The sequence below is a fragment of the Pontibacter sp. 13R65 genome, assembly GCF_047525655.1.
Taxonomy (GTDB): domain Bacteria; phylum Bacteroidota; class Bacteroidia; order Cytophagales; family Hymenobacteraceae; genus Pontibacter.
Genome location: NZ_JBLIQL010000024.1, coordinates 1 through 57671, shown reverse-complemented (window position 1 = coordinate 57671; position 57671 = coordinate 1). Strand labels below are relative to the sequence as shown.

The 57671-nt window shown below is 48.4% G+C and carries 49 protein-coding genes and 2 pseudogenes; 20 read left to right on the top strand and 31 right to left on the bottom strand.

Going from position 1 to position 57671, the window contains the following annotated elements; translation table 11 throughout:
* Positions 1-34 precede the first annotated feature (34 nt).
* Positions 35-769, bottom strand: a pseudogene (locus tag ACMA1I_RS20145) (IS630 family transposase); the annotation flags it as partial.
* A gap of 11 nt (positions 770-780) precedes the next feature.
* The gene (locus ACMA1I_RS20140; protein ID WP_337070279.1) at positions 781-987 is read right to left on the bottom strand and encodes a helix-turn-helix domain-containing protein; all 207 of its coding nucleotides are present in this window, start codon (positions 985-987) and stop codon (positions 781-783) included.
* A 543-nt stretch (positions 988-1530) separates the two neighbouring features.
* On the opposite strand from ACMA1I_RS20140, the gene ACMA1I_RS20135 reads away from it, so the two are divergent.
* On the top strand, positions 1531-2748 hold the full coding sequence (locus ACMA1I_RS20135; protein ID WP_337070278.1) for a site-specific integrase: 1218 nt from the start codon (positions 1531-1533) through the stop codon (positions 2746-2748).
* 310 nt (positions 2749-3058) lie between these two features.
* Here ACMA1I_RS20135 and ACMA1I_RS20130 read toward each other — a convergent pair whose 3' ends face one another.
* From ACMA1I_RS20130 to ACMA1I_RS20030, 21 genes are all read right to left on the bottom strand, one after another.
* Positions 3059-4783 (bottom strand): hypothetical protein, encoded by a 1725-nt coding sequence (locus ACMA1I_RS20130; protein WP_337070277.1) that lies wholly within the window; start codon positions 4781-4783, stop codon positions 3059-3061.
* Positions 4767-7307 (bottom strand): ribosomal protein L7/L12, encoded by a 2541-nt coding sequence (locus ACMA1I_RS20125; protein ID WP_337070276.1) that lies wholly within the window; start codon positions 7305-7307, stop codon positions 4767-4769. Before ACMA1I_RS20125 ends, ACMA1I_RS20130 begins: the two co-directional genes overlap by 17 nt.
* Entirely contained in the window at positions 7304-8056 is a 753-nt protein-coding gene (locus ACMA1I_RS20120; RefSeq protein WP_337070275.1) for a hypothetical protein, read from the bottom strand. The genes ACMA1I_RS20125 and ACMA1I_RS20120 overlap by 4 nt, the downstream gene beginning before the upstream one ends.
* Positions 8029-9159: an AAA family ATPase gene (locus ACMA1I_RS20115; RefSeq protein WP_337070274.1), complete on the bottom strand. Its 1131-nt coding sequence runs from the start codon at positions 9157-9159 to the stop codon at positions 8029-8031. Before ACMA1I_RS20115 ends, ACMA1I_RS20120 begins: the two co-directional genes overlap by 28 nt.
* 10 nt (positions 9160-9169) lie before the next feature.
* Positions 9170-9796, bottom strand: coding sequence for a hypothetical protein (locus tag ACMA1I_RS20110; protein ID WP_337070273.1), 627 nt, complete (start codon positions 9794-9796; stop codon positions 9170-9172).
* Between the two features lie 297 nt (positions 9797-10093).
* Complete coding sequence (locus ACMA1I_RS20105) at positions 10094-10564, bottom strand: JAB domain-containing protein (RefSeq protein ID WP_337070272.1); 471 nt, start codon at positions 10562-10564, stop codon at positions 10094-10096.
* 618 nt (positions 10565-11182) lie between these two features.
* Positions 11183-11974 (bottom strand): hypothetical protein, encoded by a 792-nt coding sequence (locus tag ACMA1I_RS20100; protein WP_337070270.1) that lies wholly within the window; start codon positions 11972-11974, stop codon positions 11183-11185.
* Between the two features lie 68 nt (positions 11975-12042).
* Positions 12043-12864, bottom strand: coding sequence for a conjugative transposon protein TraN (traN, locus tag ACMA1I_RS20095; protein ID WP_337070269.1), 822 nt, complete (start codon positions 12862-12864; stop codon positions 12043-12045).
* Between the two features lie 54 nt (positions 12865-12918).
* Positions 12919-14253 (bottom strand): conjugative transposon protein TraM, encoded by a 1335-nt coding sequence (gene traM / locus ACMA1I_RS20090; protein ID WP_337070268.1) that lies wholly within the window; start codon positions 14251-14253, stop codon positions 12919-12921.
* Between the two features lie 7 nt (positions 14254-14260).
* Positions 14261-14605, bottom strand: coding sequence for a hypothetical protein (locus tag ACMA1I_RS20085; protein WP_337070267.1), 345 nt, complete (start codon positions 14603-14605; stop codon positions 14261-14263).
* Between the two features lie 2 nt (positions 14606-14607).
* Positions 14608-15225 (bottom strand): conjugative transposon protein TraK, encoded by a 618-nt coding sequence (traK, locus tag ACMA1I_RS20080; RefSeq protein ID WP_337070266.1) that lies wholly within the window; start codon positions 15223-15225, stop codon positions 14608-14610.
* 41 nt (positions 15226-15266) lie between these two features.
* Positions 15267-16505 carry a conjugative transposon protein TraJ gene (traJ, locus tag ACMA1I_RS20075; protein ID WP_337070265.1) on the bottom strand — a complete coding sequence of 413 codons (1239 nt, stop codon included), beginning with the start codon at positions 16503-16505 and terminating at the stop codon, positions 15267-15269.
* 40 nt (positions 16506-16545) lie between these two features.
* Entirely contained in the window at positions 16546-17196 is a 651-nt protein-coding gene (locus ACMA1I_RS20070) for a TerB family tellurite resistance protein (RefSeq protein WP_337070264.1), read from the bottom strand.
* Between the two features lie 12 nt (positions 17197-17208).
* Positions 17209-17853: a hypothetical protein gene (locus ACMA1I_RS20065; protein WP_337070263.1), complete on the bottom strand. Its 645-nt coding sequence runs from the start codon at positions 17851-17853 to the stop codon at positions 17209-17211.
* 13 nt (positions 17854-17866) lie between these two features.
* Entirely contained in the window at positions 17867-18430 is a 564-nt protein-coding gene (locus ACMA1I_RS20060) for a conjugal transfer protein TraI (RefSeq protein ID WP_337070262.1), read from the bottom strand.
* Between the two features lie 135 nt (positions 18431-18565).
* Entirely contained in the window at positions 18566-21049 is a 2484-nt protein-coding gene (locus tag ACMA1I_RS20055; RefSeq protein WP_337070261.1) for a TraG family conjugative transposon ATPase, read from the bottom strand.
* Entirely contained in the window at positions 21033-21419 is a 387-nt protein-coding gene (locus ACMA1I_RS20050) for a DUF4133 domain-containing protein (RefSeq protein WP_337070260.1), read from the bottom strand. The genes ACMA1I_RS20055 and ACMA1I_RS20050 overlap by 17 nt, the downstream gene beginning before the upstream one ends.
* A gap of 12 nt (positions 21420-21431) precedes the next feature.
* Positions 21432-21776 carry a DUF4134 domain-containing protein gene (locus ACMA1I_RS20045; protein WP_337070259.1) on the bottom strand — a complete coding sequence of 115 codons (345 nt, stop codon included), beginning with the start codon at positions 21774-21776 and terminating at the stop codon, positions 21432-21434.
* A gap of 52 nt (positions 21777-21828) precedes the next feature.
* Positions 21829-22419 carry a hypothetical protein gene (locus ACMA1I_RS20040; RefSeq protein ID WP_337070258.1) on the bottom strand — a complete coding sequence of 197 codons (591 nt, stop codon included), beginning with the start codon at positions 22417-22419 and terminating at the stop codon, positions 21829-21831.
* Between the two features lie 511 nt (positions 22420-22930).
* Positions 22931-23749 carry a hypothetical protein gene (locus tag ACMA1I_RS20035; RefSeq protein ID WP_337070257.1) on the bottom strand — a complete coding sequence of 273 codons (819 nt, stop codon included), beginning with the start codon at positions 23747-23749 and terminating at the stop codon, positions 22931-22933.
* A 40-nt stretch (positions 23750-23789) separates the two neighbouring features.
* Complete coding sequence (locus ACMA1I_RS20030) at positions 23790-24740, bottom strand: DnaJ domain-containing protein (RefSeq protein WP_337070256.1); 951 nt, start codon at positions 24738-24740, stop codon at positions 23790-23792.
* Between the two features lie 143 nt (positions 24741-24883).
* On the opposite strand from ACMA1I_RS20030, the gene ACMA1I_RS20025 reads away from it, so the two are divergent.
* The 7 genes from ACMA1I_RS20025 to ACMA1I_RS19995 all read left to right on the top strand — a co-directional run bounded on the left by ACMA1I_RS20025 (position 24884) and on the right by ACMA1I_RS19995 (position 35406).
* Positions 24884-26047, top strand: coding sequence for a patatin-like phospholipase family protein (locus tag ACMA1I_RS20025; protein WP_414703952.1), 1164 nt, complete (start codon positions 24884-24886; stop codon positions 26045-26047).
* A gap of 51 nt (positions 26048-26098) precedes the next feature.
* Positions 26099-26620: a hypothetical protein gene (locus tag ACMA1I_RS20020; protein WP_414703951.1), complete on the top strand. Its 522-nt coding sequence runs from the start codon at positions 26099-26101 to the stop codon at positions 26618-26620.
* A 13-nt stretch (positions 26621-26633) separates the two neighbouring features.
* Positions 26634-27044 (top strand): TIR domain-containing protein, encoded by a 411-nt coding sequence (locus ACMA1I_RS20015; RefSeq protein ID WP_337070253.1) that lies wholly within the window; start codon positions 26634-26636, stop codon positions 27042-27044.
* Between the two features lie 11 nt (positions 27045-27055).
* Complete coding sequence (locus ACMA1I_RS20010) at positions 27056-28345, top strand: toll/interleukin-1 receptor domain-containing protein (protein WP_337070252.1); 1290 nt, start codon at positions 27056-27058, stop codon at positions 28343-28345.
* A 155-nt stretch (positions 28346-28500) separates the two neighbouring features.
* Entirely contained in the window at positions 28501-29400 is a 900-nt protein-coding gene (locus ACMA1I_RS20005; RefSeq protein ID WP_337070251.1) for a toll/interleukin-1 receptor domain-containing protein, read from the top strand.
* A gap of 322 nt (positions 29401-29722) precedes the next feature.
* Positions 29723-32848, top strand: coding sequence for a TIR domain-containing protein (locus tag ACMA1I_RS20000; protein ID WP_337070250.1), 3126 nt, complete (start codon positions 29723-29725; stop codon positions 32846-32848).
* Positions 32849-33666: 818 nt separating this feature from the next.
* A complete protein-coding gene (locus ACMA1I_RS19995; protein ID WP_337070249.1) occupies positions 33667-35406 on the top strand; it encodes a tetratricopeptide repeat protein in 1740 nt (579 codons plus the stop codon).
* Positions 35407-35959: 553 nt separating this feature from the next.
* Here ACMA1I_RS19995 and ACMA1I_RS19990 read toward each other — a convergent pair.
* The 7 genes from ACMA1I_RS19990 to ACMA1I_RS19960 form a co-directional block, all read right to left on the bottom strand.
* Positions 35960-37648 carry a hypothetical protein gene (locus tag ACMA1I_RS19990; RefSeq protein ID WP_337070248.1) on the bottom strand — a complete coding sequence of 563 codons (1689 nt, stop codon included), beginning with the start codon at positions 37646-37648 and terminating at the stop codon, positions 35960-35962.
* A 4-nt stretch (positions 37649-37652) separates the two neighbouring features.
* On the bottom strand, positions 37653-38186 hold the full coding sequence (locus tag ACMA1I_RS19985) for a T9SS type A sorting domain-containing protein (RefSeq protein ID WP_337070247.1): 534 nt from the start codon (positions 38184-38186) through the stop codon (positions 37653-37655).
* Positions 38187-39135: 949 nt separating this feature from the next.
* Positions 39136-40002, bottom strand: a complete 867-nt coding sequence (locus tag ACMA1I_RS19980) for an RteC domain-containing protein (RefSeq protein ID WP_337070246.1) — start codon at positions 40000-40002, stop codon at positions 39136-39138.
* 391 nt (positions 40003-40393) lie between these two features.
* Entirely contained in the window at positions 40394-42334 is a 1941-nt protein-coding gene (gene mobC, locus ACMA1I_RS19975) for a conjugal transfer protein MobC (RefSeq protein WP_337070245.1), read from the bottom strand.
* Between the two features lie 42 nt (positions 42335-42376).
* The gene (locus ACMA1I_RS19970; protein WP_337070244.1) at positions 42377-43660 is read right to left on the bottom strand and encodes a relaxase/mobilization nuclease domain-containing protein; all 1284 of its coding nucleotides are present in this window, start codon (positions 43658-43660) and stop codon (positions 42377-42379) included.
* Positions 43654-44052, bottom strand: coding sequence for a hypothetical protein (locus tag ACMA1I_RS19965; protein WP_337070243.1), 399 nt, complete (start codon positions 44050-44052; stop codon positions 43654-43656). Before ACMA1I_RS19965 ends, ACMA1I_RS19970 begins: the two co-directional genes overlap by 7 nt.
* Positions 44053-44311: 259 nt before the next feature.
* The gene (locus ACMA1I_RS19960; protein ID WP_337070242.1) at positions 44312-44476 is read right to left on the bottom strand and encodes a hypothetical protein; all 165 of its coding nucleotides are present in this window, start codon (positions 44474-44476) and stop codon (positions 44312-44314) included.
* On the opposite strand from ACMA1I_RS19960, the gene ACMA1I_RS19955 reads away from it, so the two are divergent.
* Positions 44411-45412: an IS110 family transposase gene (locus tag ACMA1I_RS19955; protein WP_414703950.1), complete on the top strand. Its 1002-nt coding sequence runs from the start codon at positions 44411-44413 to the stop codon at positions 45410-45412. The genes ACMA1I_RS19960 and ACMA1I_RS19955 overlap by 66 nt on opposite strands.
* A 139-nt stretch (positions 45413-45551) precedes the next feature.
* Here ACMA1I_RS19955 and ACMA1I_RS19950 read toward each other — a convergent pair whose 3' ends face one another.
* Positions 45552-45734: a hypothetical protein gene (locus ACMA1I_RS19950; protein ID WP_337070240.1), complete on the bottom strand. Its 183-nt coding sequence runs from the start codon at positions 45732-45734 to the stop codon at positions 45552-45554.
* 295 nt (positions 45735-46029) lie between these two features.
* Here ACMA1I_RS19950 and ACMA1I_RS19945 point away from each other — a divergent pair, with 295 nt between their 5' ends.
* The 11 genes and pseudogenes from ACMA1I_RS19945 to ACMA1I_RS19895 all read left to right on the top strand — a co-directional run bounded on the left by ACMA1I_RS19945 (position 46030) and on the right by ACMA1I_RS19895 (position 57575).
* Positions 46030-46320: a helix-turn-helix domain-containing protein gene (locus ACMA1I_RS19945; RefSeq protein ID WP_337070239.1), complete on the top strand. Its 291-nt coding sequence runs from the start codon at positions 46030-46032 to the stop codon at positions 46318-46320.
* The gene (locus ACMA1I_RS19940; RefSeq protein ID WP_337070238.1) at positions 46317-47144 is read left to right on the top strand and encodes a hypothetical protein; all 828 of its coding nucleotides are present in this window, start codon (positions 46317-46319) and stop codon (positions 47142-47144) included. The genes ACMA1I_RS19945 and ACMA1I_RS19940 overlap by 4 nt, the downstream gene beginning before the upstream one ends.
* Entirely contained in the window at positions 47062-47784 is a 723-nt protein-coding gene (locus ACMA1I_RS19935; protein ID WP_337070237.1) for an ATPase, read from the top strand. Before ACMA1I_RS19940 ends, ACMA1I_RS19935 begins: the two co-directional genes overlap by 83 nt.
* Positions 47785-47860: 76 nt before the next feature.
* A complete protein-coding gene (locus tag ACMA1I_RS19930; RefSeq protein ID WP_337070236.1) occupies positions 47861-48109 on the top strand; it encodes a hypothetical protein in 249 nt (82 codons plus the stop codon).
* Complete coding sequence (locus ACMA1I_RS19925; RefSeq protein WP_414703949.1) at positions 48102-48326, top strand: transposase; 225 nt, start codon at positions 48102-48104, stop codon at positions 48324-48326. The genes ACMA1I_RS19930 and ACMA1I_RS19925 overlap by 8 nt, the downstream gene beginning before the upstream one ends.
* Positions 48327-48397: 71 nt before the next feature.
* Positions 48398-48559: pseudogene (locus tag ACMA1I_RS19920) on the top strand (transposase); the annotation flags it as partial.
* 244 nt (positions 48560-48803) lie between these two features.
* Positions 48804-50909 carry an AAA family ATPase gene (locus tag ACMA1I_RS19915; RefSeq protein WP_337070235.1) on the top strand — a complete coding sequence of 702 codons (2106 nt, stop codon included), beginning with the start codon at positions 48804-48806 and terminating at the stop codon, positions 50907-50909.
* Complete coding sequence (locus ACMA1I_RS19910) at positions 50902-52257, top strand: 5-methylcytosine restriction system specificity protein McrC (RefSeq protein WP_337070234.1); 1356 nt, start codon at positions 50902-50904, stop codon at positions 52255-52257. Before ACMA1I_RS19915 ends, ACMA1I_RS19910 begins: the two co-directional genes overlap by 8 nt.
* Positions 52258-52366: 109 nt before the next feature.
* On the top strand, positions 52367-55156 hold the full coding sequence (locus ACMA1I_RS19905) for a DEAD/DEAH box helicase family protein (RefSeq protein ID WP_337070233.1): 2790 nt from the start codon (positions 52367-52369) through the stop codon (positions 55154-55156).
* Between the two features lie 17 nt (positions 55157-55173).
* Positions 55174-56796 (top strand): class I SAM-dependent DNA methyltransferase, encoded by a 1623-nt coding sequence (locus tag ACMA1I_RS19900; protein ID WP_337070232.1) that lies wholly within the window; start codon positions 55174-55176, stop codon positions 56794-56796.
* A complete protein-coding gene (locus tag ACMA1I_RS19895) occupies positions 56796-57575 on the top strand; it encodes a restriction endonuclease subunit S (protein ID WP_337070231.1) in 780 nt (259 codons plus the stop codon). The genes ACMA1I_RS19900 and ACMA1I_RS19895 overlap by 1 nt, the downstream gene beginning before the upstream one ends.
* The last annotated feature ends 96 nt before the right edge of the window (positions 57576-57671 follow it).

Here is a 57671-nt window from a genome sequence, read left to right as displayed (position 1 = left end):
AAGCGTCTGAACAATGTCCGAAATCTCTAAACTGTCAGTTCAAGTTCTGACTACTACACTTGATAAGAGCTTCTTCACTTATCACTTTCTTTATCTGCTTCCATATGCGCTCTATTGGGTTGAGGTCAGGGGAGTAGGTGGGCAGGTTGACCAACACTATTCCTAACTCCAGCGCCTTGGCTTCCACCGATGCTGTCCGGTGGGTGCTGTGATTGTCCCACACCACCACAATCGTTTCTGCTTGCTGGTTGGCGGCCCGTATCGCCTCCAGCATCTGCCGCATCGTCTGCTGGTTTCCCCTGCCGATGAAGTTGAGCACGCTCCTGCCTTTGAGGGCATAGAAGCCAAAGCAGTTGCGCTTCTTCTTGTCCGTGTTCACCTGCTTGACAAGCCCCCGCTCAAAGGACCACAGCCTGGCCGTGTTGCCGTAGAGCTGCTGAGAGCTTTCATCGGCAAAGCCGATACAGAACTTACTTAAATCGCGGCCCCTCATACGCAGCACATCCGCCACAGCCTGTACTCTGTCCTTGAGCCTGCCACAGGCACCGTCTTTCTGCCGGTAGTCCCGTGGCTGGGGCTTGTAGCAGTACATGTTCAGCTCCCTGGCCAGGCGCTGCATCTGTCGCCTGCCGTAGTCTAACCTGAAATGCTCCCGGGCCAGATGGCGCATCCGGCCAATGGTGTAGAAACTGCCCTGACTTTGGAGCAACTCTTTGAACTGTTGCTTCTGCTCTTTGCTGAAGCGTGGCTTAGCACCGCCTCCCTGGCCCTGGCGGTTGACTAAGCCAACTTCTTTTTTTCATTCCACTGCCCTATCCACTCATAGAGGGTTGAGGGGCTCACACCGGTGAGGGCGCTCATCTGCTCGATCGTTTGACCTGACTCGATTAGCCTTAAGCTTAAGCCTTTGAAGTCCTGGCTGTGACTGTCAAACGATTTGACGAAGCGGCTCAGGCGATCTGGATCACTTATCTCTTTGCGTTTCATGGCAATAACAAAGCTTAAATTGGCTTATATGACTTCTTACGATGCTATACCAATTTTATTCTATTCGAACTTTAATTTCCGATAAGTTCTGTCGCTGTCTATATAGAAAACCTGCCAGTTTTAACTTAGCGTTTGATAATATTGACTTTGTATACTATAAAGGCTAATTTTGAACAGAGAAAATAAGGATTTTGAGCGAGGGTGAAAAATCGGTTACCCAAGTATTTTAGGTTATTTAACAACTTCTTTATCAGCGGTTTATGGAATGTGATAAAATCCCTCACTCTCTGCCGGTAGTGATACCAAAAGCAGCAAAAAGCCCGTAAATCGTATGATTTCGGGCTTTTTTGTTTTTACACCCCCGCTAAAACATTCAGATTTTCTCAATCCTTAGGGGTTCAATTCGGTTACCCGAGATTATATTTTTTCCGGGTAACCGAATTCCTTGTAAGGAATTGGTTTTCAATAAGATGTACACATATTGTACATCTTGCGGAGCTTTGGTTCGATTACTATTTTTAACCAATAAAAGGAGAAAACGGAATGGATACAAAAATCAGCATCTTGTTTTACGGCAAGACAGCCAAGACTACCAAAGACAACCTGTTGCCCATCTACCTGCGCGTGACCATCAACGGCAAGCGGTTTGAAACCAGCACGCATAGGCATATCACCCCCAGCAAATGGTCGGTGGAGGCAGGGCGGGTGAAAGGAAACTCGGAAGAAGCCCGCAGCATTAACACCTACTTGGATACCCTCAGGTCGCAAGTGTATGCGTACCAGAGCGAGTTACTGAAAATGGGTAAACCTGTAACGGTAGAGACTTTCAGAGAAAAGTGGCTTGGTGTGGAAGAGAAGCCGGTAATGCTGCTGGAGGTATTTCAGAAGCATAATGATCAAGTGGAGAAGCTGGTGGGGAAGGATTTTGCGTCAGGCACATTGGAGCGGTACAGGACTTCTCTTCTGCATACCCGTAACTTTATTCAGTGGAAGTATCAGGAAGAGGATATCGATGTCAAGAAATTGAATTACGGTTTTATCTCGGACTATGAATTCTGGCTCAAGTCCGTCAGAGGCTGTGCCCACAACACGACCATAAAATACCTGGCGAACTTTAAGAAGGTAATTCATATCTGTCTCAAAAATGGTTGGCTGCAACGGGATCCTTTTCTAGGATTTAAGTTGATTAAGAAAGAAGTAGTCCGAAGTTTCCTAACAAAAGAAGAGCTACAGAAGATGGCGGCAAGGGAGTTTGAAATAGAGAGGCTGGAGCAGGTGCGAGACATTTTCCTGTTCAGCTGCTTTACCGGTTTGGCCTATGCCGATGTGCATAAACTGAAGCGCTCGGAAATTGTGACTGGCCTAGACGGGGAGAAGTGGATTTACACCAACCGCCAGAAAACCGATACCATCTCCCGGATTCCCTTGCTGCCTACCGCCCAGGCTATTATGGAGAAGTACAGGGAGCATCCGCAATGTGTGAACCAGGACAGGGTGCTGCCGGTGCTGAGCAACCAGAAAATGAATGCTTACCTGAAGGAGATTGCCGATTTGTGCGGCATACGCAAGAGCCTGACGTTTCATACAGCCCGCCATACCTTTGCCACCACCGTTACCCTTTCCAATGGGGTGCCTATCGAGTCGGTGAGCCGGATGCTGGGGCATACGAACCTGAAAACGACGCAGCATTACGCGAAGATTCTGGATAAGAAAGTGAGCGAGGATATGCAGCAGCTGCGGCAGAAGCTGGTGAGTATGTAATGTATGAACTGTCCGTTATATGTTAATCGTGGTTACAGCAGGCTCTCCTGCTGCTTTGTATTAACCTCCACCAGTTCTTCGCGTTGATAGATGCCAACATCATTATAACTTTGTTTCGACCATTACAGGGACAACCGATTCTAGAGCCAGAAAGCTAAGCGCTCCTCATTAAATTCAATATAAAGTATAATAGTCTTAGCCATTAGTGTAGGTTATCTTGTTAGTGTGCAAATGCAGGAATGTCAACAGATGTAATAACATTAGACTAAATTTTATTACATCTGTTGAACCGCCACTGTCAGTAACAAGGTTATTTTCTCTGGCTGACTTTGAACCGGATAGTATCTTTTACAAGCTCCTTGTCGGGTGGATTAAAGTGGCGCAGTTCGGAGACAAGGGCTGGTTTGTCGGTAAGTTGAGACGCAATAATCTCATAGGCCAACTCTCTGACGTTTTCTGCCAATTCAGGTTGCTTTTTATAAGGATACCTGATGACCTGCAAAAACTTTTCGCTGTTACCGGGGTTCACCTCGTTAGCATAGATAGCAGCTATTTCGCGGCCGAGGGTTTGGGTGTCCGCGATGTTGGCAAAGTAGGTGTTCAGGCAATTACAGGCATCCTGATTGGCGCGCCAGCCTTCCAAAAGCATAGCCTGGCCCGCTTCGGTGTTGTTCATTTTATTTCTGTAAATAAGGGCAGCCTTTACGTATTGGTTTTTGCTCTCGTAAGTGGCGGCTACTTTCCCGAAGTAAATATCTGCTTCCCTGCTCTTTTGTAGTTTCAGGTATAAATCGCCTACCTTTTCGTTTTCATTCAGGTCCTTGTAAAGTTCAATAGCCTCTAACGTCATGTTACCTTTGTCGTAACAATCGGCAGCTTTTGTTTTGCTGTGGCAGTATTTTAGGTATACCGAAGCCGCCTCGGGGTAGAGGTGGCCTTTCTCCAGCGTCTGCGCTGCCATAGTATAGTTCTTGAGCAGTTTCATGTACACGAAGGCTGCCTGTTGATAGTCCTGCTTTTCGGTTAATACCTGGGCCGTCTGACTGTACTGTTGCTGCAGGGCATGGAACATATCGTCGCCTATGTCTACACTTCCGCCTGAACCGGGTTTTGCTCCCTGACCGAATAACAAGAAGTTATACCAACGTGTTGTTAGTTCAAACCTACCACTGCCGCTTTTGCCGCGGGTGGTACCATTATTATCCAGTGGAATGGCATACTTTAAGGCCTCGGTTGGATTGTTCTTAAGCAAATCCAGTAGTTTGTCCAGCTGCTTTTGATTTCTTTTTTCAAGATCTTCCTTGTCTTCCTGTAGCTCCTCAAGCCAATTTAGGTTAATCGGTATCAGCTTTTGCAGCAGTGCAGCAATTTGCAGGAGCAATGTTGTAACCAGGCCTGTTGCTTTACCGGGGTTCACGAAAGAATTGCGCTGAGGGAGAAGTTTGCTGTATAGAAATAGCTTGGCTTTTTCAAGGACAGAAAGAGGCTTGTCTTCGAGTTTTTCTTTTTTGGGAAATATTTCCTCTTCCAGTTTGCGCAAAACTTCTGCTGGGGGAACAGGTGCAAGCTGGAAACTCTTAATAGTTGCTGGAATAAAAATTGGCTTCGCAGGCTTTAATATTTTTCGGTTTTGTATAATTGGACTTTGTAGGATATTTTCCCAGACTACAGCCTCCTCCAGTGCTACCAATCCAAAGTCCGGGTGCAGCGCATGCCTGTTGCCGGCGCAAAGCTGTTTCAACTCTGTTTCAGTAATGGCTGGTTGTAAACATGATTTTTCGGGGATAAAAAGCATGTGGTGCACCAACTGGCAATGCTGATGCCGCCCGATATCGCGGAGTTTCTGCTCCGTAACAAGCAGACAACCCCAAATGCTGTTGGCCCTGGTATCAGGAATTGGGTAAACAGCAAGGTTTTGCAGTGACAGTCTTAGCCCTTGAATTTCATACAGCCAACCAGAGACAGCAGCACCTTTCACAAGGATGCCTTGCAAGGGGAACAGACTTTTCGGGTGTGGTTTAATTCCTAGTTCCATGGCCCTTGATAGTTTCAATAAAGGTTAGCACATATTTCTGGTAGAAGTTTTCCGGCAGTAGCTGCGCAAAATCTCCGGAGGCAGTAAAAGAAGTAACATTATGCAGCATTACTTGGCCGCCATCTTTCTCCAGGCTGCGCTTAAGTTCTATGGCTTTCTGCTGGCTAATTCTTTTCAGGAAACTCCCTGGGGCACCATCAATAATTTTTTTTGCTTCGGCAGTTCCTATTCCAGTCACTTTTTTCAGCAGATTGATAGCTGTAATTACCTGTCTGCCGGGGCTGATTAGTTCTACATCAACGGCAGGCTCCTTCAAGTAGTAGTCATTACCTGCAAAAGCATTGTCTGTTGCCAATCCTAACGCATTTTCTATCGCCAATGGAATATAAATATACGGGATATCCGGGTTACTGCTTTTTAAGATAGCAATACCGTCTCGTTTAACTTCTACCTTGCTGCCCTCGGGGAAGGAAAACTCATTTTTAGCGGAACGATACGCTTCGTGCCTTTTGTCGAGGAAAAAAGTTCTAATTAACTTAATAAAGCCATTATAAATGTTTAATTCAAGGGTATTGAAAACCAAGTTGCCAGATTCATTTATGTATACCTGCTTTATGTTTTTCAGAATATTTGGCTTATACATTGGTTCCTTCAGGAGCGATTCTAAATAAACCTGGCGCTTGTTCAGTGCATTTAACAGTGTTGGTTTAGTTGTGTTAAACGAAGTGATGGTTCCATCCAATCCGATAGCCCAGTATTTAGTGAAGGAGAGGTAGTAAAAGTGCTCCTTATCGAAAAAGAATGTTTTATAAGTAGATGATTTCCACTCCTGAAAAGGAATTGTTTTCTGCCCGCCCGTAGTGATGTTGAGCAATAATATTTCCTGCTTATCGTGGCTGTAAATGAAAAGTAAATAAGCGCCGTTTGGGTGCAGGGCTAATTCGAATTCAGCTGACGTAAAAGGCAGGTGCTCGTAAACAAGCTCCCAGCCTTTCTCTTTTACTCCGGCACTTCTATCGTACAGGCGGAGCAGGTTTTTCTCATGCGTAATCTGGAATATCTCACCGTCGGAGGTACCGAGTACCTTTTTTGCCTTTACAGGCATAGGCAGCAGAATAGGCAGGAGCGATGGCTGTTTCATTTCCGGCTTTTCAGGGAATATTGTTATCTGCTTTTTCCAGAGCTCCTGCAAAGGCAACAGAAAGCTTTGCACATGCTTTTTGCCTTTATGCTGCTTTTTATACACGGCTACCTGGCCATGGGAAGATGTTTGTATCCAGTAAGAAAAGAATGCATGGTACTTGTCGAGCACCATCTGAGTAGCAGTGAGTTTGGTGGCATCAGCAGCAGAGATAAAAATAACTTCCTGGTTTTTGGGTAGTGCGTTTTCCTTGAAAAACTGTTCCAGTCCCTTTGCTGCATGAGGGCTCCCCTCCAGCACTTGTAGAGCATCTATAACAGCCTCCGGTGTGTCCAGGGTAACAGAATGGTAGTTGTTCCCTACTACATAGGCTAGGCAGGAAATGTCTGTTTTCGGGTGCCGGGCAATAGCCAGTGTGATTGCCAATGCAATGGTCCTGGGGGTTCCCCAGTTCCGCAGCGATACATCTATCAGGATAAGGCGCTGCAGGTTGTTGTTGGCAGGCGGTATTTCCCTTCTCAGATAAAGGGCCTCGTTGTTGGCCAGGCGCGACAAAAAGACTAAATCATCATGGGCAAATTCTGAAATAAGGAGTTTATCAAATTCTCCTTTATTCGTCAGATCCGAAACACCTCCCAGCGGTTGCTGGCTTGGTAATGTGTTATGAAAAGGAATATTCAATGCGCTCCAGATTCGTTCTATTAGGGACCCTACCGGAAACGTCTGGCTATGGTCGATGAGCTGCTGCACAAAATCATCATTGATAGGTTCTGGCGCTGTGTTATCTTTTTCAAGAAAAATTTCCTCCGGGATATCTGGCAAAGCCGCCATCCTGTCTAGGATAGCATCTACATCCGGGAATTTCTTACTCAATAAAGCTATTGTCCTGAAGTCGTAATTGAACCGTTCATGACTCAGAAGCTTTTTGGCTGTTACCACACCTTTGCCGTAATTGCCGGAAATGTAAGTTTCTAATATTCTAGCCGAATTCTTAACGGAGGAGATGTAGTGGCAATCCTGGAATAGCACCTGCAGCAGGAGGACTCGTTTCTTCCCGGTTTTGAAAGCTGATGGCACTTCCGACAAAAGGTTCAGAAAAGCTATTGATTCGGCCAAAGTGCTGTTGTCGGCGGTTTTGATTGCGCTGCCTACAATGCTGTATACAGCATTAATAGAAGATCTGGCATCGGGATTAGTGGCAATCAGGGCCAGCAGGAGAGAGCCGAAAGGAGGAAGCCCCTGTGGTGAAAGTTTATTCAGGATTTGAAGCACATATTCCCGGTATACAATAGTGCTGGCCTCCGGTATAGCCACTACGTCCATCTCCTCTTCCCATTGCCAGAAATAGTCCTGATAAGATTGAAAATAGTCGTACAGCATCATGTTCTGTTCTTTGGGAGTGAAAGGGGAGATAGGCCCAGCCTGAAGGAGCTTAAAGTTAGGGGTAACAGGTGGCTTTTCGGGACAGCAAAATAAGTGGCATCAGCCTGAAAAATGATCATGTCTTTCCCGGTTGGGTTTATTATGTTTTGCAAGGCATCTGCTATTATTGGGAATTCGAAATCAAGGCCTGACGGAAGTAGAAAATCCTTATGCTGCCAATACGTCTCACCGGGCACAGGCAGGAGAGGAGTGCCCAGGAGCAGCGCCTCATTCCCGTCAAGCAATGTCCACCGGAGCCTTTGTAGCCGGACAGCTGGTGCTGTTTCGAGGTATGGCTGCAGGTTCTTCAAAGTGGTTATTAGAGCGACTACTTGTTGGAACTCGGCCTTTGGTAAGAGTTTTATGGCTACTTTTTCTGTTGTTCCAAAATAATTATGGTTGAAGGAAGGAAACTCCACGGGCAACGCCCTGGAAATGGGAGCCCAATGTACATTTGGAATTTGCTGATCGGGCAGCAGGCTGTTTAGGCGGTAAAGCTTATTTCTGTTTTCATAGAAAATTGCTTTGAAGGGGATGCTCTTTACCTCCACTGTGTCCAGCTGGGCATACGTAAAATTCTTCAGCCAGATATGGTCACCATCAAAAGCCACTTTCAGATTATCCCAATGCCGGATAGCCCCCAGGTCGGCCTTGTGGGCAGTATGAAGCAGCAGGTAATAGATCAGATGGTTTTCAGCATCTGGTGCCATAGCGCCTCTATTTCGGTTTGGATATACTGCTTGTGCTCGTTGTTTAGGAGCCAGCTTGTGCGGGTTTGCAGGTATCGGAGCTTGTCTTTTACAACATGCTGCTCTTCGTAAGGCAGGCTTCCGTTGTTCCATTTGCCTTTAAGGTAAAGTACCTCTTTTGCCAGCTCCTCAGCATTAGGAGTTTTATCCGACAGGGCCTGTGGGTGCGCCTGTTCTACCTGCTCCTTTTTTATGATGTTATTGATTATACCCGCTAATATTTCAATCTGCTCCTCGGTATCCCAGATGTAGCGGAGTACCCATAGATCAGACACATTGGCTTGGCTGCGATTGCACATAAGCGCGCTCGCTGCCAACAAATTCTGAATTTTTACCGCACGGCGGTCCGACACCTTAATTCCTGTAGTGCGGAGGTTGTGCACCAGATCCACGAACTGCTTCCTGACAGGTGCCAGGTTGATTGTTCTGTTCAGTTTCTGCAGCTCAATTATTTCATCGGGCCGTATAGATGGTTTGGTTTCGTTATTTCCGATCTCCAGGTTCCAGCCAGCCAGCAGCACCTCTTCGAGCAGGTCAGTATCCACGTAATCGCATTTTATCCGAATTAAAAACCTGTCGAGCAGCGCGTTCAGCGTTTCGTCTTCAGGCAAGGCATTACTGGCGCCTACAAACATAAGGGCAGGCAATTTCCTGGTTTCTTTGCCACGGCGGAAAATTTTCTCGTTCAGGGCCATCAGCAGACTGTTTAGAATGGCGCTGTTGGCATTAAAAATTTCGTCCAGGAAAATAAGGGAGGCTTCCGGCATCATGCCTTCTGTGTTTGTTACAAGTTCTCCTTCTTTCAGACGGCGAATGTCGAAAGGGCCAAAAATTTCATTTGGCTCTGTAAAGCGCGTAAGCAGGTATTCAAAGTTTTTCCCTTCAGTAATACAACTGGATAGTAACCGGATAATGGCACTTTTAGCTGTGCCTGGAGGGCCCAGCAGAAAAGCGTTTTCTTTAGCTATCAGGCATAATCCGAGTAAGTCTACAATTTCATCTTTCCCGACAAAGGATTTCTTAACATAAGATAAGACGTTGTTCAACTTTTCAATAGGCATCATCTAGAGTATGTTAATATGTTAGTTCTTTCCAAAGTTCATCCTTAAAAATGCCCAGGTTGGAAAGTATAAGGTTTTTAAAAACAGGATGCTGTGCAAGTGTCAGGTTGCGGTGCGCTGTTACCCGGTTAGCATACAGTTGGAGCAAGCATTTATCTGTTGCTACTGTAGCGAACTCCAATTTTGAATTGTCTAATGAATAGTTGACGCCAGAGAAATTCCAATTGTGCAGGTGCTCCTCCAGAAGATTGATTAACGGATCGTCTGGATCAATAATCTTCAGGTGGCTTAAGATGGAAGGCAGAAAACGCAGGCATAAGTCAGCTGAAAGAATTGAGGCGGAAGTTATTTTTCCTTTATATGGAGGTAACAAGGCATTTAAATCTTCAACCTGATTTTCCCTGTAAAAAAGTAATTGGGCTGACAGGTATATCGTGCGTGCTCCCCATAGGGCAGCCGGTTTCTCGAACTCCGGAGCTGTAAATGGATATTCCAAGCATTCACTATTGAATTCGGTTGTTAAAAAAGCAGCCGCTTCTTCCTCCTCAGGCACCGTTATTTCCAGCATATTGCCAAAGATAATGATCTCCTCCTGTTGCCGTAGCTGAAGCAGCGTGTGCAGAAATAAATTATTATTCATTTAATAAAAAGATAGTGCAGCTTTGAGTACAAAACTAGTTGGTGCCTATAACCAGCTAATATAAACATATAGATTATTTTAATGAAAAATTTTCTTTCAGTCTGTAAAGGTCCCTTCTTTGCCTACTATAGCTAGTAAAGAAATAGATATTCCAGAACACATGCTATATTCCATTCCCGCTCTAGCTCACCTAATCGAATTTATTACTCTTTTCTCACTGATATGGAATAATAATATTATTTATGTCGGTCAATGCCGATTGTTAGCTAGTTCTCTTCGACCATGAACAAAAAAGGGCTACAAGAGCCCTTCGTCTGCCATCGAGTAATAACTCTCGCTGGTCAGGATAATATGATCCAGCACGACGATGTCAAGCAGTTCCCCGCCTTGTTTCATTTTCTTTGTCAGCTGCAGGTCGGCCGCGCTGGGCTTAGTGTTGCCGGAGGGGTGGTTGTGGCAGAGGACGATGGAGCTGGCGCAGGCTTTGAGTGCCGCAGCGAAGATAAGCTTGGGGTCCGCTACCGTGCCGGCTACGCCTCCTGTAGATAGTTCATAGATGCCCAGCACCCGGTTGGCCCTGTTGAGCAGCATCACCTTGAACTGCTCCACAAACTCAATCTTGCCGGTGTCCCAGCTTTGGCGGAGAACCTCGGCGCAGTCGGTGGAGCAGGTAACCTGTGGGCGCTCAGACGGTTTCACTTTGGAGCGGTAGGTCAGTTTGATTTCTGCCACTCTGTTCAATCCGGATTTTTTAGTCAGCTTTTCCATAATCATGATCTTTTAAGGTTTAAGGAATTGATTATGGTGCCCTCCCAGCCTGCAGGCCGGACTAAGGGCAAGGTGGAGACGGAAAAAATGCGGAGGGCCTCCCTTCAGGGATACCCCTTTTTTTCGTACTACCTTGTCCCGTGTCCGGCCCGCAGGCTACCTTTGCAGCGGAATGAATGCCCATGGACTTTGGCATGGCAGTGGCTTCGCGCCTTTTATTGGTGTGTCCTTGCTTAAGCACCAGTTTCCGGTTTTACCAAATCGGGAAAAGGGCCATTCGTTGTGGAGGTTTTAGCTGTAGCTTATCGCGTAGAAAAGCGTGAGGGATGGAGCGGTTGTTTGAGCTCCTCCGGCATACGCAGTCGCCGGAGAGCGAGCCGTGAGAGCCCGACGGCTTTGCCGGCACGCCCTGTTTTTATAAACTGCACCTGCCACCAAACCCACTGCTGCCGGTCAATGAAGAGACGTTGTAGGATAGCTTGTAAATACGATTCGGTAGCATCGTTTAAGTCGTATAGAGCCGGCTGCTTTTGCCAAAGGCTCTTATTGTAAACACGAAGCCCCGGAATCACGCGAATCCCGGGGCTGGGGCAGGTAAGGACTAAGACAAGAGGGCTGTCAGATGGACATGCCTTTCTTGCGGGACTTTTTCATCTCCTGCTTTTCTTCCGAAACCACATCCTGTTGCTGGCTCTTTTTCGTGGAAGCCTGCTGCTTTACCGATTCCGCCGGTATAGCCTCCTGCTGAATGGTCTCCCGCTTCACCGGCTTCATGTGCTCGTCATAGACGTTGATGGTCTTGTACTGCGGGCTGGCCTCGATGAAACGCTTCACCTCCTGCCCGTCCTGCTGGGCCGTCACCTGCAGGGTGTTGCCTTTCTGCAGGGAGTGCAGCGTCCGCTCTTTCTGCTCCGGGTCCTGGAGCTCCTTGAGGGCATACTGTTGCAGGGTCTTCTCCAGGTCAAAGCCGTAGTTCTCGTGGTACTGCTTGACCTTGTGGTTGCCGTGCTGGTCCTTTTCCCCCAGGTCCAGCTGCAGCCAGGCCTTGTAGGGCTGCCCTTCGGCATTGACCAGCTCCTTGTGCACCGACCGGCCGTTTAGCAGGTTATAGGCCTCGCGGGCGGTGATGCCGCTGTTCTTGTTGATGTAGAAGGTCTGCGAGGTTTCCCGGGCGGAGGTGTCGGGCTTGAGCGTGGCCTCATACTTGTTAAAAAAGTACAGGTCGCTCTGGTCTGAGCGGCGGAAGTGCAGCGTGTAGTCCACCGTGCTGTCGAAGTAGGGCTTCTGCAGCTTCAACTCAAAGTCCGGTTTCTGCTCCCGCACGTTCTTTTCCAGTTCCTCATGGAGGTTGGTGCCAAAGCCCGTGTACTTGAGGCCTTCTTTCAGGTAATCCAGGTTGTTCTGGTTCATAGAAGTAAGAATTTAATTGGTTGAAATAGCTGTTAAAAGTTGTGATGAGGATAGTTTTTAAGGCGTGGTTAGAGTAGGAGGGCACACGCCTGCACCAGGTCTTTGCTCCGTACTTTGAGTTGGAGGTGCCTGCCGCCGTTCTTCTCAAAGAGCTCCACGACCAGCTCCTTGCCTTTGGTGATGGGGACTTTCTCCAGGGCAAAGACCAGTGTTTTCTGGCTTCCGGCTTCGACGGTTTTCTCTTCGTAGCCATAGGCATACAGCGGGAGGCGCTCTTCCTCCTGCGCGGCGGTGCGCTTTACCTGCCGGCGGTCCCGGAGGCTGAAACGGACAAAGTCGATGTCGTAGGGGACGGGGGATTTGTTAGAGAGCACCAGCCGGTAAAAGAAGGTGTTGCCCTGCACGTAGATGCCTTCCAGGGTAGCCTTTGTTTTTCCTACCTGGTCCTGGATGCCATAGCAGTACCTGGGGTCGCCGGCCAGCAGATTCGTAATGGTTTTCAGCTGCTCTGTGTTCAGGTCCGTGTTGGCAAACACGACCGGAGCCGCGCCCGTGGCAGGTGGTTCCAGCTTTACCAGGGTAGTAGCAGGCTTGTCGGCATAGCTTACTTCAAAGCTATAGAGCCTGCCATCGGAGGTGATGACGGTGAGATTGGTTTCCATGATACCTCTCTGAGCTGCTTTTAGCTGGAGCACATTCTCCACCTTTTCGGGCACCTGTGCCAGGATATCGCGGCTGCCACGGTCCACGCTTTGGATGGGGTGGGGGAACACCAGCGTAGTGGTCTTCTGGGAAGTCAGCTCCAGCACTTTTGGCTGCAGGTCCTGTGCTACTATGTTTAGCTGCAGTAAAAGCAGGCACAGGAAAGAAAGGAGGATGTTCTTTTTCATGAGGAAATGAAAGGGTTTAGGTGTAAAGAAAAGTTGCTGTACAAAGAAATGATCTTACCGGAGGGTGCTCTGGTCGCGGAGCAGGAGGCGGTGCCCGGAGTGGACGGTCACTTTCAGTTGCCGGGCCTTCCTGCTCAGCAGCCCTTTGGCCGCCTCGATACCTGCACTGGCTGCCTGGGCACCGATGGAGGGATTGAGCGTGGAGAGCTGCAGGCTTTGGTTGATGGCACGGTCAGCTCCCTGTTTGGCTGCATCGCGGGTGAGGGCACCGGGAATGTAAAGCCCTTCCTGCCCGTCTAGGTCATAGGCCGCCAGTGCTACAGGGACCACCGCATCCTGGATAAGCACGGATGTCACCTCGATGTGCAGGCGCTCTCCGTTCAGTCGGCAGGTGCCGTAAAGGAGCCTCCCTTTTCCTACCCGCCTGCCGCCCAGGTACACGTCCTGGAGCAGGCGCATCTTCACCGTGGCCCCTGCCGTCAGCGTCTTTGTCTCGTGTATGGCCGCTTCCAGTACGTTGCCCGCTTCACCGGTGCCGGCTTGCGTATAGTTGTCCTGCAAACCATAGAAAGCATTGGCTGTAAGGATGGATAGGGGAGCTGTATCATTTCTTTCATCAAGTTGGGCACTAGCTTCTCGAGGGGCCTGACTAGCATAAACAGGTTCAAGCAGCGTGATAGCAGCCTGTCCGGGAGAAGCCTGCAGCGCAAAGGTCTGCTGTAGCCTTTCCGGGGTCTGGTTTGCCAGCCGCTGCTTTACCCGCTCGGGGTGCTGGATGTCGAGGATGCGCTCGATCATATTCTCCAGCTGCTGCATTTCCGGGTCATTCCCAACGGTGCCGTTGCCGCCCATGCGTTGCATCATCGCCTCCAGCCGGTCCACCTCCTCCTGGAAGCGGACGTTGCCGGAAGCAGGCAAAATGACAGGAGTAGGAGGCTTTCGCTGCTGCGCCGCATGGTGGAGAGGCGGTGGCTGTATCGTTTTTTCCAGCTGGGCCAGCTTCTGGTTTAGCTTCTCTTCCTGCGGGTCAGCAAAGGCCATGGTGGCAGTGGCTGTTGTATCCGTTGTCCGCTGTTGCTGACTGTCTTCCGTGCCTATGTCCAAGCCCAGCCGCTGCAGGAGATGGGAAGTGCCGGCATCCGATAGCTGCCGGGCTTTCTGTTTTGCCTGATCGTAGTGGCTGAGCTTGTCCTGGTGCTGCTTTTTGATCTGTGCTTCTGGCAGCTGCAGGTTCAGTCCCTTTTGCCCGGCCTGGGCATTTGCCCCTTGCGGAGTGCCTTTGCCTCCGCCCAGGTTCCAGAAGGCCAGGGCCAGGAAAGGAAGCACCAGCAGCGGGAGCACCATCAAAAATTTCCGCCTGCGCAGGAATGCCTCTGAGTGTGTTTTCATGGTCTGTTTATTTTTTAAGTGGATGAATACGTTGATGTTCTATGCTGTCCCGGGGTTCCGGCTCCGGCACAGGAAGACTGCCGGAATAGTTGATGACTCTCTGTTGCTTTCGCTCCGGCCACACCCCCTTTGCTAGGAACCAAAGAGAGGCACCGCCAAAGAGAAAACAGAAGAGCAGTAGCGCGGCCATTTTGGCCCGCATCGAAAGGCTTTCATAGCGGGAGCTGCAGCACCTGGCCAGCTTACCTTGTCGGTTTACAATAGCCTTGGCAATGGTGTGTGCGGTCTTATCCATACTGCCGCCTGTCTCCGGTACAGTTTCCTTGCCGTGGTCTTTGCGGAAGAGCAGCATGGCTAGCGGTTCTGGGTGTGCAGGTCCTTGTTCTCAAGCGTTGTCCAGCGCTCTATCATAAAGCCGTGCGGGTTGTTGTCCGAGCGGGAGACGCTGCGCAGGAAGCCCTCGGTGACCAAGCTGCGGCTAAGTATGGAGGTAGCGCGGATAAGCTTTTGACGGGCATAGCAGCGAAAGTGGTAGGGGTACTGCCCCGTGTCCACCTGCACGCTGTCCACGGCTATCTCCTGGCTGATATTGCCTGAGATAAGCCCCGAGATGTAGCCGCTCTCCCGCAGGTTGTCATAGGCCCGCTTGGCCGAGGCGTCCGCCAGGTAGAGGGCCCTGCGCATGTTGGCCTCGATGACCTTGTCGTCCGGGTCGAGGGAGAAGAAATAGCGGTGGAAGGTGCGCACGTGGTCCCGGGCCTCCACCGGGATGTTTTCCCGGCGGCCTGTCGAGAAGGCTTCCAGGGCCTTGTCCCCGGCCAAAACATAGATCCGCTCCTGCACGGCCTGCACCTGCCGGTAACTCAGGTAAAGGGCCGTGCCGCTGACGGCCATGCAGGCCAGCAGGAAGACCAGGCTGAACGAGCGGATGTGGCGGAAGGCGCTGTCGATGTTTTGAAGTTGTCTGAACATGGTGGTTTTGCATTTGATTGTACAGTAGGTGTGTTTCAGAATCACCAGGAGTCCCCGGAAAGGCGCCCGTGCTGGTAGCTGTCTGAGGAGGAACTGCCGGGTTGGCTGTTACCCGGGGAAGCCGCATAGCCATAGCCGTCTCCATGCTCCGTGACGCCGCGCACGAGGCTGCCGGCGCCAAAGCCTACGGCCCCGGCGGCATAGCGGAGCCCTGTGCCTGCCGTCGAGGCGCCGGCACCGGAGGTGGTGTGGAGCAGGCTGGTGACCTTCATCAGCAGGGCGTTGCCCCCGCCGGCATGGATGATGTAGTTAGCCACGTTGGGCACCGTGAAGTAGCCCACGATGCCGATGAGCATGAAAATCAGATAGGCCGTGTCGGTGGGGCTGAAGAAGGTGTTGCCGCTATTCTCCACCTGGCCGATGTCGAGGCGGAGCATGTTCTCCTGGATCTTGGCGATGATGCTGCCGAAGATGTTGGCCACCGGCAGCCACATATACACGTTCACGTAGCGGGCGATCCAGACGGTGAGCGTGTGCTGGAAACCGTCAAAGACGGCAAAGCCGAATACCAGCGGCCCCAGGATGCCGAGCACGATGAGGTAAAAGGTGCGGATGGTGTTGATGCAGAGGGAGGCGGCCTCGAAGAGCAGCTGCAGCACCTCCGAGAGCCACTGCCGGATGGAGTGGCGGAAGCTGAAGGAGAATTTGGCCATGGCAAACTTCAGGTCGTTGCCGATGCTCTCCAGCAGTCCTTCGCCTGAACCTGATGGGTCGTCCGGGTGCGTGTACTGGTACCACTTCTCACGGTTGCCGCTGCCGTCGTGTCCCATGTACAGCTGCCAGGCATCCGAGGACTGGATGGCCGCCTCCTTCCGCTGCAGCAGCACAGCGATAGCCTCGTTGGAGCCCTCCACCATGGCACCCGTGGCCGTGACGGTCGGCTGGAGAACGCCATTCAGCAAGGCCAGAACCGACGGGAAGAGCAGGATGGCCATACCCAGGGCAAAAGGACGGAGCAGCGGGTAAAAGTCCACCGGCTCGGCATTGGCCAGGTGGCGCCAGACGCGGGAGGCGATGTACCAGAGGGCGGCAAAGCCGGCCAGACCGCGGCCCACGTCGATGAGCCGCTCACAGAGGGGAATCATCTCCTCGTAGAGGTTCTCGAGCACCGCGTGCAGGCTGTGCATGTTCTGCGCCACGCCCTGCGCCTGCGCCAGGTGAGGTGTCAGCTGCATTAGCCACAGCAGCGACACGGAATACAAAAACTGCTTTTTCATCATAAATTGATTTTTCGGTACGCATGGTCATGCTGCCTGCCTGTTACTCATCCAATTGATAAAGCTTTTGCAGTGTCCGGACTTGCTCCAGTTCCCGGTTCCGCTGCAGGGCCACTAGGGTTGCCTGCCGGTTGACATGGCGCAGGAACACAAGCCGCTCCTGCATCTGGGCATGGATCCGGTCGATGGCCTGCAGCCTTTCCCCGTCGCTCATGCGCAGTTCCCCGGCCGTGAGGACGAGGGTGAGCTCGTCGAGCAGGCGCAGGCTTTGCCGGAAGAGGCTACCGTACACTGAGCCCAGGTAGCTTAGTTCCTCCGGCGTGAAGCCGCCATCCCGGCGGAAGCGGTTGTAGGCGCTTTTGTATTCGGTGAGGAGGCGCTTTTGGCAGCCGATGATATCGGCCACCCGCTTGTAGTCCCGCACGGCCGGGCTTACCGCCAGCAGCCCGTCCAGGAAAGTCTCGTGCAGGTTGAAGTTGCCTTCTGAGAGGGAGACGATGGTGCCGTAGCCCTTGCTGAGGAGCGCATAACCCTGCTTCATGTCCGAGAGGATCAGGCGGAGCTGCTCGAGCTTCTGCACGTTGAGCAGGAGCTGCTGGATCTCCGCCTCCTGGGCCCTTGTCTTTTGGGGCGTGAAGGCTGTCAATAAAAGCAGCAAAAAGCTGAATGGGAGGAGTTGCTTTATCCTTTTCATGTGGAGTAGAGGTTAAGGGATGCCGTGTAATCTTTTGCCTGTTTGAGCTTCGCGCTTTTCCTTTGCCCGCTGCAGGGCCAGTGCCTGCGCCTCCCGGAGAAAGGCCTGTGTGAACTGGTGCCTGTCCCGCAGGGCAGTATGCAGCGCCTCGAGTTTCCGGAGCCGCTTCTCATCCTTCATCTCCAGCTCCTCGGAGGAGAGCACCAGCCAGAGCGTTTCCAGGTCCTGCAGGCATGCCTGCAGTAGCTTTGCTTTTACCTGCTCCAGGTAAGCGAGCTCCTCCTCCAACAGGAGCTTATCCTTCCGTAGCGCCTGCAGGGTCTGCCCGAAGTGCCGGAGAATGCCAGCCTGCAGGGAAAGGATGTCCGCTACCCGGGCACTGTTGCCGATTACAGGGTTTACTTTTTTGAGAGAGCCAAAAAAGGCCTGGTGCAGGCCGAGGTCGCCGTTCTTGATTTGCTGCACGGTGTTGATCCCATAGCCGGCTATCTCGTAGCCTTGCCTGAGGGTGCCGGCGTATGCCTGTAAGGCTGCGATCTGCTGCACCAGGTATTCTTTCTTGGTTTTCTTCTGCCTCAGCCACTCGTCGAATGTCTGCGCCTGGCATCTCAGGCCAGTCAGCAGGAGCAGGGAGAATAGGAGTGTTATTGCGTTCATGTTTCTTAAATGCTTATGGAAGGCCATAGAGTTTTTGGACCGTCTGCAGGTTATGCCGCTCTTTGGCTCGCTGCAGGCTCAGCTGCACGTTCTGGGCGTTGAACTCCCGGAGGTCGCTGTAGTTTTGCTCCAGCCGGTCGGCTGCCTGCTGGATGAGTTCCAGCCGGGCCGCATCGCTCATCTGGGTGGCGTGGGGGCTGACCAGTAGCAGGACCTGGTCCAGGTTCTCCACGCTCGCCTCCAGGATGCCGGCACACACCTGCTCCATGTACTCCAGCTCCTGCACCGAGAAATTATCGTCCTGCCTAAAGAGCTGATAAGAGCGCTTGTACTCGGCCACCAGGGCCGCCTGTGTCCCTATGATGTCGCGCACCCGCTGGTAATAGGTGATAGCGGCCTTTACCTGCCGGAGCTCCTCAAAGTAGTCGGCATAAAGCTGACGCTGCCGTTCCGTCCAAAGGGCGATCTCGGTGAGGCGGAGCTCGGAGAGCTTGTTCTCGAGCACCTTCTGGGCGTTCTGCAGCCAGATGGTCTGGTTCTGCAGGTGCTGTACCTGCAGGTCCAGGGCCACGATCACTTTCGTGACGCCCGCTTTGATGGCGGCCAGGATGGGGTCCTGCGCCTGTGCCGGGTGGTGAAAACCTGCTGCAGCCATCAGCAGCAGGGACAGGAGTATGCTGTGCAGATACTTCTTCATGGTTTTGTAGTGGGTTTAAGTCCTGTCTATTCCGGCCCGAATGTCATGGGCCAGCTGCCGGATGCCTTTACGCATGTCCCCGCCATGCTTTTGGGCATAAGCCTGCACCTTCACTTTCTCCGACTCCTCGGTGGTGTAGGTGAGGTATTCTTCCAGCGACACCTCCGTGCGGTAGACCCTGGAGAGGGTGCCGCCCAGGCTGATGAAGACTTCCTTGTATTTGCGGGCCGGGTCATTGGCCTTGTTGATGGAGAGCACAAGCGCCTTCTCCTTCTTCGTCAGACCCAGCAGTTGCTGGATGCCGTCGAACTTGTGGAGGTACTTGCCCTGGTCGAGCAGAATCTTGCAGTCGGAGTTGTTGATGATGGCCTGCTTGACCACCGGCGAGGAGATGATGTCCTCCACCTCCTGGGTCACCACGATGGCCTCGCCGTAGAACTTGCGCACCGTCTTGAACAGGTACCGGATGTACTCGGCCATGCCCTCGCGGGCGATGGCTTTCCAGGCCTCCTCGATGAGGATGACTTTTCGGATGCCTTTGAGCTTGCGCATCTTGGAGATGAAGACCTCCATGATGATGATGGTCACCACCGGGAAGAGGATGGGGTGGTCCTTGATATTGTCGAGCTCGAAGACGATGAGGCGCTCGGAGAGCAAATCCAGGTTCTTCCGGGCGTTGAGCAGGTAGCCGAACTCGCCGCTCTGGTAGTAGGGGCGGAGCACGTAGAGGAAGTTGTCGAGGTCGAAGTCCTTCTCCTTCACCCGGTCCGCTTGCAGCTTCTCCTTGAACACCGTCTGCACGAATGCATAGAAGCTGTCGAAGCAGGGGAAGACCTGCAGGTTTTCCTGCAGGTGCAGGTAATACAGCTCCAGGGCGTTGGAGAGGGCCACGTACTCGGAGCGGGAGAAGGCCTCGCTGTCCTTTTTCCAGAGGGCCAGCAGCAGGGTCTTGATGCTCTCCTTCTTCTCCGTGTCCAGTGAGTCGCCCTCTCCGATGTAGAAGGGGTTGAACCGGATGGGGTCGTCTTCCCGGTAGGTGAAGTAGTAGCCGTTTACCAGCTCGCAGAGCCCTTTGTAGGAGTGGCCCACGTCCACCAGCACGATGTGGCTGCCCTGCTCGTGGAAGGAGCGCACCAGGTGATTGGTGAAAAAGGACTTGCCGCTGCCCGAGGGGCCGAGGATGAACTTGTTGCGGTTGGTGCAGATGCCCTGCCGGATGGGCTCATCCGAAATGTCCACATGCACGGGCTTGCCGGTGAGCCTATCGCCCAGGCGCAGGCCGACGGGGCTTGTGGAGGAGCGGTAGCCGGTCTCCAGGTTTAAAAAGCAGCAGGCCTGCTCGAGGAAGGTGTCGAAGGTGTCGTTCATCGGGAAATCCGCTGCATTGCCCGGCAGGCCGGCCCAGAAAATCTGCGGGGCCCCGTCCGTCTCCAGCTTGGGCGTGGCGTCGAGCTGGGCCATGGCCGAGGAGACGAGGTTGCGCAGCTCCTTTTGCTTTTCCGGCTGCTCCGTCCAGGCCAGCACGTTGAAGTGCGCCTTCACGGGGAGCCGCTGCTGGCCGACGGCCTCGTTAAGGAACTGGTGCGTAGCGTCACGGGCCAGGGCATTCTCGCGGGAGTAGGCCGCCAGCGACTGCAACCGCAGGCGCTTACGCTCCAGCTGCTGGAGTGTCTGGCTGGCGTCCTCCAGGAAGATGTACTGGTTATAGAGGTGGTTGCAGGGCAGGAGTTGGCCCAGGGGAGAGGCAAAGCCGGTGCTGAATTTGCTGCGGTCGGTGGAGTACCTGTCGTAGTTGATGCGCGAGCCGCAGAGCGAGGGCAGGTGCTCCGCGTCGGCCAGCGCAAAAAGCTGGCAGTGCTTGTCCCCGATGCGGATGCCCTGCTGCAGGTGCAGGTCCTGCAGCAGGGGCGGTGCGTTCTCGGGCAAGAGGCCGCAGTAGCGCTCAATGAGCCCCGCTTTTTCTTTCGTCCCGGCCAGTTCCTCGTCTGTCAGCCTGCGCAAGGTCACAAAGCCGATGTCCTGTAGCACCCGCTCAAACTGGCCCGCCTGGTCCACAAAATCCTGGAGGAGCTGGGGCTGCAGCGTTTGCTGGGGTGCAAGCGAGCGGCGGAGCAGGTTGGAGACAAGCGAGCTGGAGAACCGCCGGTCCTCGGGCTTTTTGGTGATAAGAATATAGCAGTGGTGCTCCAGGTACGGCCGCCCGTGGAAGAAGCGCTCGCTGGCCCTGGAAAGGAAGCTTTGCCCTTCTTTGCTGAGGTCGGCCTGGTAAGAGGACTCCAGGAACCAGTCCTGCTTGTGAAAGACCGTGAAGCGGGGCAACAGGCGGATCGCCTTGAGGAGCGCCTGGTGCAAGGCCTCGTACTCGGCATCGGAGAGGGTGAAGATCTCCGGCAGCGTTGCCTCGTAGGCCAGCGTGATGTCGCCCTGGCGGGAGAGGATGCAGCCGTGCTCCACCTTGTAGACGGGCAGCAGGTGCTCCAGATCAATTGGCTGAGCCATTCGTGTCCTCCTTTCCGGTTAGTTGTTTTAAATGATGCTGGTTGTCTGATGCTGAGGTCAGTAACATAAAAGTGCTGCGGGTGCTCAGGCGGACGAAGCGGGGAATGCCGCGCCGGGCGAACTTCTTGAGCAGTCCATGCTCCCCGTAGGTTTTGTTCAGGTGGTAAACCCCTGTGAATAAAGCGGCACCGGAGAGCAGGATAACCAGCAGGCAGAGCAGTAGGGGCACGCGGGCCAGGTACAGGCCGGCAAAGAGCAGCAAGAGGAACACGAGCCCTGCGGCCAGGTAGCCGATGTACTGCGCCCGCAGCCCCCGGAACTCAATGGGCCGGTTGATGCCCTTGTTGACCTGGTAAACACTGTTGGCCATGGCAGAGCTTAGTTAGACGCCAAAGAAGGAGCGGAGCACCGTGGCCACGACCACCAGGAAAATACAGCTGCCGAACCAGGCGGCGGCCACCTTGCCGGTGTCGGGTTCGCCGCCGTTCCATTTCTGGTAGACCTTCACGGCGCCGACCAGCCCGACGACGGCGCCGATGGCGTACATCAGGCTGGTGCCGGTGTCGAAGTAGCCGCGGACCATGTTGGTGGCCTGCGTAATGCCTGCGTTGCCGTCGGCTGTCTGTGCCTGGGCGGTAAGGGCCACGGCAAAAAGGAGCAGGAGCGTAGCGATGGCAGTGGCTTTCGCTTTTTTTTGTCCCGGGAGCAGTGTGAGGTTCTTTTTCATGTTCTGACAGGTTTAGGTGTGGTTATGTAGGAGTAGTAGAAAATCGAGTGGATTAAGCATCTGCCCAGAGCGACTGCAGGTCCTCGGGTGTGAGCTCAAAAGGAAGCTTGTCCTGAATCTGCTCCAGGAGGAAGTGCTGTGCCTGGTCCTGGTGTTGGCTTTGGGCGGTGCGGAAGTATTTGGAGAGGATGAGCTGCAACAGGGAGAGGAACTCCTCCTTCTCCATCTGTGTCTCCGCGACCAGCTCCAGCAGGGATGCTGTCTCCTGCCGGAAATCAGCCGACGAGCCCATAGGCAAGGCTGCTGGTGCCCGGGCAGGAGCTTCTGGTACCGTTGTTGTGGTTGCATCGACGTCGTTATCCTCCTTTTTTCGGGGTGCGACCTGTATGGCCGCCGCCTCGGAGAGGGTAGGGGCCTCCTGTGTGGAGATGGCACCTAAAATTGGATCAGGTGGGGTATTGGCAGGAGAGGTGTCCGGCGTTGACGAGGTAAGGTACACTTGCGGCATCACCCAGTTTTTCGCCTTCCCCAGGAATGCCTTCAGCTCATCCCGGAAGTAAAGCGGCAACACGATCAGGTAGTAGAACAGCAGCGTGCTGCCTGCTGCAAGAAAGAACTGGGTCCAGGTGTATGGATGAAGCATGGCCTTCTGATTGTTTCTTCTGCCGCCCCGTGCGACGGAAGTATGAAGGCAATTTGAGAGGGATCAGGGCATGTTGTTCACAAGGTGTTCCGTAGTGGGGAAAAATAAATATGGATAGGAGACCTGGACCTAAAACCAATGGTCTGGAGGACCTGACTGCTGTTGCTGTTTCCTTTTAAACGTGCTGCTATACATCATAAAGATTGCTACAGATTCATTCATCTGAGGCAATCTTTATGATGTTAGCTATGGGTGTTATTTGCTGTTAATCAATAAAATAATTGAGATAATGGAAGCCTAGAATTTACAGTTGTTTAACATAATAGGTGTTATAATATAGCTTCAAGTACAGCGTATCTAAAGAGAGTTGAATATTTCTGCCGTGTTGTTTAGAGGGGAATTGACCAGTGGCAAAACCGGATCGTGTTTCATTTCATCAGCACTGTAGGGGAGGCCATCACTATTAATCATTATTGATTTTCATTGATGGGATAAAAGAGGTGTATCTAACTTACAGCTCTTTCATAAACCAAGAATTAACTATTCCTAAAAATTCCTCCCGACGCACAAAAGTCCCATCTGGTCTATATCCAAAAAAGCAATTCAAATTATTCGGGAAGAAACTATTAATCAACTCTTGCGCATTTTTTATATTTCCTTGTGAAGCAATGAATATAATTCTTAACCTATGGCTATTTCTTTTTAATTCTTTAAGTTCCCAAATACTTCCAATACCTACTTCTGAAAGATCTACAATAATAAGATCAGCGTTATCTAAAAACAATTTAACTGTAGCTTGCCAAAAATTATCACTGGCAGTAATTACTAAGAGCCTGCTGTAGGATATAAGCCATAGCCAACAAAGTTTTCTAGTAGAACTGACAACATTATTTAGCTGCTGAATATCTGTTTTAGTTTTAGCTCTAAGTGAAGTTGGTGAAAGCCAACTCGTAAGAACACCACTAAGGTTATAGAAGGTTTTAAGTAATTTATCTCTTCTACTAGGAGAAGTGAAATGTTTATCTGCCAAAGTAAATGTAAAACCCAGAAATGAGATTTCATCTCTAACTAAGTTTTTTAATTTAGAACTAATGTGGGGCTCGCTAAAAGGGCGAAGAAGTAGTATAATCTTAGGTTTTTTGATAAAAACACGGTAAGCAGCAATTTGAGATACAATAGGTAAACCTAATAACAACAGCAAGTAAAAATTAAATCCTAAATCTTCATCATGGTAAGATACTATAATAAAAAGTATTGATATTAAAAGGAAAGAGTAAAAGCTGCTAAACCATACTATTTTGCGCAGTTTTATTAATTTTAATAGTTTCATTTAACTATCTAAAATTCAAACTTAAAATTACTATGACTGTCTATATAGCCTCTACAGGTATCATTTCTTTTCTAAGAATTTGATAAGCCCACGTGAGTTGTTTTGTAATCTCTTCTGCTTGGCTTTTACCTATTTTATTGTTGTTTGCAACATCAGGATGATAAACCACAATCAATTCTTTATACTTTCGTTTAACTTCAGCAAAAGATGTTCTACTATTCACCCCTAAAGTCATACGAGCAAGTTTTAATTCATCATCTATACTTTCATCCAATTCATTTTCTCCGTAAATAATTTGTCTGATCTTCAAATCGACAAAGGAGGGGGGAAAAGCAAGGCGCTTACCAACTTCATTTAGAAAAAGACGTTCAAAATTATTAAAAACTCCATCTGCAGCACAAACTGAAATAACCATTTCAAGCAACGTAATTCTCTCTTCATAATTTACATTCTCAAATTGAGGTTTTGTAACAGATACTTGATTTAACATTTGTAGGGCTTGCTCTTTGGATAAAGCATTAGCCGTCAATGAAATGATTATTTGTACTGCATGAGCGATTTCATCAGGGTGGCTTACTGAGTCAGCGTTTATTGCTTCCTTTAGAAGTAGTACCAGGCGCTCAATCATAGCCCGCTGTTTTACTGTAAGCCCTTGTTCATCAACTTCTACATCTGAGATATCAATACCTGCATCATCTAAAATACTATAAAGTTCAGAGTGTTCCCGTTCCTTAGAATAGGGGAAAATCAAAATTATTATATTTTGTATTAATACTATTGGCGTACCTAAACCCCACGGGAAACACCACCACCCACCTAACAAACAAATAAAGAAGTTGGACCATATTTTATTAATAAGACATGATTTACAACCTAGAATGGTGCGTTTGCCATATTTAGCAAAAATCAGAAACCCATATACAAACCAAACTTTGGATAAAGATTCAATTGTGTTTTTCTCACAATGGGGGCACTTAATTGCTGTTCTCATACAGGAGGGGGAATATTTTCTCATTAAATAAACAAAATTTATTTAAATAAACTAATTTAGTAGTTATTTAAACGTTAAAACTTATATCTTTAAAATGTTTTTTTAAGCCTTCAATGTTGGATACATTAGAAAAATATGTTGCTATGCCAAAAAATATAAACTGGGGTCCATTAGCTTCCCGCTACGAAACAGAGCAGCCGCGAAAAATACTTTCTCTCGACGGCGGAGGCATACGAGGAGTAGTAACGCTTGAGATCCTGCTCAATCTGGAAAACCAGCTAAAAGCGGAACTAAAGAAAGATAATAGTTTCCGGCTAAGTGATTATTTCGACTATATAGGAGGGACTAGCACAGGCGCTATCATCGCCGCTGGTTTGGCTATGGGTATGTCTGTGCAGCAACTGCTGGATTTTTATGAGCAGAAGGGAGAGGCGATGTTTGATAAGGCGTTCCTGTTGAAAAGGGTTAAATACTTTTACAACGACGGTCCCTTACTGAAGGAACTACAGGATACGTTCGGCAAGGGCGACATAGATCTAAAATCGGGCGCGTTCAAGACCCTGTTATTGGTTGTGACGATGAACCGCTCCACCGATTCCCCTTGGCCAATCAGCAATAACCCTAATGCAAAGTATAATCAACCTGATAGAGCTGACTGTAATTTGCGTATGCCACTCTATCAACTGGTCAGAGCAAGTACTGCGGCCCCTGCTTACTTCCGTCCAGAGACCTTACAGTGGGACCCAAAGAACCCGGAGAAGACGTTCGTATTTGTTGACGGCGGTGTCACGCCATACAACAACCCTGCCTTCCTTCTTTACCGAATGGCTACCCAAAGACCCTATAATCTCAACTGGAAAACAGGGGAAAGAGAACTGCTCATCGTCTCTGTCGGTACAGGATCTGCGCCTAGCCCAGGAGTCTATGGTCACTTAGGAGAAACGCTGCAGGAGCTGCCTAGTAACCTGATGTACGCGATGCAGATAGACCAGGATATCAACTGCAGAACGGTGGGGCGCTGTATTTACGGAGCACCGATTGACCGTGAGCTGGGGGACTTGGTTCCCATGGATGAAGAGGGCAACATATTGGGGCTTGATAGCGATGCTAACCGACACTTTAGCTACGTGCGATACAACGCTGACCTAAGCCAGCAAGCTTTGGATGAATTAGGGCTAAGAAACATTGACAGCGATGAAGTGCGGAAACTAGATTCTGTTGAACAGATAGATGATCTGAGAAAAATAGGAAAAGTAGTTGGCAACATCCAAGTAAATGTAAGAACACACCTCAAGTACTTTATTTAATCAGGGGGCTGCTACTATAAAATGAGACATTTGATATTATTTACTGGTCATATGATCGATGCGGAGGACAGACAAGAACCTCGTTTTCCTGCTGAGAAGGAAGGAGCGGCTAAACAGGAACTAAGGAATAGGCTTGACCAAGCAATAAGAGGGAGAGCAGGTGAGCTGAAAGGAATTGCGGGAGGAGCATGCGGTGGCGATATCCTGTTCCATGAGCTTTGTATTGAAAGGGGGATAACCACTGAGATGTACCTGGCCTTACCAGCAGAAGAATTCAAGAAAGCGTCTGTTTCCTTTGCCGGAAAGGATTGGGATGAGCGCTTTGATAAGCTAAAGGAAAAATTACCGTTCTACATCTTACCGGAACAGAAAAAGGACAGAAGCCGAAATGTGTGGGAACGTGCAAACCTATGGATGCTTGACAAGGCACTCAGTGAGGGAGGAAGGAATATGACCCTGCTTGCCTTATGGGACGGCAAAGGCGGTGATGGTGATGGCGGAACGGAGCATATGGTGCAGATTGCAAAGGAGCAAGGTGCAAGAATTGAAATCATAGATATAAACAAATTATAGCAATATGGCGGCAATGAATGTATTCGTGAGTTATGATCACAGTGAGGACGTGCACTACAAAGAGCTATTGAGGGCATGGAATGCCAATACCACATTTGATTTCAAGTTTGACCTCCGCTCACCCAATGTTGCTATTGACAGCACTGAGGCTAGTGTGGTACAAGGGGCGCTTACTAAGAAAATGAAAGAGTCAGACTATATTCTGGTGATCATCGGCAAGAAATCCTATAGCAGCAAATGGATGCGGTGGGAAATTGAAAGAGCCAAACAGTCCGACACCAATCTGAAATTTGCAGCTGTAAAAATAGAGCCAGGGAATATCAGCCCTACCGGGTTGTCATGGAGCACGGCCATCTCAAATGGGTTTACGCTGAGCGGAATCGTGAGTGCCTTGAACAATGCCAAACAAGCTTCTATAATGTAAACGTACCTCCTATGATACCTGCAGAATGGTTAAAATATGCCCCTAAACCTAGACCATTAGGAAAAGGAGAGGAATGGAACGTGTTTCTGTCCTACAGGTCCGTGAACAGGACCTGGGTATTGAGCCTCTATGATATACTAGTAGAGCTAGGCTACAGAGTCTTCATCGACCAATGCGAACTGGTAGAAGGCGAAACACTGATCATGAGGTTAGAAGAGGCCTTGGGCAAAAGCCAGGCTGGGATATTGATATGGTCAGAAGCTGCTGCTAACTCTAAGTGGGTTCTTAAGGAGTATGCAAGACTGGAAACTAAGGCGACGAAAAATGAGGCTTTTTGCTTTGTGCCAATAAAACTGGACAAAGCGCCTCTTCCTGAATTCGCGGACAGTAAAATATTTGTTGATTTCTCCTCTTACCCGGACGGCCCTAACGGTGGCGAGCTGATCCGTCTTGTACATGGTATAGTAGGCAAGCCTCTGGATGCCGCCACGGTGAAGTTTGCGAACGAGCAGAACGAGGCTTCAATGGATGCGGCAAGAGCAATAGATGCGGCTGTCAGAATCGGGGATCCTGAACATATTATTGAGCTGTCCGACTCTAATACGTTACCTTGGAGAACAACTCCTTCTTTAGGATGCAAGGCAGCGGAAAGCCTGATCAAACTAAAAATGTATCCCGAGGCCATCAGCATTCTGGAGAAATTGGAGGATCGGTTTCCGAAAGCCGTAAGACCCAAACAGCTGCATGCCTTGGCGCTTGCAAGAACAGGGACACAGGAAAACCTAAAGCAAGCCCAGCGTATCTTGAGCAAGCTCTATGAACAGGGGGAGCGGGACCCTGAGACATTAGGTATCTTTGCCCGCACTTGGATGGACAGGTACAATCTCTCTCAAGATATAAAATACCTGGACCAGTCTCGGAAATACTATGCAGAGGCCTTCGAAAGGGTAGGGGATGATTACTATACTGGACTGAACGCTGCGGCTAAGAGTGTGTTGCTGGGTACAGCGAAAGACATACAGTTGGCTGATGATTATGCCCAAAGGACATTAACGCTTGTTGGTACCTCTCCCTGGGCTAATGATTACTGGAAGACGGCAACAGTCGCCGAACTGCTATTGATAAAAAAACTCTATAGCGAAGCGGGGGAAATGTATGCGGAGGCAGTCAGGATAGAGCCAGAATCATTGGGAAACCATGAGTCCACTAGAAACCAAGCCGTGAAGTTGCTAGCTAAATTAGGAGCCACTGAAAGCGAGAAGGCAGAAGTCCTAAATGCATTTAAGCATATATCTTCATAGAAGGGCATTCATGAGCTCCCCCCTAAAAATGGGAGGAGCTCATGAATATTTTGTAAACAGTATATATTTAGTGAACTTCGGAAATACTAATCCCGCAACATCGGAAATATATAAATGTTAGCGGTAAGGTAAAGTTACATTTCAATAATTGAATCTTGGATACTTATACCTTCATCTCGTATAGCAAGGATGATACAGAAATTGTTTCTGAAATCATCTCAAAACTTGAGGCAAAGAATATTAAAATTTGGCATGATGGATCCATCAAGAGTGGAGAAGACTGGAAAAAGGAGATTTTTACAGGAATAATTAATTGTGATAGCATGATTGTATGTCTGTCAGATGGCTATATCAATAGCACCATGTGCAGGATGGAAATATTCTTAGCCCAGTGCTATAACAAAAAGATTCTTCCAATTATGATTAAAGAAGAATGCTGGAACGAATTGCATTCATTTAGAGAGCTCTCCTCTATTCAAGATTTAAGTGTCGTAAATCTTGTTAGAAATATCATCTTTGGATTGAAAGTTAGCGAAGCCGACCAAATAAACAAATTGGTTGCAAGCATAAATAATGAAATTGACCCTCGATTTGTTAACTGTGAGTTATTTATATCTTATAGAGCTCAAGACGCGTTATATGCTACAAGAGTCGCGGAAGATTTGTTCCAGAGCGGAATAAATACATGGATAGCTACTCTTTCCTATAATCCTGGAGAAAATTGGCAAAGCAGCCAATGGGAAGCACTTATGAAAGTTCAGGGACTTGTAGTTATTTTAAGCAAGGAAGTTGCTAAAAGTGAGTACATTAGAAAAGAAATACTTATTGCAAAAACAAGGGGTATTCCTATATATCCTGTTTTAGTTGATGATCCAAGAATTGAATCAGCAGACTTTCTTCGGGAAATAAACAGAGAGCTTGATGATACAAAAAGTTTTGAAATGAGGGAAATCAATGAGATTCAATGGTTCTATCCTAATAGGCCAGATTACCGAAAAATGATAAACAGCATAGCCGAAATAGTCAAAAGGAACACTCCTGTTAGTCGTCAGTGAGGCTGTAAATCAAACTGTGTCAAAATACTAGAGTTATTATTTTAGCACAGTAGATCTGGAAGATAAAAACAGCCTGGATCTGGACAAGATCAAGCGCCAGTTTCTGGAGGAGTTCAGAAGCGGCAAGCCTCCCTTTGGCAAAGACGGAGCGCTGGCCCCTGTTCTAAAACACTACAAAGCAGCGTGAGAAAGCGGAAATGATACTAATAGAGATCATTGATCAGTACGGGCCGGATCCTGAGACGAATGGTTTGCAAGGAGCAGTGCAAAAACATGTAATAATGTATTCGAAAAGTAAGCCCCTAAATTTAATGTGCAGAATATGCGTTACAAAGCTTTTATATCTTACAGTCATGCAGCGGATGATCAGCTGGCTCCTAAGCTTCAATCAGCTTTGCAACAGTTTGCTAAACCCTTCTATAAACTTCGGGCAATAAATGTATTTCGTGATCAAACTAGTTTAAGCTCAACTCCTGAACTTTGGCCGACTATTCAAAATGCACTCCATAACTCAGAGTACTTTATTTATTTAGCGTCTCCGGAGGCCGTGCAATCTGATTGGGTGCAAAAAGAAATTCAAGAATGGTTAACAATACATGATAATTCTGTAGAAAAAGTAATTATTGTACTTACTAAAGATAACATGAAGGGTTTTGATTGGCGTCAGACTGATGCAATTCCTTTTAGTTTGAAAAATAAGTTTGAGCATGAGCCTTTGTGCATTGACATGCGATGGGCAAGAACCGAGGAGGAGCTTACATTAAAAATGTCAAAATTTGCTGATGACATTGCTACTTTAGCTTCAACCCTCCGTGGAATACCTAAAGATGAATTGATTGGAGAAGATATACTTCAGCATAGTAGGTTTAAAAAAGTATCAGGAGGAGCTATTATCCTTCTTGCTCTATTATTATTTGTAGCAGTGTACCAGTATAATAATGCCGATGAACAAAGAATAGAAGCAAAAAATCAGCTGGCAAAAAATTATTGGAGTAATGCCAGGGACGCCCAAGAGGAAAATGACCAATTAACATTTTTACATTTATTAGGGCAAGCTATCTCCAGCAGTGAAGATAATATTCTCACTAATAATCTATTTTTCAGTGCGCAACCTTCAATGCCTATATATAGACTTGAAAGAAAATTAAAAGCTAGTATTTCTGGAGCAGTTTTCAATCAAGATGGGAGCCGTATCCTGTCCTGGAGTGAGGATGGCAAAGTTCGGGTATGGTCTGTAACAGGTGGTGCTCCGGTGGCGGTGATGCAGCATAAGAGAGCTGTTACTGGAGCTATTTTCAACCGGGACGAGAGTCGCATCCTGTCCTGGAGTGAGGATAGCACGGTTCGATTATGGCCAGCCACAGGCGGTGCTCCAGTGGCGGTGATGCAACATAAAGAAAGAGTTACTGGAGCTATTTTCAACCGGGACGAGAGTCGTATCCTGGCCTGGAGTGAGAATGGCACAACGGTTAGGTTATGGCCAGCCACAGGCGGTGCTCCGGTGGCGGTGATGCAGCATAAGAGAGCTGTTACTGGAGCTATTTTCAACCGGGATGGGAGCCGTGTTCTATCCTGGAGTGAGGATGGAGCAATTCAGTTGTGGCCAGCCACAGGCGGTGCTCCTGAAGCGGTCATGCAGCATGAAGAATTTATTGTTGGAGCTGCATTCAACAGGAATGAGAACCGCATTTTATCTTGGGGACAAGATGGCACAGTCCGGGTATGGCCTGCTACAGGCGGTACACCTAAAACAGTTTTGAAGTATACAAGATCTTTTTCTGGAGCTATTTTCAACCGGGATGAGAGCCGTGTTCTATCCTGGAGTGGGGATGGAGCAATTCAGTTGTGGCCAGCCACAGGCGGTGCTCCTGAAGCGGTCATGCAGCATGAAGAATATATTGCTGGAGTTGCCTTTAATCAGGATACGAGTCGCATTTTATCTTGGGGTAAGGACAGAATGGTTCGGGTATGGCCTACCACAGGTGGTGCTCTGGTGGCGGTGATGCCACATGAAGAAAGAGTTAATGGAGCAGTTTTCAATCAAGATGGGAGCCGTATCCTGTCCTGGAGTGAGGATGGCAAAGTTCGGGTATGGCCTGTAACAGGTGGTGCTCCAGTGGCGGTGATGCAACATGGAGGAGGAGTCTGCGGAGCTGCCTTCAGCAGCGATGGGAGCCGCATCCTGTCCTGGAGTGAGGATGGTATAGTTCAAATATGGCAAATCTCATACCATGTTCCTGAAGCTATCTTAAAACATAAACGAGCTATTTCTACTCATATCTTTAATCAAGATGGGAGCCGCACCCTGTCTTGGAGTGAGGAGGGTATAATCCGGTTATGGTCTGCCACAGATAGTGCTCCGGTGGCGGTGATGCAACATGGAGGAAGAGTTTATGGAGCTGCTTTCAGCAGTGATGAAAGCAGCATATTGTCTTGGAGTGATAACTTGATAAAGGTATGGCAGGCTACGGGCGGAGCTCCTGTGGCTGTTTTTAAACAAGAGGGGTTTATGGATGGGGTTGCCTTCAGCAGCGATGGGAGCCGCATAGTATCTTGGAGTAGTGGTGACTCGATCAGGGTATGGCAGGCTACGGGCGGAGCTCCTGTGGCTGTTTTTAAACAAGAGGGGTTTATGGATGGGGTTGCCTTCAGTAGTGATGGGAGCCGCATAGTATCTTGGAGTGAGGATGGCTCGATCAGGGTATGGCAGGCTATAGGGGGAGCTCCTGTGGCTGTCTTTAAACATGATGGGGATGTTCATGGCGCTGCCTTCAATAAAGATGGGAGCCGCATCCTATCTTGGGGTGATAGTAAAACTGTTCGGGTATGGTCAGCTTTAGATAGTGCTCATGTGGCTGATTTGAAGCATGATATGGTTGTTTCTGGAGCCATTTTCAATGGAGATGGGGGGAACATCTTATCTTGGGGTTGGGATAGAAAAGTTCGTGTATGGCGGAGTTTAGACGGTGGTCCTTTGGCAGTGATGCCACATAAAGAAGTTATTTCTGGAGCGGTCTTCAATAAGAATGAAAGCCGTATCTTATCATGGAATAAGGATGGAATGATTTGGGTATGGCCAGCCACAGGCGGCGCTCCTGTGGCTGCCTTTAAACATGATGGGGATATTCATGGCGCTGGATTCAACCAAGATGAGAGCCAAATCTTATCTTGGGGGCGGGATAGCACAGTTTGGGTATGGAATATTAAGGCTGATTTAGACCTTCCTAAAGATTTGTTTATAATGCAACTTCAAGCTATAACTGGAACTGATTTAAACATTAATTCTCAGGAAGTTTATAGTTTATCGGCAGAAAAATGGGAAGAGATCAAAGAACAATATTTGGAAAAAGCAAAGAAGCATTACAAAGAATGTAATTATCTTGATGCAAACCTATGGAGCCATTTTTATCCAGAAGAAGCTAAAAGCTTATCTTCAAACAAACATTAATAAATTATAATTTTGGGAGTGTAATTTAAACTGTGTGCTTGTTGCACAACGCTTGCGAAACTTCTGACCTCTATTCCTTTTTCTAAGATCATCTCGCCCCTTCCCACAAAAATCAACCACCAAGGCGCCCCCTGCTCTGGTTTGGGCAAGGCCATGACTGAGATTGCAAATTTTATTGTAGGATTTATTTAGAGAGCCGTTTTCCTTTGTAGCATCAACGCTTCAAACAGGCAGGAGGTTAAAAACCGTTCCCCCTCTTGAGGCTATCCTTTACTTTTTCGCCAACTTTATCAAAGTACATTGTAAGTACCTTTTTTTCGGACAGTGCAAATGAGACTTTTCTCAATCTTTGACCTTCACGAATATAGACTGTATCCGGAGCAATATAAAGCAATCTACTGAAAGTCTCTGCTCCCGTGAAAGTATTAGGACCGGCGCCTTCGATTCCGGGCTGTGGGGGTCATTTCTCTTATAACTAGCCTTATGATAAATAGAACTGGTTTCTATACAAGGTGCAACCCATTAATGGGGTGGAAAATTTGAGTTGTCATTTTTTGAGGAAGATAGTAATACTGAGAAGAAAAAATAGATAGACTGCCATTTAAAATACTGAACATCGAATCTTTAATCACCCATCATTATAATGTTACGAAGCAAACTTCTGTAAAAGGCACCTGAAACCAGCCAAATAATAATCAAAGTCAGAATCTTGTCTGTAGTCGATTTGCAATATCAGATCTTTAATATAAACATTGGCAGTAATAAAGTAATATTTTGTATATTAATTTATAGTTATCCGCTTTGAAATCAACCTCTCTATGAATGACTGTTTAACATTATTTAATGATGGAAAGCACAAGGAAGCGATCCAATGTATACAAGATAAATTACAGGATGAATATGAAAGTGCTGTATTGTGGTTTTACTTAGGAGTGATGTATTCTAAAACTGGCTTGTACGAGCAGGCCGTTGGGGCCTACGAGATGGCCATCAAGCTTGACCCCAACGACGCCAGTGCCTACTTCAACAAAGGTCGTGTATATATAGAATTTTATGTGTTATTTTCAGATGCAAATTACCTAGATGATGCTCTTGCCTGCTTTTTTAGAACCTTCTACATAAATTGTGAAGAGATACAGCTTGTTCCCAAGCTTTTAAAACATACTCTACAGTACTTTGATACCCCTCATTTTGCGGTTAAAATTATACTGCTATACCCGCATCTGCTCTTAGATTCCCCCAACTCCCGACAACTCGAAGAGGTTATTGATACCCACAATAACTACGAGAACAGAATGGTGCAGTTTCGCAAAGAACTTAAAGCAAACGGGAGCAAAGGCGATGACTTGAAAAGGGAATTTTACCTCTACAAAGCCATCGCCGAACTCATGGGCGGCGATCCGATCATTGCTTATCAATACCATGATAATATTTTAGATGAGCTATGGGAAGACAACCTGCAGCACCAGTATTACTATGCCCTAAATGCCGCCAGCATCCTACATCCCAACACAAAGCCAATCCTGGATTACGCCGAAAAAACAGCCTCTATTTATTTGGAGACGGATGGGCAAGATGAAAAGCAAAGCTACTATGCAGCTTGCATCCAGATGCTGCAACAGCAGTATGACAATGCCATCACAATATTTAAGTCGCTCACCGAAAAAAATTATTTGCCTGCTTATTTTAAACTCGTGGAGTGCTACCATCTGTCGGGCAGGCACGAACAAAAATCGAAGCTCGCCAAAGATATAAACAAAGATGGCTTGCACCTCAAATTAGTCGAGCGCAACGCAAATGCCACCATCACAGCCAATCTGGAGCACGAAATCATGCTTTTCGAAACCCAGACAGGCTGGTACCTGGCAGGCATGGTAGTCGATAAATTGGATGAGGAATTATTGGCTAATGGTGGCACCCGACCACATACCTATGATGCCAATGATAAAAGACTGTTGAATCTATGGCAACAAGAACGGTACCCAGAGGCAACAAAAGAAGAGAAGCTCGAAATGAGCCCTGAAAAATTAATAGAATTAATTGATTCTTGCAAAAAGGCAACAGAGAAGCTGTTTGAAGAATATGAGGCAAAAGAGAAAGTAGACGATAATGAGTTGGCGAATGAGCTGCTAGTGTATATGGAGGAGGAAAACGAAGCCGGATCAGTAATATTGGTAAATTACCTCAACATAGTAACCTATTGCTATATGACTTCAAAAATTAGCAAGCTTGAATACACCTTGGTTCAAGTATTCCTCACTATAAGATCAAAAGAATTCAATCTGAAAAACGATCCAAACCTACTCAGATTGATATTAAAAAGCAGCATGACAGAAGTTGTAGCAAAAGCAATGGACGCCTTCTTGGGCGGACCTTATGTTGCACTAATCACCAAAATAACCCAACACTTTATTTCAGGAGGAGTATTCAGAGGCAAGTCATATGGCTACTTCAGACGAAATTTCAATCCCGAAATAAAAAATACAGAATTTGAGACCGATTGGTTAAGGATATGCATGACAACTGTTGAAGAACTTGGAAATCTTGAACAAGACTGACTACTGAAACATATGTATCAATCATTTTGTAAGCTGGATCTTATTAGTTCAATACTAGCACAAGCTTGTCCTTACCGGAAATCGATAGACATCTTTCCGAATCAAAGTTCAAATTGAGTGTATAACATATTAGGGTGTCTTGTCCTAGCAAGGTTGACAAATATTCATCTCAGAAAATGGCCGTTTTAGCGCTACAGGTTTAGATGATATTCTGCTGAATGCATAACAGAGGGCTTGCCACAGGCCTTTACTGTGGCAAGCCCGAGCAACAGCCGAATCTTTAGGTCAAAAAAAGAGAGGTTTAAAGGTTCTGGTTCTATCCGTATTCGGAGGCAAAAGCAGTGAATACATGACTACAGTTTGGCGAGTCTAGCGGCGGGCTAAAGAGCACTTTACGTTAGGGAGCCAACACTTCAACTGACGCTTTGTACATGCCTGTTCAACCTGCCTCCATTCACAGAACCTCACAACTCTCCACTTAACCTAAATGTGAAGGCCCTATTTCTTTCGAGATAGGGCCTTCATATTTGTCAATAGTTCATGCTGTCTTCGGCTACTCTACTTTTGTGATTTTTATTTGAGTGTAGATTTCCTTGGTTCCAAAGCCGGTTGCCTGCCCTAAGCCACTGAACAGTCTTTCCACTCCACCACGGTGTTGCACTTCATATGTTGTAGGGGTTGAAATCACTATCTCCCCTTGAATGATAGAATGCGTTATGGCTGGTGCCGATGGATGTGAAAAGCCAGTTGATCCAATTAAAACATCAGTATTTGACTCTATAGCTTTGAGTTTAGCCTGATGAGCAGCCGATGCATAAGCAGGAGCGGAAATCTCAATAAGGTATTTGCCAGGTTCAAGATTGAAACGATTATAGGCAAGTTGTATAAAACTATTATCTCCTTCCAAGACATTTAGAGCTCTAGTGTTCCATGTATTACCCACCGAACTTCCTCCGTGTTGTCCTGAGGCTCTTTCATCTCTAAGGAAAGCGGTTCTTATACCTCCATCCAGACCTTTGGGTCCTGCCGGGCCGGCTAGGCCTTGTTCCCCCTGCGGACCTGCAGGACCCGTTGCACCGGCTATGCCCTGCTCTCCTTGTGGGCCAACCGGCCCAGCAGGACCTATAGCGCCTTGCTCTCCCTGTTCCCCCTTTTCGCCAGCTGGTCCTTGAAGACCTATGGGGCCGGCTTCACCCTGCTCACCTTTAGGGCCAGCTATACCTTGCTCGCCTTGCGGGCCGGCTGGTCCCGCAATACCGTCATTGCCGGCAGGGCCCTGCATGCCTACAGCTCCAGCGACCCCCTGTTCTCCCTGTGGACCGGCAGGGCCTGTAGCTCCGTCACGGCCGGCTGGCCCTTCCGGTCCTGCTATACCTCGCTCCCCTTGTGGGCCAACTGGACCTGCTGGTCCCTGCTCGCCCTGTGGACCGGCAATACCCTGCTCTCCCTTCGGACCAGCGGGGCCTGCCGGGCCAGTAGCCCCATCGTTCCCGGCAGGACCCTGTGGTCCTGTGGCACCAGCTTCGCCCCGGTCACCCTTTGGACCTGCTGGCCCCACCGCTCCAGCTTCTCCTGGCATCCCTTGGGCCCCGGTAGGACCCACAGGACCTGTTGCGCCAGTTGGACCGGCCACGCCTGGCTCGCCCTGCGGACCAACAGCACCAGTTGCTCCAGCTACACCGGGCTCTCCCTGTGGCCCAGCTACGCCTTGCTCTCCCTTATCACCCTTAGCCCCAATGGCACCGGCTGGTCCAGCAGGTCCCGCTGGACCAGCCATACCCTGCTCCCCCTGTGGGCCGGCAGGGCCGGGGAGCGAGCTTCCGGATGTCTTCGCATACATAGCATAAGGAACGCTGAGCAATTGGCTGATGCCTGTTACCGTTCCCCCTGAGGCCTTAGGGCCTTTGGTCTGTGTGCCCGGCACAGTACTCACCGTCTTGATGAAGAACGGGCCGTTTGCCCAGTCAATTTTCGCGAAGTCGCCTGAAACTTTGGTTCCTGTACCTATCTCAATGCTAACTAAGCCGTTGTTGTTGGTGACGGGTGTCTGACTTTCCTCATATACAGGGGTTCCAGTCGCAGATCCCTGCAGAATGCTAATATGCATCTCTATCGCCTGGTTTACCACCAGTGTGTTGCTGCTGTTTCTTATTACCGCCTGATAACTCATTTTCTCAGGGGCTTGAGCATACGCGCCTGCATACAGCATCAAGGCCAATACGAATGTAAAAATTCTCTTCATATGGTTAATGTTTAATAATCTTGAATGTTTTGATGGACTCTTTTCCTTTGGTTATTTTGAGGAAGTAAACTTCATGTGCCAGATTTAGCATGGAAATGCTGGTCAAATTACCTGTGATCTCCTTACTCTCCACAAGTCTCCCTTTCACATCATAAAGCTGGTACTGCAAGGCTTCGTCCCTGTAGTTCCCAACCCGCAGAGTCAGGACATCTGTAGTAGGATTGGGGTAAGCCGACAGGTCAATCAGGTCAGCAGGGTTACTTGACTTGACACTCAGCAGATCGGTACTCCCGGATGAACCTAACCTTTTGGCATTTGTTACCACACTTATTTCATAGGCGCACTGTACACCTTGCTCCACCGACCCGGCTTCTCCTTCATAGGTAGAGAAAACCACCTGCCCGATGGAGAAGCTGACTGTGCCTCCACCTCCTGAAGCATCACCGCCCGAGGCGGGTATGCCCACCTGCGCATTTGCCTGGCCAAGGCCTAATCCCAAGACAAGCGCCGTGCACAGAATCACATTTTTGTGTTTCATACATTCAACATAAAGAATTAATAATCCGATAATTTTAATCTAGCATGTTCCCAATGAGCGATGTTAGCTGAGAACCGGGATGAAGTACCACAGTATCTCCTTTACTCTACTTAGCGAAGCAGAGCCCATACACCTCTGTCTCATAGCTTTGTGAAAAATTTTAATTAATACTCAGTTCTATGGTAAACCATCCTTTCCGACAGACCTTAACAATGTCCTGCTAGGCAATTAAGAAGAGGTAAAAGGAGGAGAAAGTGAGCTGATATGAATTTTACAAAAAATAAACTTTACAAAATGCAATAATGGGGTCAAACATACGGGTTGTCATCGGAATATAAAATACCCAGAAGCAGGTATTTTCTATTCCGATGACAGGAGGTGTGTTGTTCTGATATAAAGTTGTAAAATTTATAATCCTAGAAAACGGCGATATAACAAGATTTGTAAAACTCTTTTTGATATGGCCCAAAACGCAGAATTTGGGGGTGAAAAATTCCCCTTTTGCCGTCTCATTAATCAAATCTGATTTTGATATTTGGGATGCGATATTGAGACGCAGTTAATGATAGGGTAGGCCAAGGTGCCCCATTATGAATTACGAGCAAACCTAATTCGGTTGGGGAAACAATTTCTGTAGTTGCAGAGGAGTCATACAGGTTCTACCTGACTGGCCTTGGGTTAGGGTAGTCTGTCTCTATATTCTCCGCATGCTATCTTGCCTCTGCAGCAGCTGGTATTCTGTTTGCACATGATCAGATAGGGGCTTTGGTGGGGAGTGCTGTAGACTATATTTTCTTTCCTTCTGAAAACTCAGAAAAGAAAATCGTAATTAGTAGCAACCACTACTATAAAAGCTGTGGAAATGTGGTAAAGTCCCTGTGGAACTTTTCCATATTTCCACAGCCTCTTTTCAGTGTCTACACTTTCAAGTCATCCTCTAAAGGCTGCTTCAGGCACCGTCCAGCTCGTCCATCCGTTGCAGGAGCCGCTCCTTCATCAGGTCGAGCAGCTTGGTGCGGCTGTCCTTCTTGCGCTGGCGCATCTCCTGGAAGGTGCGGTAGACGTTGCCCAGCTTTACCTGGAACAGGTGCTCCAGCCGCTCCACGATCTCCATCACCCCGGTGGTGCCGCCGTTGATCTGCCCCGACTCGCACAGGGCGTAGGCCAGCTCGATCAGGTGCACCTTGCAGCCGGTCCAGGATAAGCTGCTTTTTGCAGGGACCTGTAAATTTTCCGGGATTTTTCCCCCTTCTAGTAACATCAGGGATTTTACCAGAAATTCCCGCAGTCGCTCGTTTGCCTGGAAGCAGGCGACGAGAAAGTCGTAGTGGGTGGTGAAGCGGGTGTCCGTATCCATGGTGGACGTGCTGAGGTTGGAGACGCTGTAGTATAGGGGAAAATCACAATTCCCACGTACGAAGTACTTCGAGTCCAGGAAGGTGGCGCCGGAGTAGAAGTACTGGTAGAACTGGATGTGGTCATCAAAGAAGTGGCGGATGAGCTGGAGCTCGTTCTCGTAATACCTCCGGATGTCCCGGAGGTTGCCAAGCGGAAGCCTGAGGTCGAGCAGGGCCAGCCGGGAGTGGTAGATCAGCAGGCTGGTGAACTTGGGCTTGATGTGCCTGAAGAACATGATTTCCTCCTGTTCCTCGGGGAAGGAATGATTGATAACCAGTTTCTTAAGCTCCTGGATGGCTTCGTTTAGGATCCTTAGGTTTGTTTCATGGCGTTGCGCCGGGGTGCCGGCGGGAGTGGTCTCCACCTCCCGCAGCTTTTCCACCAGCTGGTCATAGAGTATTTCGGCTTGCTGTATCATAACAATGGTCTCAACTGTTAATATTGTAACATATGTCTATGATGGATTGTGTTGCGTGCCCCTGGTTTAAAGCCTGGAGAAGAATGCAGCTTCCAATTAACAGGGGCTTTGTTTATTCATATTTTAGTTTTTGTGTCTGAAAAGAATTTTAGTACTGCTGTTATACCTGTTTTCAGGTATGGTCAGGATTCTGGTCCATACTTCAATATAATGCTTACAATTGTAAAAAAAACGGAATAAAATGCTGCTTTCGTAACATGTGAAATGATATATATTCAAAGCTTTGGCGTTGGCCTTGCATGCTCGTCTGAAGTTTACAGTTGTATGGCGTGTTTTTACAGGCTTTGCAGTCATGATGAAAGCGGAAGTCTGCTATGGAAGCCTGTGGTCGTTAACCCGGTGAAGGTGTTGAGACCAGGATCAGCTGCACCTCTTGTTTTATCCGCGCATAGTTCTCCTGTATCGCTGTTGCATCCACCTCCCGGATGAGGGGAACAGGCACATAGGCTTGCTCCTCCCGGGCGATGGCTTTATGGTCGTTGAGGATCTCGGCGTGGAAGGCCTTCAGTGCTATCCGGCACTGCGGGTCGTCGGCCACCATGCCCACGAACTCGCCCGAGGAGAGCGAGGCGATGGTGGCGGGCGGGACGGCGGCGTCGAGCTGGGTGGAGCGGCTCACGGAGGTGTCGCTGCCGTTAATCGACACGCTCTCCCGCCGCTGCAGGATCTTGCCGAAGCGCTCGGAGAGCTGTTTGGCCGTCTCCCCGGTCACCTGCCCGCTGATGACGTTGCCCACGATGTTCATCACCACCTCGGCCTGCTCCCGGCCATAGTCCTTCCTGAGCTGGCTGTAGTCCTGCACCCCAAGGGTGGTGGCTACTTTGTTGGAGCGGGCCGTGGCGATGAGGCTGTCGATGCCGTTGAAGTAGATGGTGGGGAACTCGTCGAAGACCAGGCTGCTCTTGAGCCGGTTCTTCTGGTTGACCAGCTTGATAGCCCTGGAAATGTAGAGGGAGAGCACCGCCCCGTACACCTGCTGCTTGAGCGGGTTGTTGCCCAGGCAGACGAGCTTGGGGGCCTGCGGGTTGTTGAGGTCCAGCGTGAAGTCGTTGCCCGAGAGCACGTAGTAGAGCTGCGGGGAGACGAGCCGGGCCATGCTGATCTTGGCGCTGGCGATCTGCCCCTCGAGCTGGTCCACGGCCTCCTGCTCGAAGGCGGAGACGAAGGGGTTGATGAGCACCTCGATCTCGGGCTCCGACTTTAGCAGGGAGAAGAGCTGCTCATAGGGTGCTTGCATGAGCTCGATGACGTGCGGCAGGGTGCAGTAGCGGCCGCCCTGGTATTTCCTGAGAAACCAGATGATGGCTGTCACGAAGTTGATGGGGGACTCGACAAAGAAGTCGCCCTGCTTCTTGATCCACTCCCGGTTGAGGCCCAGCATGATGGTGCGGGAGGCCTCGGTGGCGTCGGTGATGTCATGCATGGTGCCCGGGTCGAGGGGATTGCAGCGGTGGGTCCTGGAGAGGTCATCGAAGTTGATGACGTAGAACCGTGGCTTGACGGGGTACTTGTCCTGGTGGCGGAGCAGGGTGTTGTAGGCGATGCGGGTCAGGTCGTCGTACTTGAAGTCGTAGAGAAAGAGGGCGAAGCCTTTGCTAATGTGCTGGGTGATGACGTGGCGGATGACGAAGTAGGACTTGCCGGCACCGGGGGTGCCGATCACGAGCAGCGCCCGGAAGGGGTTGATGACGTTGATCCAGCTGCGGCGCCTTTTGCCCCGGAGCTGGTACCGGGCCGGCAGGTTGATGGAGTACTCGTTCTCCAGCAGGCGCTCCTCCTGCGGAAAGGACTCGTTGAGGCGGTTGAAGATGTCCCCGTCCAGCTGCAGCTTGATCAGCCGGGAAAGCAAAGTGCCGCCGGACAGCAGAAGCAGGTAGCCCAGCAGCGTGGCGCCCATGTAGAGCGCGGAGGCTGTGGTGGCCTCTGCAGAGCTCAAAAGGAATACATGGCTTACCCAATAGAGCAGCAGTCCCAGCAGCAGGTATATCCAGATGGTGCCACGTTTGATGTGCTCGTCCTTTTTGCCCTTGGCGCCCAGCAGCGAGATAGACAGCAGGAGCAGGGCCGCTGCCTTCGGTGCCAGCAGGCCCTGGAAAAGCGGCAGCTTCCGGATGTAGAGCATCACGCGGTCCACTACGGGTGCCGTCAATTCCCACTCCGCGAAGGCGGCATGGCAGGTGATGTAGAAATGCAAAAGCAGGATAACCAGGCTCAGCAGCCTGGTGAAGTCGATGATCTGGCGCAGGGCCTGTGTGTTTTCTCCGGTGTTCACTTTCTTTAGTTAAGCGTTGTGAGTTAAAGGTTCAGGGTTCCGCTAGAGCCGTGGTCTTCGGCGGCGCTTCTTTCTCTTCCGGCGCAATGCCTCGGGCAGGTAGCCCTGCTGCTCTGCTTTCAGGAGGGTGTCCAGCAGTCCCGGCGCCTCCGGTTGTTGCGGATGGATTGTTCCCTGCGCGTGCTGCCTTGGCTGCGGGAAGGACATCGTAGCTGTGTGCTGCGGTGGTCCTTCCTGTTTTGTCTGTTCAACCTCATCCCGCTGTTCCCCGCTCTGGCGGAAGCGCTCGGTGATTGCTTTGGCGCTGTAGGCTTTGCCCAGTTCGCTGCCGTTGAAGACGGTCCGGTGCCGGTGGTCGATGTAGGTCACGCCGTAGGGGAGGCCCTGGCTGTTCTCGCGGAAAAGCACCTGGATGTCCTGCTTTTTCAACCGTTTGATAAAACTGTCCCGGCTGCTGGGGGGGTGGCTGCGGAAGAGGTTGTCGATGCTGCTGCGTAGCGCCAGCTGGCAGGGGCGGCGGCTGAGCTTGTTTTTTTCAAACTGCTTTTCCAGGTAGGGCAGGGTGGGCTTGCCGGGGAGGGCGCTGGCTTTGATAGGCACCCCCTGCTTCTCGCCTTTGTCATTGACGATGCTGTAGACAAGCCCCTTCTTCTGGTGCATCTGCGTGCGCTCGCCTCCCCGGTCCGCCGTCACGCCGAAGTGGCGCAGCACGGCGTTGAGCTCGGCCAGGCTGGTGTAGTTGTAGTGGCGGGTAACGCTCGTGACGATATGGGCGATGCTGCGCTTTGTTTCCGACTTGCCATACACCGCCTTCTCTAGCCGGAGCGGCTCCAGGGGGAGTTCTTCCCCTTTTTTCATCTTTTCGGCCTGCACCAGCCCGTACTCCAGCTCGATCTCCTTGCGGGCGGGTTCGGAGCGGAGCCTGCCGATATGGTGGAGGTCGATGCGGCTGCCGTCGGGGCGGATGTTGGTGGTGACGATGTGCAGGTGCGGGTGGGCCGCGTCGTGGTGGCGGTAGACCAGGTAAGGCTGCTCCCCGAAGCCGAGCTTGTCCATGTAGCGGATGGCGATGGCCTGCAGCCGCTCCGGCTCCAGCTTCTCGCTCGGGTCGAAGTTGAGGGAGATGTGGAGCGTGTTGGTCCTCACCTGCGGGCTTTTCTCCAGCAGCCGCTCGAAGCGCTGCAGCTTGTCCCGGAACGAGAGCTCCTCGGGCTCCAGCAGGAAGCGGCTGGCGAACAGGAGCTCCGCCTTTCCTTCCCGCACCTTGTGCTCGTTGTAGTTAAGCGCGCCCTGGATGCTTTTACCGGTGATGATCTTGGCTACCATTTTTTAGCGAGTTGGGAGATGAGCGAGAGGAGCAGGCTGATCTTGGCCTCCACCTTCCGGTACTGCTCCAGGGCCTGGTGGGCCAGCAGCACCCGTTTATTGGCATTGGTGGTGCCGTTGAAGTGGCGGGTGACCTGGTTGATGTTGAGGCCGATGGCCCGGAGCTCGGCACGTACGGCCGCCAGCTCCTCCACCACACCATCCATCGAGCTGTCCTTGTGGAACAGCCTGATGGGCTGCCGCGCCAGGATGCGGCGGATCACCTCCCCGAGGGAGTGACAGTCGCTCTGGCGGCGGATGTTTTCCAGCCGCCTGTATTCCTTCTCCGTGAGCCGGATGGCGACGGGGCGGGAGAGGAGCTGCGCTGGCTGTGGGTGCTTCTTTCTGGGCATCGTCAGGCATCAAAAACAGAAACCGAGTTCCGAGGTGAAGGGGCAACGGGGGGAACCGAAAGGGAGGGGAGGCCGCCTTTTTTGTTTACAAAAATACATCTTGCTTTTACCTTCACAGAAGGTAATCATCCCCCTTGGTTCTTTCTTTTTCATGGGTGTACCTCCTAAAAAGTTTATCTACAGTAAAGGGTATCGGCGGCGCGGGGTGACCTTCACATCTTGCCAGGCTTCTGGCCTTTGGGCAGTATCAGTCCCCGCGTCAGCCATTTCTGTTGCCGGAGCCATTTAGAATTTTAGACATAGGGTCTTGTAAAAGTTTTAGCTGTTGGCAACCATCTTTCACCTTCATACTTTCATTATGGAACACTACAGATTCTTTGTCGGCATCGATGTCTCCAAGAGCGTGATCGATGTCTTCATTCATGCCAAAGGCCTACACCGGCAGTTCAGCAATGACCGCTCCGGCTACGACACCTTCGTCAGGTGGGCGGGCAAGGTGCTCCAGGCGGAGAGCCTGGGGCAGGTACTGGTTTGTTTCGAGCATACCGGCCTCTACTCCCTTTGCCTGTCGGTATACCTGAAGGAGGCGGGTATTCCCTTCTCCATGGTTCCTGCCCTGCAGCTTAAGCGTTCGATGGGGATTACCAGGGGCAAGAGCGATCGAGTGGATGCCAGAAGGATAGCCGAGTATGCCTACCTCTACCGTGAGTCGCTCCGGCAAACAAGGCTCCCGGCAGAAGCCATTATGCAGCTGCAGCCCTTGCTGGCGCTGCGGGACCGGCTCGTGCGGGACAGGGCCGGCTACTATGTCACGCAGAAGGAGCAGCGGCGCTTCCTGCTGCCCAGCCAGCTGATGGGCCTGCTGGATGCGTACGCCAATATCATCAGCGCCATGGACACCGAGATTAAGCGTGTGGAGCAGGCTATGCAGGAGATTATGGAGCGGGATGAGGAGCTCAGGAGCATGTTGAGCCTTATCACCGGCATCAAAGGTGTGGGCTTTCTGGTGGGCGTGTACCTGATCGTCTTCACCCATAACTTCACCCGCTTTGCCACCTGGCGCAAGTTCGCCTGCTATGCCGGTATTGCTCCCTTCGAGTGGCAGTCGGGCACCAGCATTAGGGGGAAGACCAAGGTGAGCCCGCTGGCAAACAAGCAGGTCAAGAAGATGCTCCACATGGCTGCTTTGAGTGCCTCCCGCAGCGATTCGGAGCTGAGCGCTTACTATAGGAAGAGGCTGGCGGAGGGCAAGAATAAAATGTGCACCCTCAACATGGTGCGCAACAAACTTATCGCCAGGGTCTTTGCCGTGGCCACGAGAAAGACGGCATACGTGGAGCTGATGCGGCACGTAGCGTGAGGCCATAAGCAAGTACCGTTGACTTCTGCAGCGCTGTCGGCACGTTTTGGCAGCGCCTGGCTTTGCTTTGCCAACTTTATAGCCAAAGGTAAATACAAAGATCATGTGCTAAATTTTTCCGGGAATTGTTGCAAATGACTTAGAATACTGCCTGCACCAGACCGCAGGCTCCCCCTCCTCCGGACCTTGCCGGAGACCTGGTACTTTTGAGATTTAGAAGCGGATAGCTTCCTGGAGGACCGCTGCTTTTCAGGGGGAACAGCTTCGTTCTTGCCAGTTTACCTCCGGCAGGATGGTTTGTTGGTGCAGTGTTTCTTTCCATGGCTTTTTGAGGTGGAAAGGCAAAGATTGGCAGGGGACAGCGGTGCTTTTCACAAGGTCAACACAACTTGGGAAATATTTTCTATGGCTGTTTCAGGTGAATCGAGGGGGTTGTGGAGGCTGCTTTTGGCTGCCGTTGAGCTTATTCAGGGTACTATTACCTCCATAAGGCAATGCGTTTTGTGGTTTAGCTTCCCTGCTGAGAGGTAAGCGGAATTTTCCCCACCTACGGATGTACTACTGAAAAATGCTGAGGTGACTTTCACAGTTTTGGAGCCTAACCAAATTTGTAAAATATGTCAGTAGAGATCATCACCAAGGAAGATCTGCAGCACTTCCGGCGGCAGCTGCTCGAGGACCTGCAGCAGCTGCTCAGCAAACGGCAGCCAGCCCAAACCCAGAAGCAGGTGCTGAAATCAGCGGAGGTACGCAAGCTGCTCAAGATTTCACCGGCCACCCTGCAGTCCCTGCGCATCAACGGCACCCTACCCTTCAGCAAGATCGGGGGGACCATCTACTACCGCCAGGAGGACATTGAGAAACTGATGGAAGGGAACAAAAGCAACAATCAGACAGCAGGACTATGAACTACATCACGCACCTAACCGGCTTTTTCGAGCTGGCCTCGAAAGACTACCGGCTCAACCCCACGCATGTGAGCCTCTACATGGCCCTGTTCCAGCAGTGGAACCTGAGCCGCTTCAAGAACCCCATCTCCATATCCCGGGCGGAGGTGATGGAGATCTCCAAGATCAGCTCCCGGGTCACCTACCACAAGTGCATCAGGGAGCTCCATGGCTGGGGCTACCTCCACTACGACCCCTCCTACAATTACTTCCGCGGAAGCCTGGTGTACATGCTCGGCTTTGAAAAAAATGACGGCAAAAAGCAAAAAGAGAACCTGTCCATTTGCTGTACCAGTGCTGAACCGGCAGTGAACGGGTGCTGTACGGGAGCTGAACTGGAAGTAGGCCCTTCTATAAACAGTATAAACAATAAAAACTTAGTAAACAACTTAAACAATAGAGAGGCACCCGTTTTTGCAACCAGTTCAGAAAATGAACAGGAGGAGGGGGACACTGCTAGGTCCGGAAAAGAAAGAAAAGAAAAAAGTTGCGCCAAAAAAGAAAAGAAAGAAAAGCGAAGAGAGTCGCCGGAGCTGGAGGCGGTGCAGGCTTTCTTCCAGGCGGAGGGCTGGGCGGAACTAGAGGCCTTCCGCTTCTTCCACCACTACAGCGCCAAAGGCTGGCTGCTGGGCCGGACGCCGATTCAGGACTGGCAGGCGGCGGCACGCAAATGGGTGATCAACGGGATAAACCAAAACGGTTATGCAAGCTATCAGGGAAATCGTGCAGCAGAGCCTGCCACAAGCTACAGGGGAGAAACCAAAGACTACAGCGAGCCGCTCTGAGGCTGTGGTGAAAGCAGCAGCAAACAGGCTTCCGGACTTGGACCGGTGCCTGGCTCTGCTGGAGCGGAAAGGGAAGGAGCTGTACGGGGAGCATTTCAGACTGTACGAGGAGGACCAGCCGCTCCTCGAAAAGCTGCTGGTGTACATGACAGGTGACCGGGAGCAGGCCGAGCAAATGGGGTTGAGCCTGCGGAAGGGAATACTGCTCATCGGTCCGACCGGGTGCGGCAAGACGAGCCTGATGACGCTGCTGCGCCTGTTTACCTCTCCCGACGAGTGCTACCGTGTCAAGTCCTGCCGGGAGGTCAGCTTTGAATTCCACAAAGAAGGCTATGAGGTAATCCAGCGCTACAGCCAGGGCATTGTGTGGAACCCCTCCAGGAGACCGGGCGGCTACTGTTTTGATGATTTAGGAGCCGAGAACTGCTTGAAACATTACGGCAACATGTGCAATGTGATGGGGGAGGTTCTGCTGAGCCGTTATGACCTGTTTGTATCGCAGGGGGTGAAAACGCACCTGACTACCAACCTGACCAGCTCTGAGATTGAGAAGACCTACGGGAGCCGGGTCAGGTCCCGGATGCGGGAGATGTTTAACTTGGTGAGCTTTGACAAGCGTGCGAGGGATAAGAGGAGGTGAACTAATGGAAGCTGTAAATCACTTTGTGTAAAATACCTTTAACGCAGCCACCATAGAAGAGAAAAATAGACTTGATATGAAAAGATCAAGCGCCAATTTCTGTAGGAATTCAGAAGCGGCAAACCTACTTTCGGCAAAGATGGAGCGATGGCTGGCTCCGGTTCTAACACATTTTTTTAAGCCGCCCTGGAAACGAAGATGGAACTGCACCTGCGAGGAAAAGGAACGACAGCAAGGTAACCGCCGCAACGGCAAAGTCACCAAGCAGATGCGGCCCTCAGACGGGGGGATCGAGGTTCTCTGTCAGGATACTGAGCATGTATAGCCTGGAGATGTGCTTTCGGGGCTTCTCTGCTCTCCTCAAGGAGATGTACAACATACACATCTCCCATGACACCCTCCATGCCCTAACAAAGAAGATCGTGCCCCAGATGAAGGAATGGCAAGCACGCCCGCTGGATCCGCTATATTGCATCGTTCTGTTGAATACCGTGCATTATAGGGTCCGGCAGTTAGAGCGCACCGTCTCCAGGGCTGCCTAGAACAGTCTGGACTTTGACCGGCACGGCCACAAGGAGCTGCGGGGTGGGGGGCAGAGAGTGGGGGCAACTTCTGGCTCTCGGTGCTCACCGACCTGCAGCTACGGCGCGTTAAGGGTGTACTTATCGCCTGCATTGATTACCTCAAAGGCTTTGCCGAGACAGTTGCTAGTGTCCTTCCGCAGCAAGAGGTGCAGAGCTGCCTCGTTTCAAATCCGCGACAGCCTCAGACGTAGCGGAATAGCGCTTCCATTTTCCTTACAGAATGTTTCTTGAGCCTAAGGAGACCTTCTGCTGTCTGTTTGCTCTTATATGGAGTAGTAGAATGGCATGTTTTTTAGTTTAATTGTTTTATTTGAATATATAGTATATAATTAAAAGTTATATATTAGTTAATTATTGTTTAAAGTGGGATTTGGGTTGGCAAAGATGCTTATAGCTATTTGTAGAACTTATGACCTAATCTTACAAACAACTACTATGAACGGAAACGGATACGAGCAACTGCAGGACTTAAAGAAGGTTATAAAAAAGATCAGGGATTTAGAAGCAGTTAATAAATTTTTTGATGCTGCAAAACATGTGTTGACCAGGTTAGGTCTAACGAATGAAGATGGACTGGTTTATGCGGCAGCTCTAGATTCTCTGCAACTAACTGTAGGAGGGAAGTATGTTACTAATGTTAGTAGAAAGCGTGGTATAGTTACGCTAGGGTTCTATATACCTACCAAATATCTTGATTCATTTTTGCAAAAGTACCCAGATCTAGGATATAATACGGAAGCTGTAAGTCAAGGCAGCAATATAATTTGGGTTTCACTAGAAGCAAATAAAGTACAAACGGAAGATTTTTTAGAGGCTATTACTGAACTTGCACAGCAGCGTACAAAAGAGGAAAAATCACCTTATCGCTCGCAGTATGGTGATAAACACAATGAGTGGATTATCAAAGCTGCCTTAGAACCTAAAATCAGAGCTTTTCTCTTTGCATCTACTGATAGCTATTATTTGGTAGGGGCCTACTGGGAAGGCCTCACTCCCGAAAATCAGACGGAGCGGTTTGTTAACAATAGTATCTGGGAGAATGGCTATGATGACAAGTTCCTGGAAGATGTGAGCAAGGTGCCTGTTGGAAGTCAAATTGCCATAAAATCAGTTTTCACGAGAGAGAAAACAAAACCCGTCATGGCCATTAAGGCGAGGGGGACAGTAACGGGAAACCCGAAAGACGGCAGGAAATTAGAAGTGCAGTGGGAGCCTGACTTTAAACCATTCGAAGTAGACTTCCCAGGAAGCTATTGGGCGACAATTAAAGAAGTAATCAAGCAAGAGCATATCCAAGCCATTTGGAAAGATAAACCAGCAGAAACAACTCCGATGAACTTTCCGCTTAATACCATCTTCTACGGTCCTCCAGGAACAGGCAAGACCTATACCACGCTGCTAAGGGCCTCACAGATTATCGAGAACAGAGAGGTGGAGGATTATCAGGAAGCGCAAAGGATTTTCAACGAGAACCTGGGCGACAGAATTGAGTTTATTACTTTCCACCAGAATTACAGCTACGAAAATTTTATCCAGGGCCTGAGGCCAGATACGGAGAACGGTGCGGAGCTATCGTTCAGGAAAGTTGATGGCGTGTTCAAGCGCATTGCGGATAGGGCTTTGAATAACCTGAGACTATCTGAAAAGGCACCAGAAGAAGTTTCAAGAGAACTGCTGTTTGAGCAGGCGCTTGAGAAGTTCATAGAAAAGGTGCAGGAAAACGAGGAAAACTTTAAGATCAATGAAACCGCTTATATCTCTGAAGTAGAGGAAAAGGCGTTTCGTTACACAGGCGATAAGTGGAACAAACACGCTAACGTACTGAGAATGAAGTTTAGCGATCTGCGTGAGTTTGACAGGAACAGGGTGTCCAGTAGACAAGGTGTGAAAAAGCTTAAATCAATTTCTGGTTTAGCGAATCAGCATGCCACCTATTACTTTTTGGTCTACCAACAAATTTTAAAATACATTCCTCAGGCTAGTGAAGCCCCAACTAAAGTAAAGCGACAGAACTACGTCATCATCATAGATGAGATTAACCGCGCCAATATCTCCAGGGTATTTGGTGAGCTGATCACCCTAATTGAGCCGGACAAACGTTCCCACGGGGCTATACCTCTCAGATGTACCCTCCCCTCTGGAGAAGAGTTTGTGGTGCCTTCCAATCTCTACATTATCGGCACGATGAACACAGCAGACAAGTCCATTGCGCTGCTGGATATCGCGTTGCGCAGGCGCTTTGAGTTTGAAGCCATGTATCCGAAGTATCAGCTGGATGGGCAACAGGTATACGACACGGAGGTGCTGGAGAAGATCAACAAGAAAGTGGTGGAATTGAAGGGGCACGACTTCCAGATTGGCCATGCTTACTTCATGGGAGAGAACAACAACCTGGTGGAGCGGATGAACAAGAAAGTGATCCCGCTGCTACTCGAGTACTTCCTGAATGATGAGAAAGAGGTAAGCGGCATTTTGGCGCATGCCGGTCTTGAAGCAGAGGATAACGCCTGGCCACTCAGAATAAAGGGAAAGCGTGATTAACCTATTCGAATACCAGAATAAGGTAGCCCTACCCAGTTCATTAGAAGGACTTGAGGAGTTCCTGGATGAGGTATGGAAGAACAGGGAGAAGACAGACTTCTACCTCAATGGGCAGGCCGATAGAATTGAAGTGCAGCAGTTCATGCAGTTCCTGCACAAGACCAAAGAAGTAAAGTCAAACAAGTATGTAGGCGTCATTCACTTTGAAGGGCAGCGCATCAACCTGCTTCCGAAGATCTTTTACAAGCCAGGTGCTGAGAGCTCTCCTGAGGAGATTCAGGCCATGCAGTGTCATATTCTTTGGTGGCTGAGCTACTGCCGGAAGATCAAATTCCCGAATTACCAGACGGCACTAGGTAACCTGAAAAGTGACTTCTTTGAGGTGCTGATCTACCTGTTCTCCAAATATACCCGTGAGCTGCTGACAAGCTCCATTTACCAGCAGTATGAAGAAATAAGCAACGAATTACCCTTTATCAAAGGGCGACTGAATACCAGTAGGTACATCCATGAGAATATCGCCAGGGGCAGGTGGCATAAACTGAACTGCACCTATGACGCCTTCGTGCTGGACAACAAGTTTAACCGGATCATCAAGTATGTGGCGAGCTTGCTGTTCCGGAATACGACCAGCCCCGAGGATAAAAAGTATCTGCGGGAGATCCTGTTTATACTGGACGAGGTGACGGATGTACAGGCTACCGCCGAGGAATGTGCCAGCATACAGTTTAATCCCATGTTTGGGGAGTTCGAAACAGTGCGGGATTACTGTTATTTATTCTTGAGCAACTTCATATCCTTTAACTATAAGCAGGACCTGAAGCTTTTTGCTTTCCTGCTTCCAATGGAGTACGTTTTTGAAGACTTCATCTTCGGTTTCATCGAGAAAGAGGTGAAGGAGGTGCAGGCAAAGGCGCAGGTTAGCTCCACTTATCTGGATAAGGAGGGAGCTTTTGCGCTTCGCCCGGACTTACTCTTGAAGATAGGGGAGAGGAGCGTTATAGCGGACACGAAGTATAAAATCGTTTATTCTGATGAGAGAGACCCAAAGAAGGGCATTTCACAAGGGGACCTCTACCAGATGCTGGCCTATGCCGTGCGCTTCAATACAGATGAGATTATTTTGTTCTATCCTAACACCATACAAGGTCACCAGGAGCAGGTAAGCGAGGTGCTTATTGAAGATGAATTGGCAGGAGGGAAGCAGATAAAGATCAGGGCTTTTCAACTTCCGATTATTAACGAAAGACTCTTTTTACAAGATAGTTGCAAGGGTGATGTGTTGGCAGATATGTTCAATGAGACAAGCATTAGGCTAGTTAACAGAATTACGGAAATCTTTAGGTGACAAAGCAGGGCCTCTACAATAATTATCAAATCAATAAATATTAGTCTAAAGATTTATTTGAGCCTCATTATATAGATTCTTTGATAAAAAGAAGACAATTTGCAGCATTATGAAAAATGAAAAACTGACTAGGAAAGAAATCATAGACAATCGCTTAAAACAAGCGGGCTGGAATGTAACTGACCGTACTCAAGTTATTGAGGAGTTTTTCATTTCTGTTGAAAATAATGTTGTAAATGAGCCTTTAACATCTTATAGTGCAGAATTTAGCGATTATGTTTTGCTTGGGAAGGACGGAAAACCTCTTGCAGTTGTAGAAGCTAAGAAATCATCAGTTGACGCAAGGATTGGAGAAGAGCAAGCAAAGCAGTATGCTTACAACATCCAAATGCAAAACAGTTGTGATTTACCGTTTTGTATGTATACCAACGGGAATGACATTTATTTTTGGGACTTAGAGAACTATGCTCCACGAAAGATTTTTGCATTTCCGACGCGATCTGACCTTGAGCGGATGGCTTTCATTCGCAAGAACAAAAAGCCCTTAGCAGAAGAGTTAATCAATACTAGCATTGCTGGAAGACCATATCAAATACAAGCAATAAGAGCAGTATTTGAAGCTATGGAAGAAAGGAAAAGAAAATTCCTTTTGATTATGGCAACAGGTACAGGCAAAACAAGGACTTGTATTGCAATGGTAGACGGTTTAATGCGAGCAGGCTGGATTTCAAGAGTATTGTTCTTGGTTGACAGAATTGCGCTGAGAGATCAGGCTGTGGAGGCCTTCAAAGATAATGCACCGCAATATTCTGTTTGGCCACAGACTGGCGAAACGAAAATTGTAACGGATAGGCGTGTGTATGTTTCAACATACCCGACAATGTTGAACATCATTGAAAACGAAAAAGAAAGTCTCTCACCTCACTTTTTTGACCTGATTGTAATTGATGAAAGTCACCGTTCAATTTACAATGTTTACCAAAACGTCCTAAACTATTTTAATACTATTGTTCTTGGTTTAACGGCTACACCAACAGATGCAATTGACCATAATACTTTTGAATTGTTTGATTGTGAAGATGGGCTGCCAACTTTTGCTTATACTTTTGAAGATGCTGTAAATAATGTTCCGCCCTACTTGTCAAATTTCGAAGTAATGAAATTGACAACCAAGTTTCAGCAGGAAGGAATCCACATAAACACAATTAGTGAGGAAGACCAAAAGAAGCTCATTGCTGAAGGCAAAGACCCAACAGAAATAAATTTCGAAGGAACTGAAATTGAGAAAGCGGTTACTAACAAAGGAACTAACTCTTTGATAGTTCGTGAATTCTGGGAAGAATGTATAAAAGACCCGAATGGAGTTTTGCCTGGCAAAACCATTTTTTTTTGTATGACTATGAGGCACGCCAGAAGAATCAAAGAGGTGTTTGATCAGTTTTATCCGCAAGGTGCTGGCGAGATTGCTAAAGTAATTGTTTCGGATGACCCAAGAGTTTATGGTAAAGGTGGTTTATTAGACCAGTTTAAGAACAATGACTTCCCTAGAATTGCAATAAGTGTAGACATGCTCGATACGGGAATTGATATTCCTGAATTGGTGAATTTGGTTTTTGCAAAACCAGTATTTTCTTACACCAAATTTTGGCAAATGATAGGAAGAGGCACAAGAGTTCTTAATCCGAACGACAGGAGAAGCTGGTGCCACGAAAAAGACAAATTTCTAATCATTGACTGCTGGGATAATTTTGAATACTTCAAACTCAATCCTAAGGGAAAGGAAAGCAAAACTCAAACAGCATTGCCAGTACGTCTTTTCAAATTACGACTGGAAAAATTGAAAATTGCCCGTGAGCGAGATTCTGAAATTGCAGCCTCCGAAAAGTTAGAATTAGAAAAACTGATTAATGCTTTACCAAAAAACAATGTGGTTGTACAGGACAATGCAACAAACCTAGAAATTGTCTATGAACCAAATTTTTGGGAAGATCTAACAGAAGATAAGCTTCAGTTTCTTGACCAAAGTATAGCACCTATCTTAAGGGCTTTATCCTCGGTTGATTTTAAAGCAATGCGATTTGAAAAAGACATTGTTGAATTTTCAATTGCTCAATTGAATAGTGAAAATCAAGACATTGAGAATTTAAAAGAACTTATTGTTGAGCAAATAGCAGAATTACCTTTAAACATTGGAATTGTTGCTAAGGAAAAGGAATTCATTCACAAAGCTTTAAAAAATAGTTTTTGGGTAAACCCCACCGAAAACGACTTGAAACTAATTATAGCTAAAGTAGCTCCATTAATGAGATACCGACAAAGATTAGACGGTGGAGATGAGCAGGAAAGTCTGAATCTCAAAGATGTTACCTACAAAAAGGAAATGATTGTGTTCGGTCCTGAACATGAACAGGTAAGTATTAGCCGATACAAGGAAATGGTGGAAACAATGGTTCAACAATTAGCTGACCAAAATCCGATTTTGAAGAAGATTAAATCGGGAGTAACAATTTCTGAAGACGAACTCAATGAACTGGCTCAAATAATGAATGATAAAGACCCATTTGTTACTGAAAGGCTATTACAACGAGTATATGAAAATCAACACGCTAAGTTTTTACAATTTATCAAACACATCTTACAAATTGAGGTTATCCATTCATTTGAAGAAACAGTAACTTTAGCTTTTGATGAATTCATTTATCAGCACAGCAACCTTTCAAATAATCAAATTGAATTTATGAGTGTTTTGAAGAGGTATCTGATTGATAAGGGTAAGATTGAAAAGAAAGATTTGATAAATCCACCATTCACCCAGCTGCACCCACAAGGAATACTAGGCGTTTTTTCGCCTAAAGAAATAGAAGAAATAATCACGGTTATCCAGCGTGTAGCTGCATGACATATTAAATATAAATAATGTTATCAAACGAATTAAAATCGAAAATCAACAAGCTTTGGGATAAGTTCTGGAGCAGAGGAATAACGAATCCAATCACTGCCATTGAGCAAATTTCCTATTTGCTCTTTATGCGCCGAATTGATGATACAGATACAGATGCAAAAGTAGCTACATCCTTTGCAGGAATAGAATACAAAACTCTATTTGTTCGCGAAAAATTAGATGAAGAAGGAAAGCATGTTTTAGATGGAAAAGGTAATAATGTTTATGAAAGTGCTGATGAGTGTCGCTGGTCGTATTTTTCTCAAAAGGATCCTGATACGATGTTGGAAATTGTTTCCCAAAAAGCTTTTCCTTTCATTAAAAATCTGAACGACCCTACGCAGCCATATTCCAGACATATGAAAGATGCGGTGTTTATGATAAATAATTCCGCCTTACTCGACGAAGCTGTAAAAGCTATTGATGAAATATTTGAGGACATTAATAGGCAGCGAGATGATAAAGGTCAGCAATTTCAGGATACACAGGGAGATGTTTATGAATATTTAATTAATGCAATAGGCTCTTCTGGGAAAAACGGTCAATTCCGTACACCTCGGCACCTGATTCAGTTTATGTGTGAAATTCTAGATCCGGCTTGGTCTGATAAGATTTGTGACCCGGCCTGTGGAACCGGAGGTTTTTTAGTGGGAGCTTACCAACATATTTTAACTAAATATACAAGTCCTGAAAAGATTACAGAAGATGAAAATGGTTTTAAACGTTTTAAAAAATATAGAAATAGCGGTGATCAGATAACAAATAAGGAAGTTTGGGACGATTTAAATGAAAGAACCTTTTTTGGTTTTGATATCGACCAAACTATGGTACGAATTGGTTTGATGAACTTGATGCTTCACGGCATTCAGATTCCCCAAATTGAAAACACCGATACGCTTTCAAAGAAATATGACCAAACCTATCCAGACGGGGAATATTCGGTAGTAGTGGCGAACCCGCCATTTACAGGCCGGATTGATAAGGGCGGGATGAGCGATAAATTGAAAATTGATGGAACGCAAAGTGAATTGCTCTTTTTAATACGCATCTCAAAAATGCTGCGTCCGGGTGGCAAAGCAGCTGTTATTGTTCCAGAAGGAGTCTTATTTGGTGGTAATAAGAATCAAAAGCTAACGAGGGAAATTCTGCTAAAAGATAACCAATTGGAGGCCGTAATTTCCTTGCCTAGCGGAGCTTTTAAACCTTATACTGGTGTAAAGACAGCCATTTTAGTTTTTACTAAGGTCGAAGAAGACAGCCCAACTTGGCATACAGAAAAAGTTTGGTTTTACGAAATGGAAAGCGATGGCTACAGCCTGGACGATAACCGCCGTAAACTGGCTGAAAATCCATTACCGATTGCTGTAGATGCTTTTAAGACGAGAGCAACTGAGACGCCAATTGAACGCAGCAACCATTTTTATGTAGGCATTGATGAAATAAAAGAAAGCGGACTGGACCTAAGCTATAATCGATACAAAAAGTTTGAATACCAAGAACAGACTTATGAGCCCCCTCAGAAAATTTTGGAAGCTTTAATCAACCTAGAAGATGAAATCCAAAAGAATATGATAGAACTTAAAGGCTTGATAGGGTGATGGAAAAAGTCAAGATTATAGATCTAATATCGAATACGATATCTGGAGAATGGGGTAAGGAAAGCTTATTAGATGATACTGCGGTGAATGTCATTAGAACTGCTAACTTCACAAACTTCGGTTTAATTACTTTTCATAACATTGTAAAAAGAGAAATAGAGCCTAAAGTAATTAAAAAGAAGCAATTACTTGAAGGAGATATAATAATTGAAAAATCTGGTGGAAGTCCAAATCAACCTGTAGGTAGAGTTGTTTATTTTCAACGGCCTAATGATCAAATATATCTTTGCAACAACTTCACCACTATACTTAGGCCTAATAAAAACAAGATATCTCCAAAATATCTCTTCTATTTATTATATTATAATTATCAAACCAAAAAAGTTCTTCAATTTCAGAATAAGACAACTGGTATTATCAATCTAAAGCTTGACCGTTATTTAGAAAGCGAGATATCATATGAACGAGATCTTGAAACGCAAAACAAGATAGTAGCCATACTAGATAAGGCCAAAGATATATTAGATAATAGAGAGCAGACCATCACAAAGTATGATGAACTTTTACGGGCAACTTTTTTGGAGATGTTTGGTGATCCGGTTATAAATCCCAGAAAATGGAAGATTGATTCTTTAACAAATTACGGAACCTTAAAGAATGGATTAAATTATTCTAAAGATGAAAGCGGTTATAAAGTAAAATGTATAGGTGTAGGTGATTTTAAATCTTTTTGGAAACTAACTAATACTGACACATTAAAGCTTATTCTGAAAATATAGTAGTAGGAACAAAACAGAGCGGCCGGCTCTTTATTCTAGTATGCAAACTACTAATGATAAAGAACCAAACCGCTCCGAATATTTACCCTTAACGAG

Coding starts and splice junctions, on each gene's coding strand:
- ACMA1I_RS20140 (WP_337070279.1), bottom strand. CDS start 987: ATGAAACGCAAAGAGATAAGTGATCCAGATCGCCTGAGCCGCTTCGTC.
- ACMA1I_RS20135 (WP_337070278.1), top strand. CDS start 1,531: ATGGATACAAAAATCAGCATCTTGTTTTACGGCAAGACAGCCAAGACT.
- ACMA1I_RS20130 (WP_337070277.1), bottom strand. CDS start 4,783: ATGGAACTAGGAATTAAACCACACCCGAAAAGTCTGTTCCCCTTGCAA.
- ACMA1I_RS20125 (WP_337070276.1), bottom strand. CDS start 7,307: ATGATGCTGTACGACTATTTTCAATCTTATCAGGACTATTTCTGGCAA.
- ACMA1I_RS20120 (WP_337070275.1), bottom strand. CDS start 8,056: ATGGCACCAGATGCTGAAAACCATCTGATCTATTACCTGCTGCTTCAT.
- ACMA1I_RS20115 (WP_337070274.1), bottom strand. CDS start 9,159: ATGATGCCTATTGAAAAGTTGAACAACGTCTTATCTTATGTTAAGAAA.
- ACMA1I_RS20110 (WP_337070273.1), bottom strand. CDS start 9,796: ATGAATAATAATTTATTTCTGCACACGCTGCTTCAGCTACGGCAACAG.
- ACMA1I_RS20105 (WP_337070272.1), bottom strand. CDS start 10,564: ATGGAAAAGCTGACTAAAAAATCCGGATTGAACAGAGTGGCAGAAATC.
- ACMA1I_RS20100 (WP_337070270.1), bottom strand. CDS start 11,974: ATGAACCAGAACAACCTGGATTACCTGAAAGAAGGCCTCAAGTACACG.
- traN (WP_337070269.1), bottom strand. CDS start 12,864: ATGAAAAAGAACATCCTCCTTTCTTTCCTGTGCCTGCTTTTACTGCAG.
- traM (WP_337070268.1), bottom strand. CDS start 14,253: ATGAAAACACACTCAGAGGCATTCCTGCGCAGGCGGAAATTTTTGATG.
- ACMA1I_RS20085 (WP_337070267.1), bottom strand. CDS start 14,605: ATGCTGCTCTTCCGCAAAGACCACGGCAAGGAAACTGTACCGGAGACA.
- traK (WP_337070266.1), bottom strand. CDS start 15,225: ATGTTCAGACAACTTCAAAACATCGACAGCGCCTTCCGCCACATCCGC.
- traJ (WP_337070265.1), bottom strand. CDS start 16,505: ATGATGAAAAAGCAGTTTTTGTATTCCGTGTCGCTGCTGTGGCTAATG.
- ACMA1I_RS20070 (WP_337070264.1), bottom strand. CDS start 17,196: ATGAAAAGGATAAAGCAACTCCTCCCATTCAGCTTTTTGCTGCTTTTA.
- ACMA1I_RS20065 (WP_337070263.1), bottom strand. CDS start 17,853: ATGAACGCAATAACACTCCTATTCTCCCTGCTCCTGCTGACTGGCCTG.
- ACMA1I_RS20055 (WP_337070261.1), bottom strand. CDS start 21,049: ATGGCTCAGCCAATTGATCTGGAGCACCTGCTGCCCGTCTACAAGGTG.
- ACMA1I_RS20050 (WP_337070260.1), bottom strand. CDS start 21,419: ATGGCCAACAGTGTTTACCAGGTCAACAAGGGCATCAACCGGCCCATT.
- ACMA1I_RS20045 (WP_337070259.1), bottom strand. CDS start 21,776: ATGAAAAAGAACCTCACACTGCTCCCGGGACAAAAAAAAGCGAAAGCC.
- ACMA1I_RS20040 (WP_337070258.1), bottom strand. CDS start 22,419: ATGCTTCATCCATACACCTGGACCCAGTTCTTTCTTGCAGCAGGCAGC.
- ACMA1I_RS20035 (WP_337070257.1), bottom strand. CDS start 23,749: ATGAAACTATTAAAATTAATAAAACTGCGCAAAATAGTATGGTTTAGC.
- ACMA1I_RS20030 (WP_337070256.1), bottom strand. CDS start 24,740: ATGAGAACAGCAATTAAGTGCCCCCATTGTGAGAAAAACACAATTGAA.
- ACMA1I_RS20025 (WP_414703952.1), top strand. CDS start 24,884: ATGCCAAAAAATATAAACTGGGGTCCATTAGCTTCCCGCTACGAAACA.
- ACMA1I_RS20020 (WP_414703951.1), top strand. CDS start 26,099: ATGATCGATGCGGAGGACAGACAAGAACCTCGTTTTCCTGCTGAGAAG.
- ACMA1I_RS20015 (WP_337070253.1), top strand. CDS start 26,634: ATGAATGTATTCGTGAGTTATGATCACAGTGAGGACGTGCACTACAAA.
- ACMA1I_RS20010 (WP_337070252.1), top strand. CDS start 27,056: ATGATACCTGCAGAATGGTTAAAATATGCCCCTAAACCTAGACCATTA.
- ACMA1I_RS20000 (WP_337070250.1), top strand. CDS start 29,723: ATGCGTTACAAAGCTTTTATATCTTACAGTCATGCAGCGGATGATCAG.
- ACMA1I_RS19995 (WP_337070249.1), top strand. CDS start 33,667: ATGAATGACTGTTTAACATTATTTAATGATGGAAAGCACAAGGAAGCG.
- ACMA1I_RS19990 (WP_337070248.1), bottom strand. CDS start 37,648: ATGAAGAGAATTTTTACATTCGTATTGGCCTTGATGCTGTATGCAGGC.
- ACMA1I_RS19985 (WP_337070247.1), bottom strand. CDS start 38,186: ATGAAACACAAAAATGTGATTCTGTGCACGGCGCTTGTCTTGGGATTA.
- ACMA1I_RS19980 (WP_337070246.1), bottom strand. CDS start 40,002: ATGATACAGCAAGCCGAAATACTCTATGACCAGCTGGTGGAAAAGCTG.
- ACMA1I_RS19970 (WP_337070244.1), bottom strand. CDS start 43,660: ATGGTAGCCAAGATCATCACCGGTAAAAGCATCCAGGGCGCGCTTAAC.
- ACMA1I_RS19965 (WP_337070243.1), bottom strand. CDS start 44,052: ATGCCCAGAAAGAAGCACCCACAGCCAGCGCAGCTCCTCTCCCGCCCC.
- ACMA1I_RS19955 (WP_414703950.1), top strand. CDS start 44,411: ATGGAACACTACAGATTCTTTGTCGGCATCGATGTCTCCAAGAGCGTG.
- ACMA1I_RS19960 (WP_337070242.1), bottom strand. CDS start 44,476: ATGAATGAAGACATCGATCACGCTCTTGGAGACATCGATGCCGACAAA.
- ACMA1I_RS19950 (WP_337070240.1), bottom strand. CDS start 45,734: ATGGAAAGAAACACTGCACCAACAAACCATCCTGCCGGAGGTAAACTG.
- ACMA1I_RS19945 (WP_337070239.1), top strand. CDS start 46,030: ATGTCAGTAGAGATCATCACCAAGGAAGATCTGCAGCACTTCCGGCGG.
- ACMA1I_RS19940 (WP_337070238.1), top strand. CDS start 46,317: ATGAACTACATCACGCACCTAACCGGCTTTTTCGAGCTGGCCTCGAAA.
- ACMA1I_RS19935 (WP_337070237.1), top strand. CDS start 47,062: ATGCAAGCTATCAGGGAAATCGTGCAGCAGAGCCTGCCACAAGCTACA.
- ACMA1I_RS19930 (WP_337070236.1), top strand. CDS start 47,861: ATGAAAAGATCAAGCGCCAATTTCTGTAGGAATTCAGAAGCGGCAAAC.
- ACMA1I_RS19925 (WP_414703949.1), top strand. CDS start 48,102: ATGTATAGCCTGGAGATGTGCTTTCGGGGCTTCTCTGCTCTCCTCAAG.
- ACMA1I_RS19915 (WP_337070235.1), top strand. CDS start 48,804: ATGAACGGAAACGGATACGAGCAACTGCAGGACTTAAAGAAGGTTATA.
- ACMA1I_RS19905 (WP_337070233.1), top strand. CDS start 52,367: ATGAAAAATGAAAAACTGACTAGGAAAGAAATCATAGACAATCGCTTA.
- ACMA1I_RS19900 (WP_337070232.1), top strand. CDS start 55,174: ATGTTATCAAACGAATTAAAATCGAAAATCAACAAGCTTTGGGATAAG.
- ACMA1I_RS19895 (WP_337070231.1), top strand. CDS start 56,796: ATGGAAAAAGTCAAGATTATAGATCTAATATCGAATACGATATCTGGA.